Raw genomic sequence first — 57,671 nt, 5'->3', positions numbered from 1 at the left:
ATGATTATCATGTACCTTGCTGCATTACTATTTAAGTTAGTTACGCACCGTGGTGTATATCAACATAAAAGTGACGAAGTAGCGCATGAAGAAGAGCCAGAGTGGTCAAAAGGGAAGGCGCTCCTTATTTTAGCGATAGCAACACTGGCAGTAGCTTATGTGTCAGAGGCACTCGTACATACTTTTGAAACTGTTGCAAAGTCATTTGGTTGGTCAGAGTTATTTATAGGGGTTATTATCGTTGCGATTGTTGGGAATGCAGCGGAACATGCGTCTGCAATTATTATGGCTTATAAAAATAAAGTAAATATTGCAGTCGAAATTGCAATAGGCTCTACATTACAAATCGCCATGTTTGTTGCTCCTGTATTAGTATTGCTATCTATGTTCTTCGCGCAAAGGATGCCTTTAGTATTTACTATACCAGAACTTGTGTCTATGATTACAGCCGTTTTCTTAACGATTGCGATTTCAAATGATGGAGATACAAACTGGTTTGAAGGTGGCACTTTACTAGCGGCGTATGTCATTATGGGAATTGGTTTTTATTTATTATGAAAAATAGGCATAACAATTGCGCTCAGAGAAAACAATAAACGAAGTAGTATATATACCTACATAGGAAGGAGCCAGACAGGTGAAACGAGTATACAGCATATGTCTTTCAACTATGGTCTCGTTTATTTTATTATTTCCTAACATGAGTTTTGCAAAGACAACAGTAGGAACAAAAATGCCTTCATCTGTTTTAAATATTTCAAAAGACAATACATTTCCAAATGATGCGCAAGATTTGCCACGTTTACAACCAAGTAAATTTGCTCAAGAGCTATTGAAAACGGCTAATATTAAAATTGAAAATCCAGACTTAATTCGGATGTTTAATGAAACGACAATTTCAAATGCGCCGCTTGCAGTAGGGTATCGGGCAAAAATTTATTTAGGTCAATGGGCTTTACATTATGAATCAGTAGACACATCGATTAATTGGGAATATAAACAAGTGAATCGAAATGTGTATGATAATCGCGGAGGAGACCGTTTATATCCACTTCGCTATAAGCAAGAAACACAAAAGACGGTTGAAGGCGATTTAACAGCAGATATGAAAGATGCTGCAGATGTGAAAAAAATGATGCTTCTCAAAGCACTTGAAAAAGTACAATTGCCGCTTTCATTTAAAACGACTATTGGTTATGGTACAGGGCATGAGCGTGTGTATAATATTAGTCCGAGTCAACTTGGATATTTATATGCTTATACACCAGCAGTAAATGAAAAAGGAAAAGTAACATTTGGAGAAGTATACCTTGTATTAAAAGGAAATCAAAAAAGGCTTGTTGTAAAAAATATTACTTCTCAAGGAATCGGTGCTGCTATCCCAATTCATGATTATTTGTATTTTAAATTCATTTCTTCTTCCCACTCGCAATAACATGAAAAAACGTCAGCTTATAAGCTGACGTTTTTTTATAATGTAATATTTGCTGTTTTTGATAAGAAATCTTCTGTCGGATAGTAGCTGTTTTTTACAAGAACATTTGGTCCAAGACATTTTACTGCAGGACAGTGACAGCTTAATGATTTTGCTGTTTTTGAAGCGCTCCATTTTTCATACGCTTCTTGTAATGTGTTTGTTTGTATGTTTCCTAGAAGTGGAACATCACCAAAATCAGTAACGATAATATTGCCATCAAAAATATTTACATTTAAGCGTGAACGACCATCTGGATCGTTACGAACAGTTACATTTTTGCTCTCTTGTAACTTTTTAAATGTGGCAATGTCTCGCTCGTCATCGCTACAAGCATAGAAAGGTAAAGTTCCAAATAACATCCATACATTTTCATCGCGAATTTCTAGTAAATGCTCAATCGCATCACGAATTTCAGCTTTTGTTAAAATCTCTAGATTACTCGCGAAGTCACTTGGATACATTGGATGAACTTCATGACGTTTACAGCCCATCTCTTCGACGATTTGGCGGTGAATATGTTCAATATGTGGTAGAGTTCTTTTGTTTAGCATTGTTTCGGCAGATACAAGTACACCTGCATCTGATAGAGCCTTACTATTTGTAATCATTCTTTCGAATAATTTTGCACGTTGTTCGTAAGTAGGTTTACGCTCCATCATTGCAAATCCGCCTTCAACGAAGTCATCAATTGTTCCCCAGTTATGAGAGATATGCAATACGTCTAAATAAGGAATAATCTGTTCGTAACGTGCTAAATCTATAGTTAAGTTAGAGTTGATTTGAGTGCGAACGCCTCGTTCATGGGCATATTTTAAGAGTGGTGTTACATAGTTGTCGACGGATTTTTTTGAAAGCATAGGTTCGCCGCCAGTAATACTTAAAGAACGTAAATGAGGAATCTCATCTAATCGTTTTAATAAAAGATCCATCGGAAGCGGATTCGGGTCTTTCGGCTGTAACGTGTAACCAACAGCGCAATGCTCACAGCGCATATTGCATAACGTCGTCGTTGTAAACTCAACATTTGTTAATAGTAGTTTGCCGTACTCTTCAAGGTCCATATACGCTTCCCATGGATCGTAAGAAGGAGTAATCGGCTTCATTTTTTGTGATATCATCATATGAAATACTCCTTTGACTATTGAAATAACAATTTGTCCATTCTCTATAATAGAAGAATATGTGCTTTTTATAAAGTGAAACTTTTTAGCATGAAAAGAGAGAGGGCTTACATTATAGTGGATGACTGTGACAAAATTGATGAAATTTCATGCCCATAGCAATCGTTTTTGCGGTATAATAAAAGCAACTCGAATTAAAAGGAGAGTGCCTTCATGGGAAAAGCAATTCAAGATAAAGATACACAATTAGTATATTTAAAAGAACGTTTAAATATGTTCATTGAAGTAATTGATACAATTGAACCCGAAGAAGTAGAATTAGAAGATGTAGATCGTCTTCTTGCAATGTTAGATGAATTAGAATTAAAATGTGAGCAATTTAAAAAAGACGAATAATATATTAAAAAGGCTACCAATTCCAATTTGGTAGCCTTTTTCTGTTCGGGTAATAGAAGGACGATAGAAAAAGAGGTATAATCAAGTTGTGAAAAATTTCATTTATGCTCTAATAGCGTGAAATAAATAGCTAAAGAGCATAACAATTGAATTTTCAGCTCATAACGTTTTGGTAGCGTTCACAATTGAGGGGGAAGTAACAATGGAAAAGCTTCAAGAAAGCATGTATCAACTAATTGTTGAAACGTCAACGAACTTACCGAAAGATGTTCGTCGTGCGATTCAACAAGCGAAAGAGCGAGAAAATGCAGGGACTCGTTCTGCGATGGCACTTGGCACAATTACAAATAATATTAAAATGGCTGATGATAACATCTCGCCGATTTGCCAAGATACAGGGATGCCAACGTTTAAAATTTATACACCAGTTGGTGTGAATCAATTAAAGTTGAAGGAAGCTATCTATAATGCGCTTGAGCGGGCGACAAAAGATGGTAAACTTCGTCCCAATTCTGTTGATTCTCTTTTTGGAGATAATAGTGGAAATAATTTAGGACCAGGTACGCCGGTGATTAAGTTTGAACAATGGGAAAAAGATTATATTGATGCACGTTTAATCCTAAAAGGTGGTGGCTGTGAGAATAAAAATATTCAATATAGCTTACCGTGTGAACTAGAAGGACTTGGACGAGCTGGCCGTGATTTAGAAGGGATTCGTAAATGCCTTCTTCATGCAGTATATCAAGCACAAGGGCAAGGATGTAGCGCTGGTGTAATTGGTGTTGGTATCGGGGGAGACCGCACATCAGGTTATGAATTAGCAAAAAATCAATTATTCCGTACATTAGATGATGTCAATCCAGTACCAGAGTTACAACATCTTGAAGAGTACGTATTAGAAAATGCGAACAAGCTTGGCATTGGTACGATGGGATTTGGCGGAGAAACAACTTTACTTGGTTGTAAAATTGGCGTCTATAATCGTTTGCCAGCTAGTTTCTATGTATCTGTTGCGTATAATTGCTGGGCATATCGTCGCCTTGGTGTGAAAATCCATCCTGAAACAGGAGACATTATGGATTGGCTATATCAAGAAGGGGAAGATACACTTCAGCATGAAGTACAAGAAAAAACAGAGCAACGTGAGATTGTATTAGAAGCACCAATTACAGAAGAGCAAATTCGTGAACTTCGCGTTGGTGATGTTGTAACAATTAATGGCATGATGTATACAGGTCGTGACGCAATCCATAAGCATTTAATGGATAATGATTGTCCAGTAGATTTAAATGGACAAATTATTTACCACTGTGGTCCAGTTGTTGTGAAAGATGACAATGACAATTGGCAAATTAAAGCGGCAGGTCCAACGACAAGTATTCGTGAAGAACCGTACCAAGGCGATATTATGAAGAAATTCGGTATTCGCGCTGTCATTGGAAAAGGCGGTATGGGTGCGAAAACATTAGCGGCTTTAGAAGAACATGGCGGTGTATATTTAAACGCAATCGGTGGTGCAGCGCAATATTATGCTGAATGTATTAAAGAAGTGAAAGATGTTGATTTCTTACAATTTGGTATTCCAGAAGCAATGTGGCATTTACGTATCGACGGTTTTAAAGCAGTTGTAACGATGGACTCTCATGGTAATAGCTTACATGCAGATGTTGATAAAACATCACTTGAAAAATTAGCTAGCTTTAAAGAGCCAGTATTTAAGTAAATAAAAAATGCATCTCGAATGATTCGAGATGCATTTTTTTGGTATATATAGAAAAACATGTTCAGCATGAAAGAATGCGTTGCAACAGAAACTACAAGTACGATTATATATGGAAAGGAGACTATTTATGAAATATAAATGGTTATATATCGGTCTCATTTTTTCAATTATGATGGCACTTGTTCCAGTTTCAGCACTGGCTTATACAAATACTCCACATAACTGGGGAATCCCGCGTCCTAAAAATGAAACAGTACCAGATGCAGGAAAGTTATATACAGATTTACTACAAAAAAATGGCGGGTTTTATTTAGGAGATACGAAGAAAAAAGATATTTATTTAACATTTGATAATGGATATGAGAATGGATACACAGGGAAAATATTAGATGTATTAAAAGAGAAAAAAGTACCAGCAACTTTCTTTGTAACGGGGCATTACATTAAAACACAAAAAGATTTATTGTTAAGAATGAAGGATGAAGGACACATTATTGGAAACCATTCTTGGAGTCATCCTGATTTTACAGCGGTAAATGATGAGAAACTTCGTGAAGAATTAACGAGTGTAACGGAAGAAATTAAAAAAGTAACTGGGCAAAAAGAAGTGAAATATGTACGTCCTCCGCGCGGTGTATTTAGTGAAAGAACGTTAGCTCTTACGAAAGAAATGGGCTATTATAATGTATTTTGGTCACTTGCATTTTTGGATTGGAAAGTGGATCAGCAAAGAGGATGGCAATATGCGCATAATAATGTTATGACGATGATTCATCCAGGATCTATTTTATTACTTCATGCAATATCAAAAGATAATGCAGAAGCACTTGCAAAAATCATTGATGATTTGCGCGAGAAAGGGTATCATTTTAAAAGTCTAGATGACTTAGTAAAAGGCAATCAACCGTAAGCATGTATGCTTACGGTTTTCTCATGCTATAATGATGTGTAAAAAGGATGGGGAAACGTATGTGGAGCGAGCATGTTACGTTAGAGTATCCGTATCATTTTGAAGAAGTATTAAAACGTTTATCTTTTGATCCTCTTAACGTCATTCAATTAGATGAGAAAGTTATTTATATCCCGCTTTGTATCGACGAGGAACAGGTTGTTGTTCGCTTACAAGGGATTGGTACTGTTCAAAATCCACAGTTTTGGATTTCTAGTCAGACAGGAGATCCAGAGAAAGTCATGAAACGAATGAGAGCCATTTTTCATTGGAATGAACCGTTTCAAGATATACAAAATCATTTTTTAAACACATCATTACGTCCACTATTTGAAACATATGCTTATACTCCAATTATTTTAGAATTTGATTATTTTGCTTGTCTGCTTCGCTGTATCATTCACCAACAAATAAATTTGAAATTTGCTACTGTGTTAACAGAACAATTTGTGAAACGGTATGGAACAGAGAAGAACGGTGTATTCTTTTTCCCCACTCCGGAAATAGTAGCAAATATTTCAATAGAAGAATTGAGAGAGCAGAAGTTTAGTCAGCGAAAGGCTGAATATATAGTAGGATTAGGTCGAAGTATTGTCAGTGGTACATTAAATTTAGCGAGTATAGAAAATGGGACGGAAGAAGACATTTCAGCACAATTGTTGCCAATTAGGGGAATTGGTGCATGGACAGTGCAAAACTTTTTAATGTTTGGGCTTGGACGGAAAAATATGTTCCCGAAAGCGGACATTGGGATTCAGCGTGCAGTGCAAGGTATATTTCAATTAGATGATAAACCTGATGATGCATTTTTAGAAAAATTGAAACAAGAGTGTGAACCATACTGCAGTTATGCAGCGTTATATTTATGGAAAAGTATAGAGTAGAGGTGTAATAATGATACAAAAGCAACATGAGAGTAAGTTGGAAGTTGGTCAAACGTTTCCTGTGACAATTAAACGTCTTGGGATTAACGGAGAAGGCGTTGGTTATTTTAAGAGACAAGTTGTTTTCATTCCAGGGGCATTACCAGGAGAAGAAGTTGTTGCAGAAACAACGAAAATTCAGCGTGGCTTCGCTGAAGCGAAAGTGAAAAAAGTTCGTAAAGCTTCACCGCATCGTGTGAAAGCACCGTGTCCAGTATATGAGGAGTGTGGCGGTTGTCAGCTGCAACATTTAGATTATAAAGAACAATTGAATCAAAAGCGTGATATCGTTGTACAAGCATTTGAGAAGTACATGAAAAATAGTATGGAAGAGAAAATTCGTCCAACGCTTGGCATGGAAAATCCATGGCATTATCGTAATAAGAGTCAATTACAAGTGGGGCGTAAAGACGAAAAGGTTATTACAGGGCTATATAAACAAAACTCACATCAGTTAATTGATATCGCTCACTGTATGATTCAACATAAAGCAACGAATGAAGCGACAAAAGTTGTAAGACGTATTTTAGAAAAATTAAATGTTTCTATTTACAATGAGAAAAAACAAAAAGGTTTAGTACGCACAATTGTAACACGTACTGCAGTTCAAACAGGTGAAGTACAAGTTACACTTATTACAACAAAAGAAGAATTACCAAATAAAGAACAATTTATTGCAGAAGTACAAAAACAGATGCCAGCGGTTAAATCAATTATGCAAAATGTAAACTGGCGTAAAACATCTGTTATTTTTGGCGACAAAACATTTAAATTAGCTGGAAAAGAAGTAATTCAAGAAACACTTGGTGATTTATCATTTGAATTATCAGCACGTGCGTTCTTCCAGTTGAATCCAGAGCAAACCGTTGTTTTATATAATGAAGCAAAAAAAGCCGCTGCGTTAACAGGCGATGAGAAAATTGTAGATGCGTATTGTGGCGTTGGTACAATCGGTCTTTGGCTTGCAAATGATGCAGCGGAAGTACGTGGTATGGATGTAATTCCAGAAGCGATTGCAGATGCAAGAAAAAATGCGAAGCGTCACGGATTTACAAATACGAAATATGAAGCAGGTAAAGCTGAACAATGGTTACCGAAATGGGTAAAAGAAGGATGGCGTCCAGATGTAATTGTTGTCGATCCACCACGTACAGGTTGCGATGATAAATTACTGGAAACAATTTTAAAGGTGAAGCCGAAACAAGTTGTGTATGTGTCTTGTAATCCTTCTTCATTAGCGCGTGATGTACAAGCATTAATGAAGAGCTATGAAGTGGAGTATGTGCAACCAGTTGATATGTTCCCGCATACAGCTCACGTAGAAAATGTAGTGAAGCTTGTTAGAAAGTAAAGTTTATTAATATTCCCTCATGGTATGAGGGAATATTTTCTATGAAGGAGAATATTATGCATAATTATAAATTAACAATTCAGTACGATGGCGCACGTTTTAAAGGATGGCAACGTCTCGGTAATAACGATAATACAATTCAAGGAAAAATCGAAAGTGTCATATCTGAAATGGTCGGAAAAGAAATTGAAATTATTGGTTGTAGTAGAACAGACGCTGGTGTACATGCTTTGAATCAAGTTGCTAACTTTCAAAGTGATGAGAAGTTAGTGGAACATAAAGTGAAAAAATATTTAAATCAATATTTACCTAATGATATTAGCATTACGAATGTGGAAGAAGTACATGATCGTTTCCATGCTCGTTACAATTCTAAAGCAAAAACATATCTGTATAAAATTTGGAATGAAGAGCATACAAATCCATTTATGCGTAAATACAGCATGCATGTGAATAAAAAATTAAATGTGAAAAGCATGAAAGCAGCTGCGAAACATTTAGTTGGTTCACATGACTTTACTGCTTTTTCAAATGCGAAATCAAAGAAAAAATCTATGGTTCGAGAAGTATATACACTTGATGTGATGGAAGAGGCAGGGTTTGTACAAATTAGAGTAAGTGGTAACGGCTTCCTTCATAATATGGTAAGAAAAATTGTCGGGGCATTAATTGAAGTTGGATTAGGACAATTAGACGCTGAAGCAATTCCAAACATTTTAGAGGAAAAGCAGCGCAATCAAATTAATTGTCTTGCTGAGGCAAGTGGGTTGTATTTAGAGAATGTTGAGTTTTAATGGCAAATAAAAAAATCGGGCTAAGTAGCTCGATTTTTTTTGTATTACGAAGATTTCTCGTTTTTTATACGTAGCTTCAAATTCCAAAAAGCAGCAAGCATAATAGCTGCAAAGGAGCCACTAATTGTTGCTAATAGCTTTGCATAAGGATAGGCGTTTATATCAATTAGTAACATCATACATACAATGGTAGGGAAGAAGGCTAAGTATTGTAATAACTTTAATTTGTTATCATTACTCATATATATCGCTCCTTTCTAGTATGTTATATGTTTATTGTAGCATATTTTACCAAGTGTTTATTTGTATGTTAAAGCAGATTTATGCTGCATTAACAAGCAATAAAAGTCGAATTGATTAGGGCTAGCAATCCACTCATCCAAGTTTCATTTCATATGTGTAAATGCAGTTTTTTAATTCGATATTGTAAGTTTTGTCTACTTAATCCTAAAAATTTTGCAGCTTGTGAGATATTCCCGTGATACTCTTTTAGAATTTGATTGATGTAGTTTTTTTCCATTTCTTCTATTGTGTGCTTTAACGTTTTAGGCGTATCAGTATCGTTATTAGTTAAGAAAGGTTGCATATTGAATTCTTTTTTTATTCGTTCGCGAAAGCGAGTGGGAAGATGAAACGCTGTAATGATGTTTTCATCTTCAACTAAATTCATTGAACCTTCAATGATATGTTCCAATTCTCTTACGTTTCCAGGCCAATCATATGCATATAAAAACTCTCTTACATGCACATCTACATCTGTTACACTAAGTCCGAATTGAATATTGTATTTTTCGATAAAGTGCTGAACAAGAGCCGGAATATCTTCTTTTCGTTCACGTAAAGGCGGAAGACATAAAGTAACGACGCTTAATCGATAATATAAGTCTTCTCGTAATCGATTGTGTGTAATAGCTTCAAGAGGATCTTCATTAATAGTTGCTATAATACGAACGTCAATTTCTTTTTCTTGTGTGCCTCCGATTCTTCTTATTGTTTTTTCTTGTATAGCTCGCAGTAACTTCGCTTGAAGTGCTGGACTTAATGAATTAATCTCATCTAATAACAAAGTTCCTCCGTTCGCTTCTTCGAATAAGCCTGATTTATCTATTGCTCCTGTAAAGGCACCTCGATTTGTGCCAAATAGTAGGCTTTCCATTAAGGTATCAGGTATAGCGGCACAGTTTTGTGAAATAAAGGGTTTTGTTGAACGCTGACTTTCATTATGGATGCTTTGTGCAAATAGTTCTTTACCAGTGCCTGTTTCTCCTACTAGAAGTATGGAGGAAGATGTACGAATTACTCTTTTTCCTTCTGTAATGATTGATTGAATGGCTTTAGAATCACCAATTATGTGATCAAAGGTAAATTTGGTGCTTTGTTTTCGAGAAGGACCCATTTTTATCGTCTGCTTTAAGTGACTAATTTCTTTTGATATTTCAATAGCGCCTTTAATTTTTCCATTTTCTATTATAGGGAAAGTATCGTTAATCGTTGTAATTTCTTGTCCTTTATTGTTAAAATACGTTTGTTTTATATTTTTGTTTGTTTTTCCTAATTTTAATGCCTCTATAAGAGTACTATTTTTATTTTCTTCAAATGCAAATACTTCTAAAGGACTTTTATATAATACATCTGAGCGTTCCATTGATTCAATTTCCATCATTTTGCGGTTGTAGATAATCGTTTTACTTTCCTCATTAATAATATGAATCCCGATATCGAGCTCATTGAGTAAAGTTTCATATAGCATATTCATTTCAACGATCTGTTTTAAATTAATTTCTTCTGTACGCATAGATTATCTTCTCCTCATTTCACCCTATGAAGACTGACTTTTTATAATTTTATTAAAATTCTTATAAAACCGCAAAATTTTTTTGCTATTTTTCTCTTAAAACTTTTCAAATGATAGAAAAATTTTGCGGTTGTGCACACTTTTTTGTGTGAAACTCTCATTTAATATATGAATCAGAGACTTGGTACGTATTTTGCATAAATAATATTCGAAATCTCTAGAGGGGAGAATATGAATTTTTACAGGATATACAACGTTTTGGTGTCAATTAATAAGAGGGAGGAATTTATAAAGTGAAGACAGTTATAGAAGGTGTGTATAGTCCTTGTTATGGAAAAGTAGAGAAGCTATTTGTTGCGGAAAGTTCATACGTATACGAGTGGGAGAAATTAGCGTTAATTGAAACAATAGATAAACAGAAAGTAGAAATTAAGGTAGGAATCAGTGGGTATATCGAATCATTAGAAGTAGTAGAAGGACAAGCCATTGCTGATAAAAAGTTATTAATAACAGTGAGGGATGATCTTTTAATAACAGGTAGTGATTAATAAGTGCTATGTATTTCGCTCTTTTCAATAATCATTTTTATTATGAATGATTTTAAAAACGCTTACATGAAATGGGTTTCCAAAGGGAAAAGGGGGGATTTATATGATGGATCAAAACCAAGGTTTAAAACGTGAATTGAAAAGCAGGCACATATTTATGATTGCACTTGGAGGAGTTATTGGTACCGGTCTTTTTTTAGGATCTGGATATACAATTCATGAAGCTGGGCCTGGGGGAGCAATTGTAGCGTATCTTGTTGGAGGGTTTGTTATGTATTTAACGATGCTCTGTCTTGGAGAGTTAGCTGTTGCGATGCCCGACGCAGGATCTTATCAAACGTATGCAACGAAGCACATTTCCCCTGCAGCGGGTTATGTAGTCGGATGGATGTCGTGGTTAAACTGGTCTGCTACGATAGGTATTGAACTGATTGCAGTTAGTATTTTAATGAAACGATGGTTTCCTGATGTACCGTCATGGATTTGGTGTGTAGCGTTTGCGGTGCTTCTCTTTGCTATCAATGCATTATCTTCAAGAAGTTTTGCAGAAGTTGAATTTTGGTTTGCAAGTATTAAAGTAATTACAATCATTGCATTTATTATTTTGGGCGGGGCAGCAATGTTTGGTTTTCTAGATATGAAAGGAAATGAACCAGCACCAATGTTCTCTAGTTTTACTGATTATGGTGGATTGTTTCCAAATGGATTATCCGCTATTTTAATTACGATGATTGCTGTTAATTTTTCTTTCCAAGGAACAGAACTAGTCGGTATTGCAGCAGGTGAGAGTGAAAATCCAGAAAAAACAATCCCAAAGGCAATTAATAATACAGTTTGGCGTATACTCGTGTTCTTTGTATTATCTATTTTCATTCTTGCAGGATTATTCCCATGGCAGCAAGCAGGAGTGATAGAAAGTCCATTCGTAGTTGTATTTGATAAAATTGGTATTCCTTATGCAGCTGATATTATAAACTTCGTTATTATTACAGCAGTACTATCCGTTGCGAATTCAGGATTATATGCAACTTCTCGTATGCTATGGTCTATGTCTAATCAAGGAATGATTAGTCCGATTTTTGGTAAGTTATCTAAAAATGGTGTTCCTATTTATGCATTGATTGTAAGCACGATTGTAGGCTGTCTTTCATTACTATCAGGTATTTATGCGGAAGATACAGTTTATTTATGGCTACTTTCTATTGCCGGATTTGGGGCGATATTAGTTTGGGCATCTATTGCTTTATCTAACTTATTAGCTAGAAGGGCATATGTTAAGCAGGGCGGAGATGTGAAGGACTTGAAATTTAAAACACCGCTATATCCATTCGTACCACTTCTGGCATTAGCATTAAATATAACAGTTATAGTTGCTATGGCTTTTATCCCAGAGCAAAGAATGGCGTTATATTGTGGAATTCCATTTATGATTGTTTGTTTACTGTTTTACCGTGCGACAAGAAATAAGGTACGTAAAGTAGAGCATATTGAAAAGATCAATACAACAAAAGTAGAAAGTTTATAATATTGAGTAATTTGGAGACTGTAAAATTGTAAACAGTCTCTTTTTTTGTGAAAATAAAGCTGGAAACATACTATGTATGCAAAGGGGAATTAGCGATGAATCAAGAAGTTTCACAGCTATTAGAACAGATTGATTTACGAAAAGATGAGTTACTAGAGCTTACAAAAACCTTAATTCGTTTTGAAACACTAGCACCGCCGGCGAGAAACACAAATGAGGCGCAAGAATTTGTTGCAGAGTTTTTAAGAAAACGAAATTTTAGTGTTGATAAATGGGATGTATATCCGAATGATCCGAACGTTGTTGGGGTGAAAAAAGGGATAGAAAGTGACACACATAAAAGTCTTATTATTAATGGACATATGGATGTAGCTGAAGTGACAGCAGATGAGGCGTGGGAAATGAATCCGTTTGAGCCATTTATAAAAGATGGTTGGTTAGTTGGACGTGGTGCGGCAGATATGAAAGGGGGATTGGCTGGGGCACTATTTGCTATTCAGCTTTTACAAGAAGCTGGCATTGAATTACCTGGAGATGTAATCTTTCAATCCGTAATTGGGGAAGAAGTTGGAGAAGCTGGCACGCTTCAATGCTGCAGGCGAGGTTATGATGCTGATTTTGCAGTCGTAGTGGATACGAGTGATTTACATATGCAAGGACAGGGCGGCGTAATTACTGGATGGATTACTGTGAAAAGCCCGCAAACGTTTCATGATGCAACACGTAGGCAAATGATCCATGCAGGGGGACGTTTATTCGGAGCGAGTGCGATTGAAAAAATGATGAAAATTGTGCAAAGTTTACAAGAATTAGAGCGCCACTGGGCAGTCATGAAAACATATGAAGGCTATCCATCTGGAACAACAACAATTAATCCAGCTGTTATTGAGGGGGGAAGGCATGCGGCGTTTATTGCGGATGAGTGCCAGTTATGGATAACAGTGCACTTCTATCCGAACGAAACACATGAACAAATAATAAAAGAAATTGAAGAGTATATTGGAAAGGTAGCAGCTGCCGATCCATGGTTAAGTGAAAATCCGCCACAATTTAAGTGGGGCGGAGAATCAATGATTGTAGATCGTGGTGAAATTTTCCCTTCATTAGAAGTAGATAGGGAACATGCAGCTGTAAAAAAACTTAGCTCAGTACACGAGTCTATTTTATCAAAAAATGCAATTTTAGATATGTCTGCAACGGTAACTGATGGCGGTTGGTTTAGTGAGTTTCACATTCCAGCGATTATATATGGACCAGGTACATTAGAAGAAGCACATTCTGTAAATGAGAAAGTTGAAGTTGAACAGTTAATTGAATTTACAAAAGTGATAACAGCATTTATATATGAATGGTGCCACACGAAAAAATAGATTTGTATAGTAAAATCGTACGAGTATGTATACTTGTACGATTTTTTATTGAACTATTTCAGAGTTGAATATAAACAACTGAAATAGTTCTTTATTTTGCTATGTCTTTCGTTTTATTTCAAGTAATTTCTCTTTTGCTAATTCAACGGCGATCGCATCATCTAAATAGCCAATTGGAAAGAGATAGTCGGGAATAATATCTGTCGATAAAATGAAATAAAGTAATGCGCTCCCAAGAACTGCACGTTCTTCTTTTGAAATGGTTTCATTGCAAAATTGTTGATACATATCTGTTAATTGTTCAATAAAAGGACCTGCACTATCAATTTGCTCTAATTTGCTTGCGAAACTGTTATGAATACGTTTTTCACCTTCTGTTGTCTGGGCATAGCGTTCGTAATTTTCGAGTTCTTGTTTTACGCGAGTTGTAGTGTAATCGAAATCGAATAAGTTAGAGGATTGCAGCGTTTGCTGAATGGTATCAAGAGATGTGTACATATCTGTTTTTTCTTTATTTATGTGAGGAGAATCAGGGTACATTTCATCAAATAACAATTGGGGTGGAACTTGAAGACATTCTGCAAATTTTTGTAGATGTTTTTGTTTTGGCGGTTGTTTGCCATTAATAATTCTTGAGACTGTTGCAGGATCAATATTTGTAAGTATTCCTAGTTGGCGCATAGATAAGGCGCGTTCTTTTAAAAGTTTTTTTATTAATTTGCCAAGCCGATCATTCGGGTTTTCATTAGCCATAGTGTAGGCACTCCTTTTTTAGTGTTGAAAAAATATTGAGCATTTATTACAAGTATATGAAACAGACAGGCACAGTTGCTCAACATTTTCATAATATGCATTGAAAAGTGAGAAAAAGGGGTGACTATTTATGAGTACGGTAGGCTTATTTTCAATTTTTTTAATCGGGATCGCTTCTAATTTAGATAATGCAGGTGTTGGAATTGCATATGGCATTCGTAAAATTCGTATTTCGTGGTTTAACAATTTTATCATTGCATTCTTTGGATTTTTATTTACTTTACTAGCTGGATTTTTTGGAAACTGGATTGCGTTATTTATTTCAGAGTTTACAGCAAATCTGATTGGAGCAATCGTTTTAGGGATAATCGGTGTGTTTATTTTATGTCAGCCTTTCTTGGGCCAAAAAAATACTGCAGGTTCTAAAGATGATAATGTACTTATGGGAATTTTACGTGATCCGGAAAAAGCAGATTTTGATGGTTCTAAAACAATTAGTTTCTCAGAAGCAATTGTTTTAGGAGTTGCGTTGTCTATTAATAATATTGCAGGTGGATTTGATGCAGGGGTAACAAATTTAAATCTTTGGCTTACAGCGACTATTTCTGGGGTGTTTAGTTTTATTTGTATTAGTGGTTTTGCGTATGTAGGAAAACGATTTTTAGCAGAATACTTAGGGAAATGGGCGACAGTTATCGCAGGAGTGTTATTAATTCTTATTGGGATCGATCAGTTGTTGTAAGGAGAGTAGAAAACAAGGTTCGAGTATTTCCTTGGAAATACAGCAAGAGATTGCATATATCGACGTACTTTTCTCCATACTAATACGGATTTCTTTTAAGAAAGGGGGATTTGTATGGGACGCGGGAAAGCATTTGATCATAAGAAAAAAGGGCATGATCATCAACCACCTAAAGGTGCGTTCATTCATAAAGATGTAAATGAACATACTTTGGAAGAGGAAGAGCTACCAGTAAATATTGAGGCGTATAAAAATAGTTTAAAAAAACATTAAAAGCACCTACATAGGTGCTTTTTTACCGTATATCTTCAATTAATTGTTCGGATTCTTCATGCATACTGTACTCACTTAATACTTGAATGCAAAGCCACTTTAATTCTTCAATCGTATGCTCAAGTTCTTCAGGAAGCACATGATAAATGTCTTCAAGTCCCATCCCGAAATGAATAAGTTCAAGTACTTGATCATCGATGTTCCGATCCATTAATAATTCAAGTACTTCTAAATTGAATATGTATCGGTGAGCTTCGTCGAGTGAAACAACTTTTAACTTCAAGCTTTCTACAATACTCAATATAAAAAGAAGGATTGTTTTTTCAAGAACAGGTTGTTTTCCCATTTGAAATATTAGTTTCATCTTTCACACCTCCACATATAGCGCTAGGTTGTACTATATTATTCAGGAGGGGGGAACAAATATGCATGATATAGAGAAACTTTCAGCACTGTTTTTGTAAGAGGATTGATAACTGACAAAAGTGAGGTTTTGGCGAAATAAAAAATCCTGCTAGTATAGCAGGATAACTCGCGATTAAAAAATGCTCCAACCTTCTTGAGCAGAAAGAAGTTCAAGAATTTTAAAACCGGCAATACTATTTCCGTTTGCATCTAAAGCTGGTCCGAAAATACCGATTCCCATGTCTCCTTTTACGCAGCCAAAAATACCACCGGCTACACCACTTTTTGCAGGAATACCAACACGAATTGCAAATTCACCAGATTCGTTATACATACCACATGTGACCATAAATGTTTTGCAAATTTTTGTAATATGTTTAGGGATGATTTGTTTTTTCTTATATGGATCATATCCATCCATTGCAAAAATTAAGCCGATACGTGCTAAATCGATGCAGTTTACTTCAACTGCGCATTGACGAGTATATAAATCCATAAGTTCTTCAATATCACAATCGATAATTCCGTTTTGTTTCATATAATAACAAAGTGAACGGTTTAGGTAAGCTGTCTCTAGTTCTGAATCGGCAACTTTAGAGGAATAATTAATAGTAGGATTATCTGTTATTTCACGTACAAAATGAAGAATACGTTCCATTTTTTCCTCGTTATCTTTTCCTGCTAACATGCTTGTAATAGCTAAAGCTCCTGCATTTATCATTGGATTAAGGGGTTTGGACGGACTTGTCGTTTCTAACTTAATAATAGAATTAAATGGGTCACCCGTTGGTTCCATTCCAACTTTAGAAAATACATATTCTTCACCACGGTCTAAAAGGGCAAGGGCAAGTGTAATTACTTTGGAAATACTTTGAAGAGTAAATAGTGTTTGTGAGTTACCTGCATGGATATATTCTGTTTCTTTATGGAAAATGGCAATCCCTAAATCGTCTGGATTTGCATTTCCTAGTTCGGGGATATAAGTAGCAAGTTTTCCTTTTTTCGTATATGGTTTTACTTGTTCTAACAACTGTTGTAAGTTGTTTGTTTCAATGCACTGCATAGTACCAACGCTCCTATTTTGAATTAACTAAGTTTACTTTTCCCGATATGCTCGGAAATAAATAATAACATGAAAAAGTGGAATGATAAAACGAAAGTTCAATGTGCTATAATAGGTCTTTCGTTTCGAGTATTCTGTATTTTAAAAAGGAGAATTTTCCTTTTATATAACAGTTTGGAAATAGGAGATTTATCCATAAAAAGTTCAGAAATAAAAACTACACATCTATACAACTATATGTTATTATGGTTATGTAATAGAAAGCGTTTTCTAAAGCGTACTTATAATGATAACGATTTCATAAATTTGATTAGGGGGAATTAAAATGTTGCAGTTTTTACAACGTATTGGTAAAGCTTTAATGCTTCCGATTGCAGTACTACCAGCAGCAGGATTATTGCTTCGTTTAGGGCAACCAGATGTATTTGATATTCCTGTTATGGCACAGGCCGGCGCAGCAGTTTTTGATAACTTAGCACTTATTTTTGCAATTGGTATTGCAATCGGTCTTTCAGTGGATGGTAGTGGTGCAGCAGGTCTTGCAGGTGCAATTGGTTATCTTGTTATGAAAAATAGTATTGATGCACTTAGCAAAGGGTATTCAACTGCTGAATTACAAGGTAAATTAGGTAAAGTCCAAGATTTAATAGGTAATAGCGCAAATGTAGATCCATCTAAGCTTGCGGATACAATGACACAAGTATCTAAGGCTGCTGAATTATCGACTAAAGTAGATATGAAAGTCTTAGGTGGTATTATTGTTGGTGTTATAGCAGGACTTCTTTATAATAAATTCCATAAGATTAAACTTCCAGAATGGTTAGGTTTCTTTGCTGGAAAACGTTTCGTTCCAATTGTTACATCAGTTGTGATGCTGATATTAGGAATTCTATTTGCACAAATTTGGCCAACAATTCAAAATGGTATTGATGCATTAGCTCATGGAATTGTTAATTTAGGTGCAATTGGTTCAGGACTATTTGGTTTATTAAACCGTTTATTAATCCCAATTGGTTTACACCACGTAATGAACACATACTTCTGGTTTGTATTTGGGGACTTTACAAATGCAGCAGGTAATGTTGTTAATGGTGATATTGCTCGTTTCCTTGCAGGTGACAAAACAGCAGGTATGTTTATGACTGGTTTCTTCCCAGTTATGATGTTCGGTTTACCAGCAGCATGTTTCGCAATGATTGCAGCTGCTAAACCAGAAAAGCGTAAAGCAGTTACTGGTATGTTAGCTGGTCTAGCATTAACTTCATTCTTAACTGGTATTACAGAGCCTATTGAATTCTCATTCATGTTCTTATCACCAGTATTATATGGTATTCATGCTGTATTAACAGGTCTTTCTTTATTCATTACAACATCGCTTGGCATTCATGATGGTTTCTCATTTAGTGCCGGTGCAATCGATTACGCTTTAAACTTCGGTATTGCAACAAAACCAGTCTTACTAGCAGGTATTGGTTTAATTTACGCAGCAATTTATTTCATAGTATTCTACTTCTTAATTAAGAAGTTCGATTTAAAAACTCCTGGTCGTGAAGATGACGATGAGTTAGTTGAAGATGGTGATGCACCAGTTGCAGGTTCAATTGGTGAAACTTACGTAGCAGCTTTAGGCGGAAAAGAAAACTTAACAGTTATTGATAACTGTGCAACACGTCTACGCTTACAAGTAAAAGATGCTGGTCAAGTAAATGAAGCAGCATTAAAACGTGCTGGTGCAAAAGGTGTTATGAAATTAAGTAATACAAGTGTACAAGTTATCGTAGGTACAAATGTTGAATCTGTTGCCGATGATATGAAAAAACACGTATAAATAATGAGATAAGAGGATGTCCAAAAAGATTGATAACATCAATTTTTTAGAGGATATCCTCTTTTTTTTGTTAATAATTTAACGGGAATCTTACTTTTGTAAATTTTCTTTTTCTTTTTTGTACATATAGGTTGGTAATATGTGCAGTGCGTGATAAAGTAGGGATGATATAGAATGGATTATCCATAATCTACTAAAATAAATCTTTAATAGAGGAATTAAATTATTGGTGAGTAAGGGGAAAAAAGCAATTATGGATCAGGAAAAAAATAATGCGAATGGGAAAGTACGTCGGCCGATTGTATACATCAAAAGAACAATCATTCTCGTCTTACTATTATCACTTGTATATTTCATGTATACAAAAATTGTTGCGCATAATAAGAAAGAAGAAACTTTAAAAGCGGCAGCAGAAATGAAGAAACAAGAAGAGCTAAAAAAGAAAGAAGAAAAAAAGAAACAAGAAGTACAGAAGCAAAAACAAAAAGAGCAGGAAGAACAAGTGAAGCAAGCGCAAGTTGCGGAACAGCCTGCTGAAGGACCAACTCAAGAAATTAATGAAAACGCTCAATTGGACCAGTATTTAAAAAACGCAGGCTTTAGCGGGACAGCTGTTATTGTGAAGAATGGAAAAGTTCTTTTGAATAAAGGATACGGTATGGCAAATAAAGAGCAGCAAGTACCGAATAATTCAGAGACGACTTTTTATATTGGTTCTATTTCAAAGGCGTTTGTAGCAACTGCTATTATGCAGTTGAAAGATCAGAATAAATTACAAGTAGAAGATACTGTTGCAAAGTATATTCCAAATTTCCCACAAGGTAATAGTATTCAGCTAAAACATCTATTAACACATACATCAGGGATTCCCGAATATGAGCAGGGAAAAGAAGATATTTCTCATGAAGAACTGATAAAGCGGATAGGAAATCAAAAGCGTATTGGTGGTCCAGGAGAGAAATGGAAGTATTCCGATTCGAACTACTCCGTACTTGCATACATTGCCGAGAAGGTAAGTGGACAGTCGCTCGAAGAATATATTAAACAACATATTTTTGCTACTGCGGGTATGAAACATTCTGGTTTTGGCACAGCGTTAGAACAAACAAGATTCCCATCAACGGGTTATAAAATAGTAAATAATAATATGACAACACCTAATATTCCGAGCATGTCACAACTATATGGTTGTGGTGATATATATACGAGTGCACATGATTTATATTTATTTAACGAAGCGTTATACTCTGGAAAGTTAATTTCAAAAGCAAGTTACGATCAAATGTTTACAGCCGTGAAAAAGGATTACGGATTTGGCTGGTACGTAGACCCAGGAAGCTATTCGAATCATGGTGTAATGCCAGGTTGGAATTGTTTAAATGGATTTAGTAAAAACGGTAGTGTGTACGTTGTTTTATTATCTAACATTCAAAACAATATTAAATCATTTGGTAAAGTGAATAACGATATATATACGATGTTAAGAAATATTGAAGTGTAAGAAACTATCCTTTTGGATAGTTTTTTTTATGCCCTGAAACAAATATTTCTTTTAGAAAATGTATGTCTTACCTATCACAAAAATATCTATTTTGTATACATTAAGATGTATGGATGTATTTTTATAATTTAAAAATAATAGGAGGAGAAGTATATGTGTCTGTTCAGTAATTATTGGAAAAAGTTATCAAGATTGTTTAATAGACAATTAGATTATTTTTTAGATAATAAGTTATTGCCTGCTGTGGAAAGACTTTTATTTTCGCAAAACTTCGCGAGGTTTATTCAAAGAAATTCCAAGCAAGCTACAGAAGAATTTATTAAATCAAGTCAATTTCAATCGATTATTTGTAACATTTTAAAAGAATGTAATACATCACCTTTTAAAGAAATTGCAGAGCAGTATTTAGGTAAAAACGTAGAAATTACTGTGACAGTGGGACAGTTAACAGGCGTTATTGTAGCAGTTGGTGATGACTTCTTAACATTGCAAGAAGGAATAGGAACAGAAGTTTTATTACCATTTACAAGTATTATATCAATTAAAGAAGCGTAAGAAAGGAGACTTATATATGTTATTTACTGAAGAATTACGTAACCATGTTGGTGAGTTAGTGCAAGTTGTGACAGCGGCCGAAATTGTTGCAGGTATTCTGTTATCTGTGACAGATGGAGCAGTAAGTGTTCGTACTTCTCCTTCTTATGGACCACCGGAAGATGTAGTTGTACGTATTCCTATTATTTCATATGTTCGCTTGGAAGGGTAAGAGTGATACAAGTATGAGAGTGTCAGTTGTTATTCCAGTGCATAATGAAGCAAGTACTTTATCAAAAGTTTTAGTAGAAGTAAGAAAGCTCGAACCATATGAAATTATCATAGTAGATAATGGATCGACAGATGGTACGAAAGAAATAGCGCTACAGCATAATTGCCGTGTAATTTATTATAGATATTCCCTTGGTAATGATGTGGGACGGGCAATTGGTGCTAGAGAAGCAAAAGGTGAAATTGTTTTATTTTTAGATGGTGATATCGTCATGAAAAGTGAAGAATTATACAATTTTATTAAAGGAATACAGCAAGGACATGAGATTGTTTTAAATAATTTAACATGGTCCGTTTATTTGAAGATGAGACCGCATTATACGACGGTTGGAAAATATATGTTAAATCGTTATTTGAACAAGAAGGAGTTTGTTGTAGGATCTTTAATTGCAATACCACATGCGATAAGTCGTAAAGTGATTGAAAAACTGGGGTGGTGGAATTTAGCAGATCCAGCATTATTTCAAGCGATGGCGATGTCTAGAGGAGTAGATATTTCTGATATGGCTTCAGTTGATGTCATTTACACAAATAAAGTTCGTCCTGTCCATACGGGCGCATCACCTGGCTCTCCTTATCCGAAAGCGACTAGTCGTATTATGGGTGATCATTTGCGTGCTTTACAATACGTAATCGAAACATACGGTAATCGCGGTGGTTTTTCAGAGGACAATAGAGATAGAGCGTTTGTAGGAAAGTATAAACCAGTTTTATTACAAAAGAAAAAAGCGAAATATAGTGCCATTATCCCGGTATCAGAAGAAAAAATAACTATAAGGTCTGTTATACAAGAAGTGAAAGAAGCAGGTGTAGATGAAATTATAGTTGTCGCGAATGGAGCAGATGTTGAGACTGTTAAACAGGCAAAGCTAGAGAATGTTATTGTAGTTGAATTTACGAAGGCGCTTGGACATAATGTAGCACGAGCAATAGGGGCTATGCATGCTACGGCAGATATTTGTTTATTCGTTGATGGTGATTTTGTTATTCCAGCAAAAAAACTCACTCCATTTTTACATGCTGTTGAAGATGGAAATGACGTGGTGTTAAATGATTTACAATGCTTATTAGATATGTTTCATCCAGCAGATCCAATTAGTATGGGAAAATACTTTTTGAATTTGGTAGCGAAAAGACCAGATTTATGGAATAACTCACTAACTGCTGTACCACATGCCATGCATAAGAAGGTAATAGAGAAAATAGGATATGACGCCCTTATCATTCCGCCATTAGCACAAGTGAAAGCTATTTTAGAAGGATTCTCTATTACAACAGTAGAGTTAGTAGATGTTATAAAAACAAATCGAGTACGTCCAGAGCAACACGAATTTGTAAATGGGCGTATTTCAGCGTTTGATCGTATTTTCGGTGATCAACTTGAGGCGGTTACGTATTTATTACAACGTACGGATGAACGTGGTGGCTTTACTGATGGAGATAGAGATAGAGATATCATTCAACAATTGAGAAGGGAAGAAGAGAATACAAATGAATAGTAGTAAAGTAGCTATTATTGGGTTAGGGTATGTTGGCCTTCCTTTAGCGGTACATTTTGCAGAAAGAGGGCATACAGTACTTGGATTAGATAAAGATATTAGAAAAATAGACTCAATTATAAAAGGAGAAAGTTATATTCCAGATGTTTCTTCTAAAGAGTTACAAAGTTTATTGACGAAAAAAAAATTAACAGTAAACACACCGGATCAAGGCATTGCTGATTTTCAAAGTAGTGATTATGTTATTGTCACTGTCCCGACTCCAATTAATGAACAAAGAGAACCAGATTTAAGTGCCCTCATTTCAGCTTCGCATTATATACAACAAAACCTTCAAAAAGGACAAACCTTCATTTTTGAAAGCTCCACATATCCAGGCACACTTGAAGAAGTCATCATACCTATTATTTCTCAAAATAGTAACAAGGTAGGGGAAGATTTCTATATCGGATATTCCCCTGAGAGAATTGATCCAGCAAATAGTCAATATTCAGTTCAAGCTATTCCAAAAGTTATTAGTGGACAAACAGAAAAGTGTAGACAAAAGGTACAGGATTTATATAGTACCATTTTTGACGAAGTTGTACCTGTTAGCTCTCCGAAAGTAGCAGAGATGTGCAAGCTATTTGAAAATATTCAGCGCTTAGTTAACATTTCTTTAGTAAATGAACTAAACACACTATGTGAAAGTTTAGGCATTGATTTTTATGAGGCCATTGAAGCGGCATCTACAAAACCATTTGGGTTTACTCCATATTGGCCAGGGCCAGGGATAGGGGGACACTGTATTCCAGTAGACCCTTTATATTTTCAATGGAGAATAAAAAAGAATGGGGCAATTAGTCAATTAATTGAGGCAGCACATATAATTAATGAAGAAATGCCAGAGAAAATGGTCCGGAAAGTAAAAAGTGTGGTGCAATCACCTGCAACGGTGTTAATTGTAGGGATTGCGTATAAAAAAGATGTAAATGATTTGAGAGAATCACCAGCGTTACCGATTATTCAATTATTAAGAAATCAAGGATACGAGATAGAATATCATGATCCTTATATTTCTTTCGCGGAAATTGGAGATAAGGTGTATCAATCTGTTTCTTTAGATGAAGAAAAAGTTAAAAAAGCGGATTGTATTTTAATTTTAACGGATCATTCTAATATTGATTGGAAGCTTTTTAAAGGAATGGACCGAGTAATAGATACACGCGGGATTGTAAAGAAGGTGAGTAAATGAGTAAGAAATGTTTAATTACAGGTGGGGCCGGATTTATCGGGTCGCATTTAGCTGAAGAGTTGATGAGAAGAGGTTATGAGGTCACTGTTGTGGATAACTTTTATAAAGGTAAAAATAAGTACCATAAAGAGTTAATGAAAAAAATCCGTGTTATTCCAATAAGTGTTTTAGATAAAAATTCTATTTATGAATTAGTAGATCAGCATGATGTCGTGTTTCATTTAGCAGCAATTTTAGGTGTGAAAACAACAATGGAAAAAAGTATAGAGCTCATAGAAACGAATTTTGATGGGACGAGAAATATTTTACAAGCAGCGTTAAAAGGAAAGAAGAAAGTAGTTTTTGCTTCTACTTCAGAAGTATATGGTAAGGCCAAGCCGCCTTTCTCTGAAGAGGGAGATCGATTATACGGGGCAACTTCTAAAATTCGTTGGAGTTATGCAGTTTGTAAAACGTTGGAAGAGACATTATGTTTAGGATACGCATTAGAAGGTTTACCGGTAACGATTGTTCGATATTTTAATATTTATGGTCCAAGAGCGAAAGATGGTCCGTATGCAGGGGTAATCCCGCGATTTATTAGTGCGGCTTTGCAAGGAGAAGACATTCTCGTATATGGAGATGGAAAGCAGACACGTTGTTTTACGTATGTGAGTGATGCGGTAGAAGCAACAATTCGGGCAATGGATGAGAAGGTAAATGGTGAGATTATTAATATAGGTTCTGAGAATGAACAGAGTATAAAAGAAGTAGCAGAAGTAATTAAAAAATTAACGAATTCTTCTTCGAAGATTGTACAAGTGCCTTTTGAAGAAGTATATCCTCATGGTTTTGAAGAAATTCCAAATAGAAGACCAGATGTAACAAAATTAAAAAAGCTTGTTCAATTTCAGGCGAAAGTAACGTGGGAAAACGGATTGAAGGAAACAATTAAGTGGTTTCGTGAACAAAACAATGGCTAAGTCATTATCTGTTATTATTCCTGCATGTAATGAGGTCGATACGATTTCAGACGTTATTCAATCGGTAAGACCATTAAATCCAGTAGAAATTATTGTAGTAGCAAACGGTTGTAATGATGGAACAGAAGATGTTGCAGATCGTTTAGGGTGTAAAGTAATCAAACATACAGAGCTACTAGGGAACGATGTTGGACGTGCAGTCGGCGCAAAACATGCGATAGGTGATGTATTACTATTTATAGATGGTGATTTTGCTATTCAAACTTCAAAATTAAAATTATTCCTTAATCCGATTTTATACGATCAGGCAGATGTAGTTTTAAATAATTTGGATGCATTATTTTTAAAAAGGCAAAAACCTACTTCTATTACAGTATGGCGCCAAATATTAAATGCAATGTTAGAGCGTGAAGAATTAAAAATTAATTCTTTATTAGATGTACCTCATGCGCTGACGAAAGAAGTCGTTCAAAGCATCGGATATGAATGTTTTGTTAATCCTATTGTGGCTCATTTACGCCTACTTCAAAGTAAATGGAGAATTAGTCGTCATTGCGCCATTGACGTTATTACGCCAAATAAATTTCGTCCATTCCAGCATGCTGCATATGGAACAAATCTTTCCCAATCTGAAAAAAGAATGATAGGTGATCATATAGAAGCAGTAGCGGCACGGATATTAAGCAGTGATGAGCGCGGAGGATATTATGATGGAAATAGGAAAAGGGATAGTGTCTATCATACTTTAAGTTTTGAAGAGTTTTATCAAGGATGGGGCGTCACATCTAATTTGTATAAAGGAAAGCAACTATCTGTTGTTATTCCCGTACAAGATGAAGAGAAAACAATTGGAAACGTTATAGAAGAGCTTCGCAAAATTGAACCCTTCGAAATTATCGTTGTCGTAAATGGTTCGTCAGATAAAACGAAAAAAATTGCAAAAGACAAAGGGGCAACGACAATTGTATATAAAGAAGCACTCGGAAATGATGTAGGGCGCTCACTTGGAACTTATTTTGCCAAAGGAGAAATTGTGTTATTTATAGACGGCGATTTTATTATTCCAGCGAGTGAGCTATATCCTTTTGCAAAAGCTATAGCAGATGGAAAGGACGTCGCATTAAATGATTTAAATCACTATTTAGATTTAAGAGTACCACTTCATCTTGTAACTGCATTTAAGTATGCACTAAATTTAGCTTGTGATAGAAAGGATTTAGGGGTAGGCTCACTTATTGCGGTACCTAATGCATTTAGCCAAAAGTGTTTGAAAGCAATTGGGTATAAATCTTTATTGTCACCTTGTGTAGCACAAGTGAAGGCTCTTCTGTCTGGATTTGAAATTGCATGTGTATATCGTGTTGAGGTTGATAAGATGAACCGTATTCGTCCCAGTGAACATTTCGCAAAAATAGGTCACCCTCCAGCTGTACTTCGAATTATAGGTGATCATATAGAGGGACTAGAGCAAATAATTTCATTAACAGACAATCGTGGCGGATTCTATGATGGCAATAGAAAAAGAGATGTTTTATAGAAGTAACAAAAAAGTGTACAACATGTGTACACTTTTTTGTTCTGTTATAAAAACTATAACAGATTAGGAGATAAGAGTATTACAGCTCTACAATGGGTATTGTTCTTATATTACAAAATAGGACTCGTATATAAGGATACCAAAAAAATACAATTAAGGAAAGGGTTAATTTTAAAGACTTTTAAATGAAGTTAACACTATATATATAGTAGTTTGCTCAATATTTCACAAACATGTCACAACTATTTCGTTCACTTTCGTAAAAAAGTAGTATTCTAAGTGTGTAAGCTGTTATATAAAAAATCTTAGTCCTGTACTAATCAAAAATGGAGGAGATTAGGATGACTCAAGTATTAGAAAATGTTAAAAACGCATGGGAAAACTTTAAAGGTGAAAAATGGAAAGCAGAGATTGATGTTCGCGATTTCATTTTAAATAATGTAAACGTTTTCGAAGGAGACGAATCTTTCTTAGCAGAAGCAACTGAAGCAACGAAACAACTTTGGGATCAAGTAATGGATTTAACAACGAAAGAACGTGAAAACGGTGGCGTTCTTGATATGGATACAAAAATTGTTTCTTCTATTACATCACATGCCCCTGGATACTTAAATAAAGATATTGAAAAAGTAGTCGGTTTCCAAACTGATAAACCATTTAAACGTTCTTTACAACCATATGGTGGTATTCGTATGGCAGAACAAGCTTGTGAATCTTATGGATACGAAATGGATAAAGAACTTAGTCGTATTTTTAGAGATTGGAGAAAAACTCATAACCAAGGTGTATTTGATGCATACACACCAGAAATGAGAAATGCACGTAAATCAGGTGTTATTACGGGTCTTCCAGATGCATACGGACGTGGACGTATTATCGGTGACTATCGCCGAGTAGCGTTATATGGTATTGATCATTTAATTGAAGCGAAAAAAGCTGATTTAAATTTAACTGGCGGTGTAATGAGCGAAGATACAATGCGTTTACGCGAAGAGTTATCTGAGCAAATGCGTGCACTTCAAGAGTTAAAAGAAATGGCCGCTTCTCATGGCTTCGATATTTCTAAGCCAGCAACAAACACGCAAGAAGCATTCCAATGGTTATACTTCGCATACCTTGCAGCGATTAAAGAGCAAAACGGGGCTGCAATGAGTCTTGGGCGTACTTCTACATTCTTAGATATTTACATTGAAAGAGATTTAGCAAATGGTACTTTAACAGAAGAAGAAGTACAAGAAATTGTAGATCACTTCATTATGAAATTACGTCTTGTGAAATTCGCAAGAACACCTGATTATAATGAATTATTCTCTGGTGACCCAACTTGGGTAACTGAATCTATCGGTGGTATGGCATTAGATGGTCGTCCATTAGTAACAAAGAACTCATTCCGTTTCTTGCATACATTAGATAATTTAGGACCAGCTCCAGAACCAAACTTAACTGTTCTTTGGTCTAAACAATTACCAGAGAACTTTAAAAACTACTGTGCGAAAATGTCTATTAAAACATCAGCAATTCAATATGAAAATGATGACATTATGCGCCCTGAATACGGCGATGATTACGGTATTGCATGTTGCGTATCTGCAATGAGAATCGGTAAACAAATGCAGTTCTTCGGAGCTCGTGCAAACTTAGCGAAAGCATTATTATATGCGATTAACGGTGGTAAAGATGAAAAATCTAAAGCACAAGTTGGTCCTGAGTACGCACCAATTACTTCTGAAGTATTAAATTATGAAGAAGTTATGCATAAGTTTGATATGACAATGGAATGGTTGGCGGGTCTATATTTAAACACATTAAATGTTATCCATTACATGCATGATAAATATAGCTATGAACGTATTGAAATGGCACTTCATGATACAAACGTTCTTCGTACAATGGCAACAGGTATTGCTGGTCTATCTGTAGTAGCAGATTCATTAAGTGCAATTAAATACGCAAAAGTAAAACCAATTCGTGATGAAAATGGTATTGCAGTTGACTTCGAGATTGAAGGAGATTTCCCTAAATACGGTAACAATGATGATCGTGTAGATGAGATTGCTGTAAATCTTGTAAAAACATTTATGAATAAACTTCGTAAACATAAAACATACAGAAATTCTGTTCATACAATGTCAATCTTAACAATCACATCTAACGTTGTATACGGTAAGAAAACTGGTAATACTCCAGATGGCCGCCGTACTGGAGAACCATTTGCACCAGGTGCGAACCCAATGCATGGACGTGATACAAAAGGTGCATTAGCTTCATTATTATCTGTGGCTAAATTACCATATGAAGATGCACAAGATGGTATTTCTAATACATTCTCTATTATTCCGAAAGCACTTGGTAAAGAAGATGATGTACAAGTACGTAACTTAGTATCAATGCTTGATGGCTATGCAGTAAAAGAAGGCCACCACTTAAATATTAACGTATTTAACCGTGAAACATTAATGGATGCAATGGAACATCCTGAGAAATATCCACAATTAACAATTCGCGTATCTGGTTACGCTGTAAACTTTATTAAATTAACTCGTGAACAACAAATTGATGTAATTAACCGTACAATGCATGAAAGCATGTAAATGAAAAAAGTGTCCCTTCGCTCTTAATATATAGCGAAGGGAGGCTGTTTCAATAAAGGAGGAAGTAACATGGTAAAAGGAAGAATACATTCTGTAGAGTCTTGTGGTACTGTTGATGGCCCAGGGATTCGTTATGTCATATTTACACAAGGGTGTTTATTACGTTGTCAATATTGTCATAATGCTGATACGTGGGAAATCGGTAAAGGTAAAGAAATAACAGTTGAAGAAGTGATGCAGGATGTGACATGTTACCTTCCATTTATTGAAGCTTCCGGAGGCGGTATAACAGTTAGCGGTGGAGAGCCATTATTACAGCTAGACTTTTTAATTGAGTTGTTTAAAAAGTGTAAAGAGGCTGGTATCCATACAACAATCGACTCTTCTGGTGGTTGTTATTCTGAGGAACCAGAATTCCAAAATAAGCTAGATATTTTAATGGATTATACAGATTTAGTTTTATTGGATCTGAAACATATCGATTCCAAAAAGCATCGTAAATTAACAGGGAAACCAAATGAACATATTTTACAATTTGCTCGTTATTTATCGGATAAGAATAAACCGATTTGGGTACGACACGTATTAGTTCCTGGTGTTACGGATAATGAAGAGGATCTACAAAAACTATCTAGCTTTATTCAAAGTCTGTCTAATGTTCAAAAAGTTGAAGTGTTACCATATCATAAGCTTGGTGTATATAAATGGGAGGCGCTTGGACACAAGTATCCACTCGCAAATGTAGAACCACCTACTGAGAAAAATGTAGAACATGCTAAATATATTTTACAAGCGGTCTAATCCAAATATTGGATTAGGCTTTTTGCTTTCTTTACAATAAAATCTAGAGTATATATTGATAAAAGAGTATACTGAAAATAGAATATCCATAATTTTGTACGGAATAAATGGAGAAATTTACATAATTGTAAAGGGAAATCAAAATAGTAAAAAGAATTAAGAAGTAAAAGAGTGAGTATCATGGAATAGAGAACATTTGTAAGTTATTGCGAAAGCTCTTATAGGAAAGTATAATGTAAAGATATGAGCACAGATAGGATTAAGGGGTCAATCTTATATGCTTTGCATATCCACGACAGGTACATAGCTGAAAGGGAATTATTAGAATCTGTTTATGTAATTTTTAAGGAAAATGTTTTTCCTATTGTCGTATATGCAATATGGAGAAACAAAAAGCTAGGAGTGGATTTGTTTGATAAAAAACCCCAAGGTTTTAATATTAACTGCACATTACGGTAATGGTCATGTGCAAGTAGCAAAAACATTAGAACAAACATTTCGCCAAAAAGGAATTGAAGATGTTATTGTATGCGACTTGTTTGGAGAATCACATCCATTTATAACTGACATTACAAAATATCTATATTTAAAAAGTTATACAATAGGAAAAGAATTATATCGTTTGTTTTATTACGGGGTAGAAAAAATTTATGATAAGAAAATAGCATCTTGGTATGCGAACTTTGGAAGGAAACGTTTGAAAACACTTTTACAGGTGGAGAAACCAGATATTGTAATTAATACATTTCCAATTATCGCTGTACCAGAATTAAAGAAACAAACAGGTATTTCAATTCCTGTCTATAACGTATTAACGGATTTTTGCGTGCACAAAATATGGATTCATCGAGAAGTAGATCGTTATTTTGTTGCAACGGATCATGTGAAAGAATTGATGGTTGATATCGGTGTACCTGCGGAACAAATTGTTGAAACAGGAATTCCAATTCGGAGTAGTTTTGAGTTAAAGGTAAATCCAGAAATCATATATAATAAATATCAGTTATGTAAGAATAAAAAGATTTTACTAATTGTAGCAGGTGCTCATGGGGTATTAGGAAATGTAAAAGAACTATGCCAATCATTTATGTCAGTGCCTAATTTACAAGTAGTTGTCGTTTGTGGGAAAAATGAAGCTTTAAAACAGGATTTATTAAGTTTACAGAAGCAAAATTCCGATGCATTAAAAGTGTTTGGGTATGTTGAAAATATTGATGAATTATTCCGTGTTACTTCTTGTATGATTACGAAGCCAGGCGGAATAACATTAAGTGAAGCAGCAGCGTTGCAAGTACCTGTCATTTTATATAAGCCTGTTCCAGGACAAGAAAATGAAAATGCGATGTACTTTGAAAGAAAGGGAGCAGCAGTTGTCATTCGCGATGATAGTGAGGTTTTTGCAAAAACAGAGGCATTATTACAAGATGATGTGAAGCTTCTTCAAATGAAAGAAGCAATGAAAAGCATCTATCTTCCAGAGCCAGCTGGCCATATTGTAGATGCAATTTTGGCGGAAAATCATGCAGAACCGCGTCATATACCTATTAAATCACCTGCTCTTGCACAATCTTTTACTTAATATGAAACCCTCTTTGTATATGTAAAGAGGGTTCTTTATTATTTTTAAAGGAAATTTAGTGAGTTATCCACAAAAGGATTGCGCTTTCATTAAACAGTAAAGTCGGAATATTAACAACTATATCCACATTGTCCACAATTTTTAGAAAAATATCCACAATTAAAACAGCTGATATATGCTTTAATATAGAAAAATATTAAATGTTTTTGAAAATTACTAACAATTTCATCGGTTTTGTGGATAAAGTTGTCCACAGCAAAAAAGTCCCTTATGTATAAGGGGCTTTTTTGCTTACTTCTATCAGTCGAGAAAATTATGTAATGAAAATGAATAATTAGGGGGGAAACTTCTAATTATTCATTTTCACTTTAAATGCTTTTCGAGCGATATCCTGCTGCACGATCTGCTTTTTGAAATTCGCGTTGATAGAGAACTTCTTGTGTACTAGATAATGTGTTTTTTGCTTTATCACGTTTCTTTTTATCCATTACAAATCACCTCGTGTCTTAAAGTTACTATTTATCGTTTCCAAAGACATGAGGGGATATACGCATATGGAAAATGTTAACGATTGATTATCATTTCGGAAAATTTAGATTACGCTTCTTTTAATTGATGAGCATCTTGGAAGGTTGTATCTCGCATTGTAGCAAGTGTGTATTGATCTTTTGGAATTTCATATAAGTTATACACTTCTTCGTTTGCGTTAATTTCATCATATACGGCTTTTCTTGTTTCGTTTGCTAGATTCACATATTGCAGTTTTTCTGCAGCTTTAATAGAACGAATATTTATTTTACGAATACGCATGAAAATTGTTTCAATATCTAATTCATAGAAAAGTTCACTAAAAAATGAATCTTTTGCCAATTTGTTATAGCCTTTTCCATGATATGGTTTGCCAAGCCATGTCCCGAGAAATCCAGCTTTTTCTTGCACATCAAATAAAGTAATTGTTCCGATAGGGTTACCCCATTCATCTAAAATTGTGCGTGAAATTAATTCACCACGCTCTTCAGCTTCAATCGTTTGTTTCGTTAAGAATAAATATTCTTCATAAGAATAAGCCTTTTGACGCACAAAAGGGAAGACAGCTGGATCCACCATTAACTCGTATAGAACGTGGCTGTCGTGTAAGTCGCGTTTTTTCAACATACTAACTCCTCCTCACACGAGGGTAGCATGACGAAAAAACACCCCACCCTCGAAATTTTTATATCAATCTTTAAAAAATTTCGGGGTGGGAATCGAACCCACTAGAACCAGTTTCTAACGCTGGTGGCGCACCATTTGCCTTCCCCATTCATCAATTTGAAAATGATAATCACGACACAAATTGATTATGGTTTCATTCAGTTTATAATCGTATAATACTTTATCTAGTCAAAAAAATAAACTAGTTTTTTTTATTTTTTTTGTAAATTATTTTTCCATCAATCATAGTTAGTACAGGCTTGGCTAAATAATGGAAAGGATGATGAGTCCATAGCACGAGATCGGCGTCTTTTCCAACTTCGATGCTTCCAATTCTATCCTCTAAACGCAAATTTCGTGCTGGGAATATGGTGATTCCTTCTAGTGCTGTTTTCTCGTCTAACCCTTCTCTTACTGCAACAGCAGCGCAAACATTTAAATATTGAATGGGTGTATAAGGATGATCTGTTGTGATAGAAACTTCCACACCATTTTTTGATAATATATGGTAAGTATCCCATGTTTTATTTTTTAGTTCGATTTTAGAACGGCGTGTCAGAGTGGGACCGACTGAAACCTTCAAATTGTGTTTTGAAAGTTCTTCAACAATAAAGTGTCCTTCTGTGCAATGTTCAATGCGTAAATCGAGATTGAATTCTGTTGCAAAGCGTAGAGCAGAACTAATATCATCTGCTCGGTGAGCGTGGATACGTACGGGTATTTCACGACGTAATGCTTTTAAAATAGGAAGCATTCGAAAATCAGCTTCGTGCCCGTAGTGTTGTGCTTCATAGAATGATTCCCGAAGTAACCCCATAATCCCCATACGTGTAATGGATTCTTTTGTTCCATTACTATGGACTTTTTTAGGATTTTCTCCAAAGGCAATCTTTAAACCAGCAGGTTCTTGAATAATCATATGATCAATACAAGTTCCAGCTGTTTTTATTACACAAGTAGTACCCCCGATAATATTTTGACTGCCAGGCATAACGTGAACGGTTGTAATTCCGTTTTGTACAGCGTCTTGAAAGGCAATATCGAAAGGATGGATTCCATCTAAAGAACGAATATGTGGTGTTGAAACTTCAGATGTTTCATTGGCATCATTTCCAGCCCAACCAGTACCTTCATCATAGAGACCAAGGTGAGTATGGACATCAATAAAGCCAGGTAAGAGATGGAGTGCTCGTGCATCTATAACGGTCATATCTTGAGTAGGTGGAATAAAAGGTTTGACCTCGGTAATTCGCTCTCCTGTAACGAGTACATCTCCTTGAAACTTTTGAGATGTAATAGGGTATACAATGGCTTGTTTGAGCAATATTTTCATAGGTACCTCATTTCTGTTACTTTATAATGCTAATGGAAGTTAAGGGAAAGTAACTGAAAGGTTATTTGTATGGTAATGCTTCGGATCCTAGAAAATGAAAGTTTTGAAAGAGCCCATGTAAAATTGTGTTTTAGAAGTACTACATTGTATGCGAAAGTATATTTTGTAATGCATGGTCTATTTCTGGAAATGTGTATTGGTATCCATGTTCAATTGCTTTAATGGGTAATACACGTTGCCCTTCTAGTACAAGTATGCTCATTTCACCTAATAAAGTTTGAATGATAAAAGAAGGTACAGGCAACCAATGAGGCTTTTTCATTATAGTTGCAATGGTTTCTCCAAATTCCTTCATTCTTATAGGTGTTGGTGCTGTCATATTAAGAGGACCATCAATTTCTTTTTTGTGTATAATGAAATCCATCATACGAACGACATCGTCTATATGAATCCATGATAACCATTGCTTCCCAGAACCAATGGTGCCGCCGATATAGAATTGATAGGGAAGTAGCATTTTTGGAAGAGCTCCTTCATTTGCACCTAATACAACTCCAAATCTTGCGTAGATTGTTCGTATTCCGAGAGAACGTGCTTTAGATGCTTCTTGTTCCCATGAATATACTGTATTTGCTAAAAAGTCATTTCCAGGAGTCTCATGCTGTTCTGTAAAAGACTCTATTTCAGACGTTCCATAGTATCCAATAGCACTTGCGTTAATAAATGTGTGTGGCTTTGTATGGAGTCCCTGCAATTGTTTAATGAGTCCTTTTGTTGTTTGAATTCTACTGTTTAAAATGGCTTTCTTTTGTTGCTTTGTCCATCTACTATTAATAGACTCTCCGGCTAGATTAATAACTACATCAATAGAAGAGAGGGGGAAGGTTTGTAAATCTGGTGTCCATTGAACATACTGAAGGTTAGGATCGGAAGTTTCAGTAGTTTTTTTTCGTGTGAGAATGTAAACAGTATATCCTTTTTGAATAAAAAAAGTAGAAAGGGATTTACCGATAAAGCCTGTACCACCAGAAATTGCGATTTTCACAAGTATTTCCTCCTCATTATATATATTCTTGAAAAGAAAAAATGTTCCTCGACTATGTTAAAATAATAGAGAGGTGAGAGTATGGCTGTCATTACAAAAATAGAAGTACAAAAACGATCGAAAGAACGATTTAATATTTATATTGATAAAGGTCAAGGCGAAGAGTACGGATTTAGTGTGGATCAAGTAATCTTAATAAAACATGGATTACAAAAAGGCTTAGAAATTGATGAAATCGAGTTAGGAAATATTTTGTACAATGAAGAAGTGCAAAAAGCATATTTACAAGCAATCTCCTATTTATCCTATCAAATGAGAACAAAACAAGAAATAGAAGATTTTTTACGAAAAAAAGAAGTGGGACAGGCCATCATCTCTGAAGTCGTTTCGAAATTATTACATGACCGATATATTAATGATAAAGAGTATGCTGTTTTATATACGCGAACGCAAAGTAATGTGAATCGAAAAGGTCCAACTGTTATTAAAAGAGAGTTATTAAATAAAGGTGTTCAGGATTTAATTATTACACATAGTTTACAAGAATATCCGAAGGAAAAGCAAATTGAGAATGCCTTGTTTCTCATAGAGAAGAAGAAAAAATCTTATCAAAAACATTCTTTTTTACAAATGAAACTAAAGTTAGATGAGATGCTTGTTCGAAAAGGATATTCTAGAGAAGTAATTCAAATTTGTTTGGAAGAATTGAAAGACGAAAAAGATGACGAAAAGCAACAAGAAGCGTTACACTATCATGGGAATAAATATTATGAGAAATATAAGAAGCATGATGGATGGACATTTGAAAACAAGATGAAACAAGCGTTATATCGAAAAGGATTCTCTATTGATGAAATCGAGATATTTTTGCAAATGAAACGCGAAGAGGAATGAGGAGAATAAGATGAATATGCCAAAACGCTACAGTGAAATGACACCGCATGAGCTAAGGGAAGAAATTGGCGCTTTGAAGGAGCAAGCAGTAAAAGCTGAGCAGCTTGGGATTGTCAATGAATTTGATGTATTAATGAGAAAAATGGCAATGGCTCGTGCTTATATGACGGATATAAACAAATTCCGTATTGGTGAAACATATGAATTAGTAGAAGAACCTGGTGTATTATTTAAAATTACGTATTTCAATGGGGTATTTGCTTGGGGATATAAGCAAAATGATAATGAAGAGATTGGCATACCAATTTCCTTATTGCAAGAAAAATAAAAACCAGAGAGCATATATCTCTCTGGTTTTCATCTTTGGTAGGCGTTAAAGGAGATAGGAGATTCTAAAATTGGCGTTTTTTACATTCATTTGCCAATATAATGAGAGACTGGGTTTGTTGCGTCTGTCCGTTAACTTGCGCTTTCGCATGTTTTGGACGAGTCCACGTATGGTTAAATAATTCAGAACGACTATCTAAGCGATCACGGTAGCTCATCTTTATCACCTCGTGTAGGAAGTTAATTTAATTTGTATTACTCTTCCTGCTGATTTGCAGCACGCATACGTTCTTGTGGGTGCGTGTTAATTGTGCCGTTAGGTCGTTTCGAAGCGAAGCGTGATTTCGCTTTCGGTTGACCGTCGATTTTGCTGTTGTTTTTTGACTCAGACCAAAATTCGGCTTGTTTACCCATTACGAACGCCCTCCTCATTATCGGTTGATACCTCTTTAAGAAGTATCAATTATAGAATGTGCAAAATTGAAGAAACTATCCTTTAGAAATGAAGGGATAAATAGGTAAAAGGAGATTATAATATGAATGATATTTATGAAACATTAACGAAAGAATTATTAGACAAGAATGACAAGCTTTCTTACGCACAAGCTCGTGCGTGGGTTGAGTTACTATGGGAAGATTTTCAAACAACTTATGCAAAATCAGGTCGTTATCAAGGCGATGAAATGACAGAACAAGTGGTACGATCATGGATTAATAATCATGGTGTACGCCTTCATGAAATGCGTACAAATAATCCGAAGTATAGTCATTTAATTAATCAAGAAGATCATTTGAAACATTAAAAAAAGCGACTTAAGTCGCTTTTTTTAATGTGGAAGTAATTCCAGTTTTTTTCGAAGCTTTTCTTCACTAAAGATCCATCCTGTATAGGAACTAATAATATTTAAATTGTGGTCGAGCTGAACGATTGCAACAAATGGATAATAATCTTTACTTCGATATCGTAAATCAATGAATCGTACTTCATAATAATGGTCATGATCAAAAATATCCCAGCGATATACAGGAGAGAAAGATAGAAAGGCCGAGATGTTTTCATCTTGTTTAGCTGCTCGCATAATATTATTGTCTGGGAACGGTACCCGATCGAACTTATCATATATCATGATGTTACCACGGTGCCATCTCGCAACGTAGTAATAATCAGCCGTAACGATTGCTAAATGGTAATGGTAAAATCGGTAAGAAGGAGAAATGATAATCTTTTCGACATTTTTGAAACGTTTGTGTACAACGCTTCTTATATTTCTGTGCATCATAATCCGTCCGATATAGTAAACAATCATTAATATATATGCCGCTAAAGCTGTATATCCCTTATGAGAACCGACGAGCATGCAAGCAATTGCAAGTATATGGATAAAGAAAATTACGGTATCGAATGTATTAATCACGCCGAGTGCGACCCATTTTTTTGTGAAAGGCCGTAATGCTTGTGTACCATAGGCATTGAAAATATCTACAAAGACGTGAAGGAAGACAGCAATAAATGACCAAAGCAGTAGATGAAGATATGGAGCGTCTGAAAAGAAGGCGAAAGAGATGCCACTTATAAGGAATGACCAAAGAATTACCGCAGGAATAGAATGAGTAATTCCACGATGATTTCTTATATATTTAGCGTTATTACGCAATTTTAAAACTGTGTCAATGTCAGGAATGTTGGAACCAGCAATTGTAGCAAGCATAACAGCTTGGGGGCCAATATCACTTTGTGCTATGGCTGGATCTAATGTTGCTAAGCTACCTAAAGTGATACCCATAACAAGGTGAGTGGCTGTGTCCATAGAAATCCACCTCCGTTTTTTATTAATGTAACTCTTTTTATTCGATACCTCAAGTCCTTTGCCTTCTATTTCCTGTATCATCTTACTTAAATTTTTTCCTAAAATCTTTATAATAGTACTTATATGCAAAAAAATGAGGGGGATCAAGTTTGACACTTGAAATACTAAACAATTTTAATATAGAGCAGTTTCAAAATGATTTAATTGGTTGGTTTGAAGAAGAACAGCGCGACTTACCATGGAGAAAGAATAAAGATCCATACCGCGTTTGGGTTTCTGAAATTATGTTACAGCAAACAAGAGTAGAAGCTGTAAAACCATATTACGCAAATTTTATGGGGAAGTTTCCTACACTTGAAGCGTTAGCGAACGCAGATGATGAAGAAGTATTAAAAGCATGGGAAGGTTTAGGATATTATTCTAGAGCACGTAATTTACATGCGGCAGTAAAAGAGGTAAAAGAAGTATACGGCGGAGTTGTACCAAGTGATGTAAAGAAAATTGAAAAGTTAAAAGGAGTGGGACCATATACAAAAGGTGCTATTTTAAGTATCGCATATGGTATACCAGAGCCGGCAGTTGATGGAAATGTTATGCGTGTATTATCTCGTATTTTATCAGTATGGGATGATATTGCAAAACCAAAGACTCGAAAAGTTTTTGGAGAGATTGTGCGTGAAATTATTTCAGTAGAAAACCCATCTTATTTTAATCAGGGATTGATGGAATTAGGTGCACTAATTTGTATTCCGAAAAATCCAGCATGCTTACTTTGTCCTGTACGTGAACATTGCAGAGGATATGCTGAAGGTGTTCAAAAAGAATTACCAGTAAAAAGTAAAGCGAAAGCTCCTAAAATGGTACCTATTGTTGCAGGTGTACTTCAAACTGAAGACGGTCGTTATGTTATTAATAAACGTCCAAGTACAGGTTTGTTAGCTAACATGTGGGAGTTTCCGAATGTGGAACTTGGAGAAGGTATTCGAAATCAGAAGGAACAGCTTATAGATTATATGAAAGAAAAATTTGAGCTCGAGGTTTCTATTGATGAATACGCAATGAATGTACAACATACGTTTACACATCGTACTTGGGATATATTTGTATTTTACGGAAAAATAACCGGTAATATTGTTGATACAGATACATTAAAATTTGTATCAAAAGAGGTATTTGAGCAATTACCTTTCTCAAAATCACACCGTACTATTTATGAAAATTGTGTGGAGAAAATTACAATGCAATAAACAAAAAAAGTGTTCCCAATCTAGGGAACACTTTTTTAATCGTAAGAAATTTTTGTCCCATGAGTCCAACTAGCTTCACCTTCTTGTAAGCCGCCTCTTGATTCGATTTCTACTACAATTTCTTTGTAAATACTTTGCCCTTCTACATTTAAATAAGGCAGAACCTGTTGTAGTGAGTGATGAAAATAAGCTAATTCATCTTCTTTCCATTCATTTTTTGAAATCATCGTTAGTTCAGTCATATCGCGTCCTATATACATATTTACACCTCCATTTTCTATAGTTTGAATGAGTAACAAAAGTTATATGCGGAAATTTTAAAAAAGAAAATTACGGATAGCTTCTAAGTGAATTGGTTACATTATTGATTGTGGAGGTGAGAAAGATGAGTAAAAAACAACAAGGTTATAACAAAGCAACTTCTGGTGCTAGCATTCAAAGTACAAATGCTAGTTATGGTACAGAGTTTTCAACTGAAACAGATGTACAAGCTGTAAAACAAGCAAACGCACAATCAGAAGCAAAGAAAGCACAAGCTTCTGGTGCACAAAGTGCAAACGCTAGTTATGGTACAGAATTTGCAACTGAAACAGACGTGCATTCTGTGAAAAAACAAAATGCTAAGTCAGCTGCAAAACAATCACAATCTTCTAGCTCAAATCAGTAATGAAAGAAAAACACTTCTCTAATTCGGGAGAAGTGTTTTCTTTTTGCGTGGATCGTTGTAATGAAAAGGAAGCGAACGACATAACTTCTAATAAGTCAACAAATGTAGTCAAAGGAGAAGGAAGTTAAAAATTAGAATTATGTAATTAGGAATAATAACTGATGAATAAGTCCAAAAGGGGGTAAGTAATGAACGATTTTGATAAGTTGGTAGGGGAGCAATTAGAAACGATGGATGAGTTGTTAAAGTTACAAGCACATCTAGAGAAGTATCAACAAATCGAAATGAATGAAAAAGATACGTGCGATAAAAAAGAACTGCATTTTATCCGTCAGGAAATATATAGAACAGAAGTAGCGTTGAAGATGTTACATGAGAAATTTGAAGAACAAACGAATAGTGTAATTCAATCTTTTACAACTGAAAAAATGATTTCAAATTTAGGATAAGATATATTGTTATCTTCAGGTGAAAAGTCCTTCTTTGTATGGAAATAGAGAAGGGCTTTTTCTATTACATGTCCTCGCTTATAAATAATGCAGTACAATCCCTATCTCTTAAGAAGAGTTGGGGCATAGTATTCAACGATAAACCTCCTGCATATTCAGTTTGAAAAATAGAGTCTTATCCCTTTAGTTTTAAAATTTCGACAAAAAAGTTATAATAGAAAAAAAGTGAATGCCTTTCAAAGGGCATTTGCAGTTGAAAGAAGGGAGCATATATGGGATTTCCCAAAGAAGGAGAAAAAGTACAAATACATAGTTATAAACATAATGGCTCCATTCATAGAATGTGGGAAGAAACAACAATTTTAAAAGGGACACAGAGTCTTGTAATCGGAGCGAATGATCGTACAGTAGTTACAGAATCGGATGGCCGAACATGGATTACTCGTGAACCAGCAATTTGTTATTTTCATGCCAACTATTGGTTTAATGTGATTGGGATGCTTAGGGAAGATGGCGTATATTATTATTGTAATTTAAGCTCACCTTTTGCGTATGATCCTGAAGCATTAAAGTATATTGATTATGATTTAGATATTAAAGTATATCCAGATATGACATATACGCTTCTAGATGAAGATGAGTATGAAAAACATAGTCAAATTATGCAGTATCCACCTGTTATTGATACAATTTTAAAACGAAATGTAGCACATTTAACACAGTGGATTCATCAAAGAAAAGGTCCATTTGCACCAGACTTCGTAGATATGTGGTATGAACGATATTTAATGTACAGAAATTAAAACAAACCTGCAGGGGGCTTCCCGGCAGGTTTGTCCTATTAGAGGGGGGATTATGTGCAAGGCATAAAAAGATATTTACAATTTGTTAAACCATATCGATGGCTTATTGCTATTACAATTATTATTGGACTAGTTAAGTTCGGTATCCCACTTATTATGCCGTGGTTATTAAAGTATATTATCGATGATGTAATTCAAGGCGCGGGCTCACTTCAAGATAAAACATCTCAATTAATAACAGCGATTGGAATTGCTTTTTTTATTTTTGCGGTATTAAGACCACCGATTGAATATTATCGTCAATATTTCGCCCAACATATCGCAAATACAATACTGTATGATTTGCGGAAGCATATTTTCGGTCACTTACAAAAGTTAAGTTTACGTTATTACTCCAATACAAAAACAGGGGAGATTATTTCGCGTGTCATCCATGATGTAGAACAAACGAAGGATTTTGTAATTACTGGTTTGATGAACGTCTGGTTAGATACTGCAACAATTGCTATTGCTATCATTGTTATGTTTTCTATGAATATAAAATTAACATTTGTTGCGTTATTGATTTTACCTATTTATGTAATTGCAGTGAAATATTTTTTCGGACGTCTTCGGAAATTGACGAAAGAGCGTTCACAAGCGTTAGCGACGATGCAAGGGTATTTGCATGAACGTATTCAAGGAATGCAAGTGACACGTAGCTTTGCGTTAGAAGAGTATGAGGGGAAGCAGTTTGAAAAAAGAAATAATGAATTTTTAACGAAAGCATTAACCCATACAAGTTGGACGGCAAGAACATTTTCGGCAGTAAATACGTTAACCGATTTAGGTCCGTTACTTGTGATTGGTTTTGCAGCATATGAAGTAATTCAAGGGCAGTTAACGCTAGGAACGATGGTAGCTTTTGTTGGATATATGGATAGTTTATATAGTCCGCTTCGCCGCCTTGTTAATTCATCTACAACATTAACACAATCTTTTGCATCGATGGACCGTGTGTTTGAACTGTTAGATGAAAAATACGATATTGTTAATGTACCAAATGCGGTACAAACGAAAAAATTAAATGGAGAAATTGTATTTGACAATGTTTCTTTTCGTTATAATGCAGATGAAAAAGAGATATTACACAACTTGTCATTAACTATGCAGCCTGGAGAGAAAGTAGCGCTTGTAGGAGCGAGTGGGGGAGGAAAGTCATCTCTTGCTAGTTTGATCCCGCGTTTCTATGATGTTTCTGAAGGCGCGGTTTATGTAGATGGCATAGATGTAAGAAAGTACAATATGAGAAATTTGCGTAGTCATATTGGAATTGTACTGCAGGATAATTTATTGTTTAGCGATACAATTGGAGCTAATATTTTATATGGAAATCCGAAAGCTACAGAGAAAGAAGTGATTGCAGCTGCCAAAGCTGCGCAAATTCATGATTTTATTATAGACTTACCAGATGGTTATAATACTGTCGTTGGAGAACGTGGTGTGAAGCTATCAGGCGGGCAAAGACAACGCGTGGCAATTGCACGAGTGTTTCTAAAGAATCCGTCGGTACTTATATTAGATGAAGCAACTTCAGCATTAGATTTAGAAAATGAAAGGTATATTCAAGAGGCGCTTCAGACGTTAGCTGCTGACCGGACAACGATTATAATCGCACATCGATTAGCGACGATTACGCATGTTGATACGATTATTTACATTGAAGACGGTGAGATTAAAGAGACTGGTTCTCATGAAGAGTTAATGCGAAAAAGAGGATTTTATTACAATTTATATCAACTTCAACATATAACAGAAACAGCTCCTTTACCATAAAAGGAGCTGTTTTTTATTCGTCTTCTTTTTTATCATCGATTTGGAGTTCTTTTTCTGGTTTATGATATGTGTAGAAGCTATCTACAAGCAAATCTAAATGCTCTACTTCTTCGCTATAGTTAATGATGGAAGAAATAAGAGGGAAGAGATGTAACCATGTTTTATATGCTTCTTCATCGTCCTTATTTTGATATTCCATAAAGATATCAATTAATTCTTGTTTACCTGTTTCAACTTCATCAAGCATTTCAACTGATTGTTGTTTTTTTGCTTTACCAATAAATTTTAATAAAACTTGTTCATGATAATGCGTTAATGAGTCAAGTTCATTTTGGATAGATTCCTGAAATTCTTCCGGCATATAGCGCAGTTCATTTTCAGTACGGTGTAATGATTTTAACGTACTTAAAGCACGGCTTGTTGTCGCTAACATTTGTCTGAATAAAACGAGCTTACGAATTTTTGCGAACTTTACTTTTTTCGTATAGCTTCTTTCTTCTTTATACAGCAAATAGTAATGATTTAGTTTAATCATTTTTTCTTTCATACGATCAATATCAGTTTTTAGCGTTGTAAAATCAGAAGCCTGCCTGCTATTCATTCGAATCCATTTTACAATTTCTTCTGTATTATCAACGATACGATGATAAAGTTTTGTTTCATATTTTGGCGGCATAAATACTAAATTTACAAGTGAAGCCGCAATAATACCAATCATAATCGTCGCAAATCGAAGTAAGGCAAAACTAAAGAAATCTTCGCCTTGATACTCCATAATGGCGATAACTGTTACTAAAGCAATTGATATTGTGTTTTCTAATCGTAATTGTAATGTAAGAGCAATTACTAATATACATGTTAATCCAATAATAAAAGGATTATGTCCAAAAGCAGTAGCAAATGCGATAGCAAATATCGCACCAATTACATTTGCTTGAATTTGTTCAAGTGCTGTTAAATAAGAACGGTATACAGACGGTTGAACAGCAAAGATAGCTGAAATTCCCGCAAATACCGGACTCGGTAATTGAAGTAAAATACAAGCAAATAAAGCTAACGTGATGGCAATACCCGTTTTTAAAATGCGAGCACCAAGTTTCATACCCTTAATAAGATCCTTTCTCTTGTCATAATGAATGTACAACATGATACTATACATTCATTACAATATGTTAGCAAGTGATATTTTAGTGACGTTAAAAGAAATTAGTGTTCATTTTATCCCGCTAATTGTGAGTAGTAAGATTCCTGCCTCAAAAATTAGAAGCTAGATGCCGGTAAACGCTCGATTGGTGTAGGCTAATTAAAGTTTCACTTTATAATTTTTCCTAATTCCTTTTAAACATCAGTTTTTAGTAAAAAAACCTGCTGAATTTCAGCAGGTCTCAAATTGTTACTATAGATTACTATGAGAAGCGTACTTCGTCAATTTTTTCTTAATAATGAAAATTACTCATTTTACTCTGTTGAGATAGATGGGTCTGCCTGTTCTTTTTTCGGGATAATCTCAAAAAACTGGTTCTGTATATCATCTAATAATGCTGTTAATAAAGCAACTTCCTCATATTGCTCATGTTCGTTTAGTACACGAATATAGTCTAGCAATAATTCAGTTACATCTTTCAAACCATTTTTACTAATTGGTTGTAATGTAACATTTGCGCCTTTTGCAATTCTTCTTTTTAAGGCCTGTTCTGTTAGGCCTAAGTTTGAATCATGACGCAAATAAACAACACCGCCAGTCATGCCAGCGCAAATCCATGGACCAGGGTCACCTAAAACAAGCGCTCGCCCATTTGTCATATATTCAAAAGCAAAACCTTTAATATTGGAGTATGACCCTATATTTCCTTGCTCTTTTTCACGGAGTGGTTTTGTTATTCTACCTCCAATTATCATGTCTGCCCCAGAAAGGCGAATGCCAGCGCGAGCATCAGCGTTCCCTTGCACGTATAGTGCCCCTTTTTGTGCACCATATCCAAATCCTTTTCCGACAGAACCGTTATAATATACTCCGTCTTTTCCTTTTGATTTCGTTATATAAATCCCACCACCAAAGGAAGTTTTACCAATGCCATCTTGTGCGCCGCCATTTACGTGTATAAATAAATTTTCACTATTGTAAGCGCCTAACCCATTTCCGGGAATAGAACCATTCGTATACTTTAATGTAAGTGGTTCAAGTTGAGTAGCTTCATATAGTTTACTGCGAACGCGATAACATGATTCTAGACCACCCATAACGCGTTGCTCTACACCAACGCCTACTAATTCTTTTGAGTCAGCGGAATGAACTGTCTTAAATTGTTTTTCTGGTACACCATCTGTTGTTGTAACAGATGGATGTTCTATTATTTGTAATAAATTACGTAAGTTTAATAAATTTTCGCCTCGAACTTGCTCTAATAAATCAGAACGCCCAACAATTGCTTGTGAATTTGTATACCCAAGCTGTCCTGTTAATCGTTTTAGTTCTATACCGAAAGAGGTGAATAAATTTAGCAGGCCAGTAACTGCGCTTTCTAATTCGCGTGGGACGAAGCGGCGTAACCCATGTTCCTTTGCTTGTGCTTCAGACTCGATTTGTGTTGCAATTCCGACATGGCAAGTATCTAGATGACACCCACGGCAAGTAGTGCAGCCGATTGCAATCATTGATAGTGTGCCAAATCCAATACGGTTTGCTCCGAGAAGCATGATTTTCAAGGCATCATTTACACTTCGAATACCACCATCTGCCCAAATCTCTACTTTATGTCTCATGCTCGCTTCTAATAAAGCGTTGTGAGCGGCTTTAACACCAATTTCTACAGGAAGACCTACATGTTGCAAGGCGTGAATACGTGCAGCACCTGTTCCGCCATCGAATCCGCTAATGTTAATAAAATCAGCACCAGCTTTGGCGATACCGACAGCAATTGTTCCGATATTAGGAACGACAGGGACTTTCACGGCTACTTTGGCAAGTTGATTAGCTGTTTTAATTTCCGTAATCATTTGAGCTAAATCTTCAATTGAATAAATATCATGGTTATTAGAAGGTGAAATTAAATCTGAGCCAATTGTCGCATTACGTGCTTCAGCGATTTTGGCTGTTACTTTTGAACCAGGTAAATGCCCACCTTCCCCAGGCTTTGCGCCTTGACCGATTTTGATTTCAATTAAGTTCGATGAGTTTAGTAGTTCGGCATTTACTCCAAATCGCCCAGATGCCACTTGTTGTCCACGTGTATGTGGATATTTTCCAATCATATCTTTAATTTCGCCGCCTTCACCGTTCAAGCTAATCATATTTAGCTGATCGGCCGCTTCTGCATATGCGCGAAAGGCAATTTCGTTTTGAGAACCAAATGACATAGAACTAATAATAAATGGAAAATCATGATTTTTAATGCCGATAGATACTTCTTCAGTTGGAACGACATGTTTTGTTTGTTTCGTTTGAACAAGGTGTCTGATTGCGATGGGATTATTCTCTTCTAGTTCACTTAACTTGTCACGGTAATCATCATAAGAATTTCCTTTTGCAACATCGCCGATTGCTTTCCAAATTCGCGGGAATATATGAAATGATTTTCGCATTCTAATTTTAGGATTGTTATAATCATCCGCTCGCATTTTTGCATCTTCAGCAAGTGATTCAAGTGAAAAAGCTAAATCATTTGAACCGAAGAAATTTGTAATCTGTAATATATTTGCGATTTCTTCATGTAACCCAATAGATGAATAGAGACGTCCGTAACCACGTAACTCATGAATTCCAATTGTTGAAATGACTTTTTCTAATCCTTTATTAAGTGCATTATACAGATTCGTAATTGGTGTTTTTGTTCCATCATTTACAGTCGCGAATAATAAATATGGATTAATACTATCTGCTCCTAATCCATATAGCGTGACAATGTCATGTAAGGAGCGAAGGGCACCAGAACGTATAACGAGAGAACAATTGCGGCGTAATTTATTTTCACTTAATGCTTGATGTACTTTAGCAGTAACTAAATGTGGATCAATCCACAATCTTTCATTTAGATGGGCTTTTACGTCATCTAATACTAGTAGGGAAGCACCATTGTTAACAGCAGCTATCGCTTCAGAATTAATGCGGCTTAATGCACATTGTAGAGTTTCTGACGAGCTGAATGTAGCAGAGATTGTGGCGATAGAGTTATGAGTTTTAAATAGCTCTATGAGTTGTTCGTACGTAATTGTGTGTAATTCCTCTGCAATAGGTTGTGCCACGCTGCCTTCTAAAATAATTGGTGAAAGCATTTCAACTAGAAATGGCCGTTTTGCGCCGCTTAATAAACTTGGACGCTCTCCAAGTACAGTACGTGTAGAGAAGTGTTCAATTTCACGGTCACGGTCAATTGCAGGGTTTGTAACAACAGCTACACTTTCTTTAATGAAGTCAGCGATATTTCGTCTATCAGTATCAAGTGCGGCAAGTGGTGAGTCATGCCCAAGTGAGCGTATTGGCTCAACGCCTTTTGTTGCCATCTGTTCAAGGAGTTGAATATGTTCTCGGTCCCATCCGAAAGCGACGTATTGTTTCGTTTCAACTTGAACAGAATCACATAGCCCTTGGATTTTTTTCGTTTCAGGGATAGATAAATTTAAATGGTAATTGGTAGTATCAATTCGCTTTTTAAAACGGTTATATACTTGGATTTGATATTTGTCATATTCATAAAGAACAAGTTCATCTTGTTCATTCCATTTTAATCCGACTTTTTCTCCAGGAGCGAGTGGTTTTGGTTCTGCTACATATTTAGTTGGTGATACAACTCCAGGTTCAGAAGAGAAAATATAAGAGCTCTCTGTCTCTACTTTCCATACTGGGCGTAATCCAAGGGAATCAACGCTGAAAACAGCTTCATCTTTAAAACGGGAAATGATGCCAGCTGGTCCTTGGGCAAAATGTCCCCACGCTTCACGTATATACGTATATAAATCTTGTAAAGGTGTTTCATAAAGTTTAATTTCATTAATAATTGGTGGGAATAGAATTTCCATTGCTTCAAATAAGCTGTAGTTGTATTGAACAAGTAGGGTTTCTAAGGTGCGGTTTAAATCTTGAGAGTCACTGCCTCCTGCAGTAAGTGGTACATCAATCATTTCAGCTTGATCGCGTAATTTCGCAATTGTGTTAATTTCACCATTATGTCCGAGAATGCTAAATGGTTGTACACGAAAAAAATTAGATAATGTATTAGTAGAGTAGCGGTTATGTCCTAATGTCATAGTTGAAGCGATAAGCGGATGTTGTAAATCATTATAGTAGGCAACAAGCGTATCACCAGCACCTAGAACTTTATATACAACATGATTACGACTTAATGAAGCAACATGAATTGCTTCGTTTTCCTCTATTTTTATTGTGACAGAAAATAATGTTTGCTCAATATTTGTAATTTCGTTTTCTGCGATAAGGGCAACTTGCCAAAATAAAGGTTCTTCTTGTTTACCAAGTGGACCGAGTGCATCTGAGTTTGTTACATCATCACTTTCGAAAATGATAGTAAAGTTTTTGTTGTTTAATTGCGTACGAATATAATCTTTTAAGGCAGTAATGTCTTCTTTTTTATTTAGAAAAAAATGTCCAACGATAAAGTGGGGATGATCCACAATCGTTGGATTATATCCGCTACTTTTTAGTTTTTCATTCCAAAGCGTTTTTGGTATATCAATGTGAATGCCGATGCCATCGCCCTCACCATTAATGAAACCAGCTCTATGATTCATTTTGACGAGTGATTGTATGCAAAGGTCAATGTTTTCTTTTGTAGCAATTTTTCGTTTCTCCATAACGGAAACGATTCCACACGCATCATGTTCTGCATTTCTATAATCTCGAAATAAAGACGGTGTCCATGTATTTTTTTTATTGAGCATCCGTCAATCCCCCCTCTTGTAAAAGTTAGAATAATCTTACTATTTAAGGTGCGAATCACCTTGTACACAGAGATAGTAATGCTGTAAAAGAGTATAAAACAGATAATTATGAATAATTATACTATTAATACGGAATTTATGAAATAGAAAAAAGGAAAAAAGAAAGGTGAGCTTTCTTTTTTCCTCAGGCTGTGGAGAAAGTCTTCTCCACAGCCTGTTTTTGTGTCTGAACCTCTTTTTATGTGTCAACACTGATAAAAAAGAGGAAAAGGAGAGAGTTTTTATGATGGGTGCTTTAAAAAATCATCGTGATGAACGTGTATCTGTTTCTGTAGAAGAGTTGGTTCCACAAGATCATTTCCTTCGTGCGATTGAAGCGACAATTAGTTTTGATTTTATTGAAGAGAAATTACGCCCTTATTACTGTGAAAACAATGGACGTCCGTCAATCCATCCTATCGTTTTATTTAAAATGATGTTTATTGGATATTTTTACGGTATTCGTTCGGAGCGTCAATTGGAAAAAGAGATTAAAACGAATATCGCCTACCGTTGGTTTTTAGGATTTTCTCTATCAGATACTATTCCAGATCATTCTACAATCAGTTGGAATCGCCGTACCCGCTTTATTCATACAAATATTTTCGAAGAAATTTTTGATGAGATCGTGAGGCAAGCGACAGAGCACCGGATGGTGGGAGGACGTGCGCTAATGACAGATTCTACGCACATTAAGGCCAATGCCAATAAAAATAAATTTGTACATAAATATAAAAAAGAAAAAGCAAAGTTTTATATAGATGAGCTAGAAGCTGCGGTAATCGAAGATCGTAAGGTACATGGAAAAAAGAATTAAAACCTAGAGAGGAAAGTGATACCCCTACCAAAAAAACTCGTATAAGTACAACGGATCCAGATAGTGGATTTTTAATGAGAGATGGAAAACCGAACGGTTTTCATTTCTTAGACCATCGTACGACTGATGCGAAGTACAATATTATTACAGATACCTATGTAACGGCTGGAAATATGGCAGATTCCGAGCCATATTTAGCACGCCTCCAAGCTCAAATTGATAAATTCGGGTTCAAAGTAGAAGCTGTAGCTCTTGATGCAGGCTATTTTACGAGCTATATCTGTAAGAAATTATCGGAGAGAAATATATTTATGGTGATGGGGTATCGCCGATTTGGAAAAAGAAATAAAGAAGTACCAAAAAGCCAATTTAAATATGTAGAAGAAATGAATGCATTCGCTTGTCCGATGGGGTGTATTTTAGAGTATGCGACAACGGATCGTGAAGGATATCGTCAATATAAATCGAAGCCAGAAGACTGCGCTGTTTGTCCGCTACGTGAGGTATGTTTTTCAAAGAAACAAAAACAAAAAGTTATCACTCATCATATATGGGAGAAATATAAGGATATCGCTAGAAAAAACAAACTAACAGTTACAGGGAAAAAGTTGTACAAAGTACGCTGTTCAACTATAGAGCGAAGCTTTGCAGACGCCAAAGAACTACATGGCTATCGATATGCTCGATTTCGAGGGCTGAAGTCTGTCCAAATGCAGGCTTATCTCACCGCAGCTTGTCAAAACATGAAAAAAATAGCCCTCCATCTGACCAAAAAAGGTCTGGTGGAGGGCTATTTTTTTGAAACTCTATTATTTTATGTTGTTTTTATTCGCTAAAATCAAAATGATTACAGAGTGTTGGGAACCCCTAAAGGGTTTCCCAACACTCTGAGGAAAAAAGAAAGGTGAGCTTTCTTTTTTCCTTTTAATGACGGGATTATTTATTGTCTGCTAGGGCAGCAAATGCTCTGCCGACAGCTTCGATTGTATATTCAATATCTTCTTTTGTATGTTCTGTAGTTAAGAACCATGCCTCGTATTTAGAAGGTGCTAAGTTAATTCCTTCTTGAAGCATAAGCTTGAAGAATTTACCGAACATTTCACCGTCTGTATCTTGTGCGGCATCGTAATCTTCAATTGTATTTGTTGTGAAGTATACAGTTAAAGCCCCTTTTAGACGGTTTAATGTAATGTCGATATTATGTTTCGCTGCTTGTTCTAAAATTCCTTTTTCAAGCATTGCACCAAGTTCATCTAATTTCTCATAAAGCCCTTCTTGTTGAAGCACTTCTAGACAAGCGATACCTGATGCCATAGAAGCAGGGTTTCCTGCCATTGTACCAGCTTGGTATGCAGGTCCAAGCGGAGCAACTTGTTCCATAATTTCTTTCTTACCACCGTAAGCACCGATTGGTAAGCCGCCGCCAATAACTTTACCAAGCGCTGTTAAGTCAGGTGTCACACCAAGTAAGTCTTGAGCACCACCGTACATAAAGCGGAAAGCAGTAATAACTTCATCATAAATTACTAATGCGCCAGCTTCGTGAACAAGTTCATTCACTTTTTCAAGGAATCCTGGTTTAGGCTCTACAATACCGAAGTTTCCAACGATCGGTTCTACAAGGATAGCTGCTACTTCATGACCCCATTTATCTAAAGCCTCTTTTAAAGTTTCTACATTATTAAATGGAACAGTAATAACTTCTTGTGCAATACTTTGTGGTACGCCAGCTGAGTCAGGAGTTCCTAAAGTAGAAGGACCAGATCCAGCTGCCACAAGTACTAAATCAGAATGACCGTGGTAACAACCAGCGAATTTCATGATTTTTGTGCGACCTGTATAAGCACGAGCAACACGAATCGTTGTCATCACTGCTTCTGTACCAGAGTTTACGAAACGGACTTTATCTAATGCAGGCATTGCTTCTTTTAACATTTTTGCGAATTTTACCTCTAGCGCTGTTGGTGTTCCATAAAGTACCCCATTTTCAGCAGCTGTTGTAATTGCTTTTGTTATATGCGGATGAGCATGTCCAGTAATAATAGGACCGTATGCTGCTAAATAATCGATATATTTATTTCCGTCTACATCCCAGAAATAAGCGCCTTTCCCACGTTCCATAGCAACAGGAGCGCCGCCGCCAACTGCTTTAAAAGAACGAGAAGGACTATTAACACCGCCAACGATATGCTCTAAAGCTTCTTTATGTAATGCTTCTGACTTTGTGAATTTCACTACAATTCATCTCCTTACAAAAATCTATGTATTATTCTAACATGTTTTTCGAAAAGACGTATTGTTTGTGATAGCGAAGGCAGTTGGGTAAACTATTCGTTGTGACATTTAGGAGGGGGGTCCGATTATGAAATCGGTAATTGAGGTACAAGGGTTACGTAAAGAGTTTACAGCCTATTCAAGTCGTCCGGGCTTAAAGGGTGCATTTCGCGATTTATTAAATCGTAATTATAAAATAGTACCAGCAGTAAATGATGTATCTTTTACTGTAAAGCAAGGTGAAATGGTTGGTTATATCGGTGAGAACGGTGCTGGTAAATCAACAACAATTAAAATGCTTACGGGGATTTTAACTCCGACATCAGGGCAAATCACAGTAAATGGAATGAACCCACATAAACAAAGAGAAGAATTTGTAAGAACAATTGGTGTTGTTTTTGGACAGCGTTCGCAACTTTGGTGGGATATTGCAGTACAAGAATCGTTTCGTTTATTAAAGAAAGTGTACGGTGTATCAGACGCTCAGTATAAGGAGCATATGGAGCACGTAATTGAAACGTTAGATATAGGGCCTTTATTAGATAAACCAGTTCGAAAATTATCTCTTGGTCAAAGAATGCGTTGTGAATTAGCGGCAGCCTTAATTCATAATCCACCGTTATTATTTTTAGATGAGCCAACAATTGGGTTAGATGTACTTGTGAAATTGAAAATACGTGAATTTTTAAAAGAAATGAATGAACGTTATAAAACAACAATTTTATTAACAACACACGATATTACTGATATTGAAGCTTTATGTGAGCGCGTTATCATGCTGGATGAAGGGAATATTATGTATGACGGTTCTTTAAGTAATCTTCGTACGCAGTGGGGAGCAGAGAAGGAAATTCACTTTCAGTTTGTTGCACCAGTTTCCTATCAGGCTTTATCAATGGTTATGCCAGATAATCATGTCGTTTGGTCGAAAGCGAAAGAGGAAAATGCATGGGTTGCAAAAATTCCGAATGAAGAAGTTATTATTTCAATGCTTATTTCTAAAGTAGTACAAGCATTTCAAATTAAAGATTTAAAAATTAACGAAGTGTCTACAGAGGAAATTATTCGTAACATTTATGAAGAAGGTATTACGCATGGGTAAGTATATTGAAATGATTCGAATTCGCTTTTTAATGATGCTTGCGTATCGTACAAATTACTATAGCGGGATTTTAATTTATACGATTAATATCGGTGCTTACTATTTTTTATGGCAAGCAATTTATAGCGGAAAAGAGAATATTGAAAGTTTATCTATTTCGCAAATGACCACGTATATCGCAATCGCGTGGATGGCACGTGCCTTCTATTTTAATAATATAGATAGGGAAATTGCGATGGAGATTCAAGAAGGACGTGTGGCTGTAGAATTAATTCGTCCGTATAACTATTTGGGAATGAAAGTTATGCAAGGTCTTGGCGAGGGAATATTCCGTTTTGCCTTCTTTTCCATTCCAGGCATGGTTATCGTTACGTTATTATTTTCGTTGCAAATTACAACGAATTTTCAAACTTGGTTATATTTCTTCTTATCTTTAATATTTAGCTTTATTATTAATACACAAATTAATTTAATGACGGGAATGCTTACGTTTTTCCTATTTAATAATAGTGGAATTATGTATGCAAAACGCGTTGTTATTGATTTATTTTCAGGTCTATTATTACCAATTAGTTTTTATCCGTTATGGGCCCAAAAAGCAATGATGTTTTTACCGTTTCAGGCTATTAGTTATATTCCAAGTATGATTTTTTCTGAAGGTATACAGGGGAGTAAGTTGTATGAGGCTTTAGTATTTCAAGTGATTTGGGCGATTGTACTTATTATTCCAATTGTACTCATGTGGAGAACGGCGAGAAAACGTCTAATTGTACAAGGGGGATGATGAGATGCTATATATAAACTTATTTTTACAATATGCAAGTCAATATATAAAAACGAAATTGGAGTATCGAGGCGATTTTATCGTTGGTTTACTTTCTGATTTATCGCTTCAAGCAGTTAATTTAATATTTATTCTCGTTGTATTTGGGCATACACAAGCATTGAAGGGATGGAGTCGAGAAGAGGTAATCTTTATTTATGGTTTCTTTTTAGTACCATTTGCCATCTTTTCAGCTTTCTTTAATATATGGGATTTTAATGATCGATACATTATTAAAGGGGAGATGGATCGTGTATTAACGCGACCGATCCATAGCCTATTTCAAATTATATTAGAAAGAATGGAACTTGAATCTTTAATTGGAGCTATTACAGGGATTGTTGTAATGGGATATGCAGCTGTGGAGTTACAATTATCTTTTTACTGGTATGATTTCTTCTTATTTATATTGATGGTAGGAGGAGGAGCACTTGTATATGGAGGGATATTTGTTACGTTGGCGAGCCTTGGTTTTTGGTCGGATGCGAAAAGTTCAATTATGCCTCTTATGTATAACATAGGTAATTACGGGCGCTATCCTGTTAATATTTATAATCGTGTAATTCGTTTCATTTTAACGTTCGTTTTACCGTTTGCGTTTGTTGGAGTATATCCAGCAGCATACTTTTTAAGAAAAACAGAATGGAATAGTTATGCATTTGCGACGCCAATTGTTGGTATTATCTGTTTTACGATTGCAATCACCCTCTGGAACCAAGGGGTAAAAAGGTATCGAGGCGCGGGTAATTAATTATAGAAGCTTGTTCGTTTCTAAGGGATAAATCAGTTCTCCACCTCATACATATAAAATGAGGTGGAGGACATGTTATGGGGATTTATTCTATTAATTGCAGCAATCGCTATTTTGAAAAGTGTCCAATTATTATGGAGTTCCTATTCGGATTCAACGCGTTTTTTTTCGCTCTATAATTTGGCCACATTATTTTTAATCTATACAACAGTACTAATCGCATTTGGATTAAGTTACGTTGTATTAGAGGAAATGGGTTTCGCAGTTTTGAAAGAGGACGGAGAAAGTTTGAACGCTCATTCTTTTCAACTCGTCGAAGTTTGTTTATATTTTAGCGCAGTTACTTTATTGTCTGTTGGATATGGTGACATATCTCCGATTGGAATTGGGCGATGGATTGCAATCGCAGAAGCGCTAATTGGATATACACTCCCTTTTGCTTTTGTGATGAGGTCTGTAATAGACAATGAAAAATAAGGAAGCATTTGTTATAGTAAAGGAAAAGAGTAGGAGTGATAACTATGATTACAGTAGGAGAAATGGCACCAGAATTCACATTAGAGGGAAGTAATGGAGAAGAAGTTCGCCTAGCTGATTTCCGCGGTAAAAATGTAGTTCTCTATTTTTATCCCAAAGATATGACGCCAGGATGTACAACTGAAGCATGTGATTTTCGTGATGCGTATGGAGTATTTCAAGAGAAGGATACGGTTATTCTTGGAGTAAGTCCTGATTCAGCGAATAGACATTTGAAATTCATTGAGAAACATGAATTGCCATTTACACTTTTAGTAGATGAAGATCATAAAGTAGCAGAGTTATACGATGTTTGGAAGTTAAAAAAGAACTTTGGGAAAGAGTATATGGGAATCGAGCGTTCTACATTCCTTATTAATAAAGACGGTGAACTTGTAAAAGAGTGGCGTAAAGTGAAAGTGAAAGGACATATTGAGGATGTTCTTTCTTATATAAAATAAATCTACATTGGGGATAAAATATGCAGAAACAAGGCAAATGTCTATACATATTTTACTGCCTTACATAAAGTGGAAGTGTAGGGCATACCTCCTCAGATGATAGTATTCCAAGTGCGATTATGTCGCACTTTTTTCTATGGAATATATGAAGAAAAAAGGGAAAGATACATAAAAACAAGTCCTGAATATAAAAATAAACTACATACTTATAGTAGAAATATTGACGATTTATAAGAAAAGGAGTACACTCTTTATAAGAATTATAAAATAATAATCCGTATAGAATCGGGGTGCATGACGGTGGTCAAAGAAGAATTAAAAGAAGCGCTAGAAATGCTGAAAAATACGGGTGTACGCATTACTCCACAGCGTCATGCTATTTTAGAGTACCTTGTGGAATCAATGACGCACCCAACAGCGGATGATATTTATAAAGCATTAGAAGGTAAGTTTCCAAATATGAGTGTTGCAACTGTCTATAATAACTTACGTGTGTTTAAAGAGGTTGGACTTGTAAAGGAATTAACTTATGGAGACGCTTCAAGTAGATTTGATTATGTTACAAGTCAACATTATCATGTGATTTGCGAAAAATGTGGTAAGATTGTTGATTTTCCTTATGGAGGCTTGGAAAAGCTGGAAGAGGAAGCTGCGAAAACGACAGGCTTCGTTATCAATAGTCATCGCTTAGAAATTTATGGCGTTTGTCCAGAGTGTCATAAGGCGTAATATATAATAAAGAAAGAGGCTGACGGCTATACGTCAGCCTCTTTCTTTATTATATAAGGATTAGCGTGAGGTTAATCGGGATTTACAGTGCTAAGTTAGTAAGGAGGGTTAGATAAAAGTTTGTCGAATTTACTTTGTATTGGTGGAAATGAATTCTGGGAGGGGACATTTTGAAGAAATATGAGATTAAAAATAACATTCCTACATTGGAAGAATATAAATATTTATGTGATTCTGTGGGATGGACTAACTATATGAACTTTGAGGTGGCGGAAATATCACTTCAAAATTCGATTTACTGTATAACAGTCAAGGATAATAATCAAATCATCGGCATGGGGAGAATTGTTGGTGATGGGGCTATCTATTTCTATATTCAAGATATAGTGGTTCATCCAGAGTATCAAAAGAATGGTATTGGAAAGAAAATAATGAATACTTTAGTAGAATACTTAAATCAGAATGCTCCAGATAAAGCATTCATTGGTTTGTTTGCGTCGCAAGGTAAAACATCATTCTACGAAAAATATGATTTTAAAGATTATTCGCCTAATATGACAGGGATGTTTACTGTTATTTCGAAAAAATAGGTGTAATAAATTTAATAAAACAATTAAAAAGTTGATTTTTTAAGAAATCAACTTTTTAATGAGTTGAAACGTTTGTAGTGTTGCAAATTCGTATTTCCCTTGATACTTATGATTTATAACTCTTCTTATTATACTTTTCATCAAATTCTTTTCCTTCTAGATCTCGATCTAGTGTTAAAGGTTGATTGCAGTGCATACATGCATCGACACGGCCGAGCATTTTGGTTGGCTTATCACAGCTTGGGCAAATAATTTGGATAGTCTTAGTAGATAACATACCAATCCAAAAGTAAACGACAGTGCTAGCGATAACAGCTAAAAAGCCAACCATCATAAACGTTGTCATAATAATAATGTTTTCGCGGAAAAAGACACCTAAGTATGCAATGAAGAGGCCGATAAATACTAAACTTAATGCAAAGGTCCGGATTTTATTGATTTTGTTTGAATACTTAATGCTCATTCTCACCACGCTCCTATACTAATAATATAACATAAAATTTAGAATTTTCACTCTCGTGTAAATT

General features: G+C 35.4%; 58 protein-coding genes and 2 pseudogenes (1 of these 60 only partly in view). 42 read left to right on the top strand and 18 right to left on the bottom strand.

Annotated features, from left to right (window positions below; all coding sequences use genetic code 11):
* Positions 1-558, top strand: partial view of a calcium/proton exchanger gene (gene cax / locus QCI79_RS10750; RefSeq protein WP_000482133.1) — the 3' portion only. Its footprint begins 498 nt before the window's first position; 558 of the gene's 1,056 nt are visible here — the last part of the coding sequence; its start codon lies beyond the left edge, outside the window; its stop codon occupies positions 556-558.
* A gap of 79 nt (positions 559-637) precedes the next feature.
* On the top strand, positions 638-1,435 hold the full coding sequence (locus QCI79_RS10745) for a YfkD famly protein (RefSeq protein WP_002100706.1): 798 nt from the start codon (positions 638-640) through the stop codon (positions 1,433-1,435).
* A 35-nt stretch (positions 1,436-1,470) separates the two neighbouring features.
* On the opposite strand, the gene yfkAB is transcribed toward QCI79_RS10745, so the two are convergent.
* On the bottom strand, positions 1,471-2,598 hold the full coding sequence (yfkAB, locus tag QCI79_RS10740; protein ID WP_000973550.1) for a radical SAM/CxCxxxxC motif protein YfkAB: 1,128 nt from the start codon (positions 2,596-2,598) through the stop codon (positions 1,471-1,473).
* Positions 2,599-2,811: 213 nt separating this feature from the next.
* Here yfkAB and QCI79_RS10735 point away from each other — a divergent pair, with 213 nt between their 5' ends.
* The 6 genes from QCI79_RS10735 (at position 2,812) to truA (ending at position 8,734) form a co-directional block, all read left to right on the top strand.
* On the top strand, positions 2,812-2,994 hold the full coding sequence (locus tag QCI79_RS10735; RefSeq protein ID WP_000513558.1) for an SE1561 family protein: 183 nt from the start codon (positions 2,812-2,814) through the stop codon (positions 2,992-2,994).
* A gap of 202 nt (positions 2,995-3,196) precedes the next feature.
* Positions 3,197-4,717, top strand: coding sequence for a class I fumarate hydratase (fumA, locus tag QCI79_RS10730; protein WP_000413520.1), 1,521 nt, complete (start codon positions 3,197-3,199; stop codon positions 4,715-4,717).
* Positions 4,718-4,844: 127 nt separating this feature from the next.
* Positions 4,845-5,627, top strand: coding sequence for a delta-lactam-biosynthetic de-N-acetylase (gene pdaA, locus QCI79_RS10725; RefSeq protein WP_000875956.1), 783 nt, complete (start codon positions 4,845-4,847; stop codon positions 5,625-5,627).
* 59 nt (positions 5,628-5,686) lie between these two features.
* Positions 5,687-6,550, top strand: coding sequence for a DNA-3-methyladenine glycosylase family protein (locus QCI79_RS10720; protein ID WP_000269421.1), 864 nt, complete (start codon positions 5,687-5,689; stop codon positions 6,548-6,550).
* Between the two features lie 10 nt (positions 6,551-6,560).
* On the top strand, positions 6,561-7,940 hold the full coding sequence (gene rlmD / locus QCI79_RS10715) for a 23S rRNA (uracil(1939)-C(5))-methyltransferase RlmD (RefSeq protein WP_000615200.1): 1,380 nt from the start codon (positions 6,561-6,563) through the stop codon (positions 7,938-7,940).
* A 56-nt stretch (positions 7,941-7,996) separates the two neighbouring features.
* Positions 7,997-8,734, top strand: a complete 738-nt coding sequence (gene truA / locus QCI79_RS10710) for a tRNA pseudouridine(38-40) synthase TruA (RefSeq protein WP_000553118.1) — start codon at positions 7,997-7,999, stop codon at positions 8,732-8,734.
* Positions 8,735-8,778: 44 nt separating this feature from the next.
* Here truA and QCI79_RS10705 read toward each other — a convergent pair whose 3' ends face one another.
* Positions 8,779-8,976 carry a hypothetical protein gene (locus tag QCI79_RS10705; RefSeq protein ID WP_000063913.1) on the bottom strand — a complete coding sequence of 66 codons (198 nt, stop codon included), beginning with the start codon at positions 8,974-8,976 and terminating at the stop codon, positions 8,779-8,781.
* A gap of 149 nt (positions 8,977-9,125) precedes the next feature.
* Positions 9,126-10,529: a sigma-54 interaction domain-containing protein gene (locus tag QCI79_RS10700; protein WP_001258455.1), complete on the bottom strand. Its 1,404-nt coding sequence runs from the start codon at positions 10,527-10,529 to the stop codon at positions 9,126-9,128.
* A 293-nt stretch (positions 10,530-10,822) separates the two neighbouring features.
* Here QCI79_RS10700 and QCI79_RS10695 point away from each other — a divergent pair, with 293 nt between their 5' ends.
* From QCI79_RS10695 to QCI79_RS10685, 3 genes are all read left to right on the top strand, one after another.
* A complete protein-coding gene (locus QCI79_RS10695; RefSeq protein WP_000859483.1) occupies positions 10,823-11,077 on the top strand; it encodes a biotin/lipoyl-containing protein in 255 nt (84 codons plus the stop codon).
* A 103-nt stretch (positions 11,078-11,180) separates the two neighbouring features.
* On the top strand, positions 11,181-12,602 hold the full coding sequence (locus tag QCI79_RS10690) for an amino acid permease (RefSeq protein ID WP_000969238.1): 1,422 nt from the start codon (positions 11,181-11,183) through the stop codon (positions 12,600-12,602).
* A 95-nt stretch (positions 12,603-12,697) separates the two neighbouring features.
* On the top strand, positions 12,698-13,972 hold the full coding sequence (locus QCI79_RS10685) for an acetylornithine deacetylase (protein ID WP_001071197.1): 1,275 nt from the start codon (positions 12,698-12,700) through the stop codon (positions 13,970-13,972).
* A gap of 99 nt (positions 13,973-14,071) precedes the next feature.
* Here QCI79_RS10685 and QCI79_RS10680 read toward each other — a convergent pair whose 3' ends face one another.
* The gene (locus QCI79_RS10680; protein WP_001262775.1) at positions 14,072-14,725 is read right to left on the bottom strand and encodes a DUF1232 domain-containing protein; all 654 of its coding nucleotides are present in this window, start codon (positions 14,723-14,725) and stop codon (positions 14,072-14,074) included.
* 130 nt (positions 14,726-14,855) lie between these two features.
* Between QCI79_RS10680 and ytaF the strand changes: the two genes are divergently transcribed.
* A complete protein-coding gene (gene ytaF / locus QCI79_RS10675) occupies positions 14,856-15,467 on the top strand; it encodes a sporulation membrane protein YtaF (protein WP_000108728.1) in 612 nt (203 codons plus the stop codon).
* A gap of 114 nt (positions 15,468-15,581) precedes the next feature.
* On the top strand, positions 15,582-15,740 hold the full coding sequence (locus QCI79_RS10670; protein WP_000532409.1) for a hypothetical protein: 159 nt from the start codon (positions 15,582-15,584) through the stop codon (positions 15,738-15,740).
* A gap of 22 nt (positions 15,741-15,762) precedes the next feature.
* Here the strand turns inward: QCI79_RS10670 and QCI79_RS10665 are convergent, their stop codons facing one another.
* Together QCI79_RS10665 and glsA are read right to left on the bottom strand one after the other, a co-directional pair.
* Entirely contained in the window at positions 15,763-16,104 is a 342-nt protein-coding gene (locus QCI79_RS10665; RefSeq protein WP_000766604.1) for a DUF3969 family protein, read from the bottom strand.
* Positions 16,105-16,278: 174 nt separating this feature from the next.
* Entirely contained in the window at positions 16,279-17,208 is a 930-nt protein-coding gene (glsA, locus tag QCI79_RS10660) for a glutaminase A (RefSeq protein ID WP_001149850.1), read from the bottom strand.
* A 69-nt stretch (positions 17,209-17,277) separates the two neighbouring features.
* On the opposite strand from glsA, the pseudogene QCI79_RS10655 reads away from it, so the two are divergent.
* The 13 genes and pseudogenes from QCI79_RS10655 to QCI79_RS10595 all read left to right on the top strand — a co-directional run bounded on the left by QCI79_RS10655 (position 17,278) and on the right by QCI79_RS10595 (position 31,565).
* Positions 17,278-17,392 (top strand): annotated as a pseudogene (locus QCI79_RS10655) (transcriptional regulator).
* Between the two features lie 141 nt (positions 17,393-17,533).
* Positions 17,534-19,036: an N-acetylglucosamine-specific PTS transporter subunit IIBC gene (gene nagE / locus QCI79_RS10650; protein WP_000938900.1), complete on the top strand. Its 1,503-nt coding sequence runs from the start codon at positions 17,534-17,536 to the stop codon at positions 19,034-19,036.
* 253 nt (positions 19,037-19,289) lie between these two features.
* Positions 19,290-20,537 (top strand): serine hydrolase domain-containing protein, encoded by a 1,248-nt coding sequence (locus QCI79_RS10645; RefSeq protein WP_000371843.1) that lies wholly within the window; start codon positions 19,290-19,292, stop codon positions 20,535-20,537.
* Positions 20,538-20,690: 153 nt separating this feature from the next.
* Positions 20,691-21,092: an LSm family protein gene (locus QCI79_RS10640; RefSeq protein ID WP_000335550.1), complete on the top strand. Its 402-nt coding sequence runs from the start codon at positions 20,691-20,693 to the stop codon at positions 21,090-21,092.
* Between the two features lie 16 nt (positions 21,093-21,108).
* Positions 21,109-21,303: an LSm family protein gene (locus tag QCI79_RS10635; RefSeq protein ID WP_000899480.1), complete on the top strand. Its 195-nt coding sequence runs from the start codon at positions 21,109-21,111 to the stop codon at positions 21,301-21,303.
* A 13-nt stretch (positions 21,304-21,316) separates the two neighbouring features.
* Positions 21,317-22,861 carry a glycosyltransferase family 2 protein gene (locus QCI79_RS10630; protein ID WP_001266458.1) on the top strand — a complete coding sequence of 515 codons (1,545 nt, stop codon included), beginning with the start codon at positions 21,317-21,319 and terminating at the stop codon, positions 22,859-22,861.
* Positions 22,854-24,095: a nucleotide sugar dehydrogenase gene (locus QCI79_RS10625; RefSeq protein ID WP_001088932.1), complete on the top strand. Its 1,242-nt coding sequence runs from the start codon at positions 22,854-22,856 to the stop codon at positions 24,093-24,095. Before QCI79_RS10630 ends, QCI79_RS10625 begins: the two co-directional genes overlap by 8 nt.
* Positions 24,092-25,057, top strand: a complete 966-nt coding sequence (locus QCI79_RS10620) for an NAD-dependent epimerase/dehydratase family protein (protein WP_000037023.1) — start codon at positions 24,092-24,094, stop codon at positions 25,055-25,057. Before QCI79_RS10625 ends, QCI79_RS10620 begins: the two co-directional genes overlap by 4 nt.
* Positions 25,050-26,594 carry a glycosyltransferase family 2 protein gene (locus QCI79_RS10615; protein WP_002100715.1) on the top strand — a complete coding sequence of 515 codons (1,545 nt, stop codon included), beginning with the start codon at positions 25,050-25,052 and terminating at the stop codon, positions 26,592-26,594. Before QCI79_RS10620 ends, QCI79_RS10615 begins: the two co-directional genes overlap by 8 nt.
* Positions 26,563-26,783, top strand: a pseudogene (locus QCI79_RS10610) (hypothetical protein). The gene QCI79_RS10615 and the pseudogene QCI79_RS10610 overlap by 32 nt, the downstream one beginning before the upstream one ends.
* 152 nt (positions 26,784-26,935) lie before the next feature.
* Positions 26,936-29,185, top strand: a complete 2,250-nt coding sequence (gene pflB, locus QCI79_RS10605) for a formate C-acetyltransferase (RefSeq protein WP_000195464.1) — start codon at positions 26,936-26,938, stop codon at positions 29,183-29,185.
* A gap of 69 nt (positions 29,186-29,254) precedes the next feature.
* Entirely contained in the window at positions 29,255-29,986 is a 732-nt protein-coding gene (pflA, locus tag QCI79_RS10600) for a pyruvate formate-lyase-activating protein (protein WP_000238467.1), read from the top strand.
* 412 nt (positions 29,987-30,398) lie between these two features.
* The gene (locus QCI79_RS10595) at positions 30,399-31,565 is read left to right on the top strand and encodes a diglucosyl diacylglycerol synthase (protein ID WP_000594688.1); all 1,167 of its coding nucleotides are present in this window, start codon (positions 30,399-30,401) and stop codon (positions 31,563-31,565) included.
* 368 nt (positions 31,566-31,933) lie between these two features.
* Here QCI79_RS10595 and QCI79_RS10590 read toward each other — a convergent pair whose 3' ends face one another.
* From QCI79_RS10590 to QCI79_RS10575, 4 genes are all read right to left on the bottom strand, one after another.
* The gene (locus QCI79_RS10590) at positions 31,934-32,053 is read right to left on the bottom strand and encodes a YfhE family protein (RefSeq protein ID WP_000358482.1); all 120 of its coding nucleotides are present in this window, start codon (positions 32,051-32,053) and stop codon (positions 31,934-31,936) included.
* A gap of 109 nt (positions 32,054-32,162) precedes the next feature.
* On the bottom strand, positions 32,163-32,720 hold the full coding sequence (locus QCI79_RS10585; protein ID WP_000914737.1) for a GNAT family N-acetyltransferase: 558 nt from the start codon (positions 32,718-32,720) through the stop codon (positions 32,163-32,165).
* A gap of 241 nt (positions 32,721-32,961) precedes the next feature.
* Positions 32,962-34,092: an amidohydrolase gene (locus QCI79_RS10580; RefSeq protein ID WP_000698314.1), complete on the bottom strand. Its 1,131-nt coding sequence runs from the start codon at positions 34,090-34,092 to the stop codon at positions 32,962-32,964.
* A 139-nt stretch (positions 34,093-34,231) separates the two neighbouring features.
* Positions 34,232-35,137 carry a TIGR01777 family oxidoreductase gene (locus QCI79_RS10575; RefSeq protein ID WP_000684380.1) on the bottom strand — a complete coding sequence of 302 codons (906 nt, stop codon included), beginning with the start codon at positions 35,135-35,137 and terminating at the stop codon, positions 34,232-34,234.
* Positions 35,138-35,218: 81 nt separating this feature from the next.
* Here QCI79_RS10575 and recX point away from each other — a divergent pair, with 81 nt between their 5' ends.
* The gene (recX, locus tag QCI79_RS10570; RefSeq protein ID WP_000268502.1) at positions 35,219-36,031 is read left to right on the top strand and encodes a recombination regulator RecX; all 813 of its coding nucleotides are present in this window, start codon (positions 35,219-35,221) and stop codon (positions 36,029-36,031) included.
* Between the two features lie 10 nt (positions 36,032-36,041).
* Positions 36,042-36,359 carry a YfhH family protein gene (locus tag QCI79_RS10565; RefSeq protein WP_001057024.1) on the top strand — a complete coding sequence of 106 codons (318 nt, stop codon included), beginning with the start codon at positions 36,042-36,044 and terminating at the stop codon, positions 36,357-36,359.
* A 64-nt stretch (positions 36,360-36,423) separates the two neighbouring features.
* On the opposite strand, the gene QCI79_RS10560 is transcribed toward QCI79_RS10565, so the two are convergent.
* A complete protein-coding gene (locus tag QCI79_RS10560) occupies positions 36,424-36,576 on the bottom strand; it encodes a YpzG family protein (protein ID WP_000122093.1) in 153 nt (50 codons plus the stop codon).
* A gap of 37 nt (positions 36,577-36,613) precedes the next feature.
* Complete coding sequence (locus QCI79_RS10555) at positions 36,614-36,772, bottom strand: small, acid-soluble spore protein K (RefSeq protein WP_000517891.1); 159 nt, start codon at positions 36,770-36,772, stop codon at positions 36,614-36,616.
* Between the two features lie 122 nt (positions 36,773-36,894).
* Between QCI79_RS10555 and QCI79_RS10550 the strand changes: the two genes are divergently transcribed.
* Entirely contained in the window at positions 36,895-37,161 is a 267-nt protein-coding gene (locus QCI79_RS10550) for a YfhJ family protein (RefSeq protein ID WP_000998166.1), read from the top strand.
* 24 nt (positions 37,162-37,185) lie between these two features.
* Here the strand turns inward: QCI79_RS10550 and QCI79_RS10545 are convergent, their stop codons facing one another.
* Complete coding sequence (locus QCI79_RS10545) at positions 37,186-38,166, bottom strand: metal-dependent hydrolase (protein WP_000379106.1); 981 nt, start codon at positions 38,164-38,166, stop codon at positions 37,186-37,188.
* Between the two features lie 149 nt (positions 38,167-38,315).
* Between QCI79_RS10545 and mutY the strand changes: the two genes are divergently transcribed.
* Positions 38,316-39,413, top strand: a complete 1,098-nt coding sequence (gene mutY, locus QCI79_RS10540) for an A/G-specific adenine glycosylase (protein ID WP_021728440.1) — start codon at positions 38,316-38,318, stop codon at positions 39,411-39,413.
* 35 nt (positions 39,414-39,448) lie between these two features.
* On the opposite strand, the gene QCI79_RS10535 is transcribed toward mutY, so the two are convergent.
* On the bottom strand, positions 39,449-39,673 hold the full coding sequence (locus tag QCI79_RS10535; RefSeq protein ID WP_000275436.1) for a hypothetical protein: 225 nt from the start codon (positions 39,671-39,673) through the stop codon (positions 39,449-39,451).
* Positions 39,674-39,798: 125 nt separating this feature from the next.
* Here QCI79_RS10535 and QCI79_RS10530 point away from each other — a divergent pair, with 125 nt between their 5' ends.
* The 4 genes from QCI79_RS10530 (at position 39,799) to QCI79_RS10515 (ending at position 43,147) form a co-directional block, all read left to right on the top strand.
* Complete coding sequence (locus tag QCI79_RS10530; protein WP_000039046.1) at positions 39,799-40,080, top strand: gamma-type small acid-soluble spore protein; 282 nt, start codon at positions 39,799-39,801, stop codon at positions 40,078-40,080.
* A 188-nt stretch (positions 40,081-40,268) separates the two neighbouring features.
* Entirely contained in the window at positions 40,269-40,529 is a 261-nt protein-coding gene (locus QCI79_RS10525; RefSeq protein ID WP_000997577.1) for a YgaB family protein, read from the top strand.
* 272 nt (positions 40,530-40,801) lie between these two features.
* On the top strand, positions 40,802-41,332 hold the full coding sequence (gene ntdP / locus QCI79_RS10520) for a nucleoside tri-diphosphate phosphatase (RefSeq protein WP_000506624.1): 531 nt from the start codon (positions 40,802-40,804) through the stop codon (positions 41,330-41,332).
* A gap of 54 nt (positions 41,333-41,386) precedes the next feature.
* On the top strand, positions 41,387-43,147 hold the full coding sequence (locus QCI79_RS10515; RefSeq protein ID WP_001161589.1) for an ABC transporter ATP-binding protein: 1,761 nt from the start codon (positions 41,387-41,389) through the stop codon (positions 43,145-43,147).
* A 13-nt stretch (positions 43,148-43,160) separates the two neighbouring features.
* Here QCI79_RS10515 and QCI79_RS10510 read toward each other — a convergent pair whose 3' ends face one another.
* Both QCI79_RS10510 and QCI79_RS10505 read right to left on the bottom strand, forming a co-directional pair.
* Complete coding sequence (locus QCI79_RS10510) at positions 43,161-44,249, bottom strand: aromatic acid exporter family protein (protein ID WP_000765787.1); 1,089 nt, start codon at positions 44,247-44,249, stop codon at positions 43,161-43,163.
* A gap of 356 nt (positions 44,250-44,605) precedes the next feature.
* Positions 44,606-49,042, bottom strand: a complete 4,437-nt coding sequence (locus QCI79_RS10505) for a glutamate synthase-related protein (RefSeq protein ID WP_021728439.1) — start codon at positions 49,040-49,042, stop codon at positions 44,606-44,608.
* Positions 49,043-49,325: 283 nt separating this feature from the next.
* On the opposite strand from QCI79_RS10505, the gene QCI79_RS10500 reads away from it, so the two are divergent.
* Positions 49,326-50,734 (top strand): IS1182 family transposase gene (locus tag QCI79_RS10500; RefSeq protein WP_097914644.1). Its coding sequence is split into 2 segments (ribosomal slippage): positions 49,326-49,887 and positions 49,887-50,734, totalling 1,410 coding nucleotides; the frame shifts between segments, so codons are not numbered across the junction.
* 100 nt (positions 50,735-50,834) lie between these two features.
* Here the strand turns inward: QCI79_RS10500 and hemL are convergent.
* A complete protein-coding gene (gene hemL / locus QCI79_RS10495) occupies positions 50,835-52,133 on the bottom strand; it encodes a glutamate-1-semialdehyde-2,1-aminomutase (protein ID WP_000673239.1) in 1,299 nt (432 codons plus the stop codon).
* Between the two features lie 127 nt (positions 52,134-52,260).
* Here hemL and QCI79_RS10490 point away from each other — a divergent pair, with 127 nt between their 5' ends.
* The 7 genes from QCI79_RS10490 to QCI79_RS10460 all read left to right on the top strand — a co-directional run bounded on the left by QCI79_RS10490 (position 52,261) and on the right by QCI79_RS10460 (position 57,144).
* Positions 52,261-53,274 (top strand): ABC transporter ATP-binding protein, encoded by a 1,014-nt coding sequence (locus QCI79_RS10490; protein ID WP_000843658.1) that lies wholly within the window; start codon positions 52,261-52,263, stop codon positions 53,272-53,274.
* Positions 53,267-54,058 carry an ABC transporter permease gene (locus tag QCI79_RS10485; protein WP_000521519.1) on the top strand — a complete coding sequence of 264 codons (792 nt, stop codon included), beginning with the start codon at positions 53,267-53,269 and terminating at the stop codon, positions 54,056-54,058. The genes QCI79_RS10490 and QCI79_RS10485 overlap by 8 nt, the downstream gene beginning before the upstream one ends.
* A gap of 4 nt (positions 54,059-54,062) precedes the next feature.
* Positions 54,063-54,848 carry an ABC transporter permease gene (locus QCI79_RS10480; RefSeq protein ID WP_000965772.1) on the top strand — a complete coding sequence of 262 codons (786 nt, stop codon included), beginning with the start codon at positions 54,063-54,065 and terminating at the stop codon, positions 54,846-54,848.
* Between the two features lie 72 nt (positions 54,849-54,920).
* Entirely contained in the window at positions 54,921-55,325 is a 405-nt protein-coding gene (locus tag QCI79_RS10475) for a potassium channel family protein (RefSeq protein ID WP_000964343.1), read from the top strand.
* Between the two features lie 44 nt (positions 55,326-55,369).
* The gene (bcp, locus tag QCI79_RS10470; RefSeq protein ID WP_000633710.1) at positions 55,370-55,825 is read left to right on the top strand and encodes a thioredoxin-dependent thiol peroxidase; all 456 of its coding nucleotides are present in this window, start codon (positions 55,370-55,372) and stop codon (positions 55,823-55,825) included.
* Positions 55,826-56,125: 300 nt separating this feature from the next.
* Entirely contained in the window at positions 56,126-56,554 is a 429-nt protein-coding gene (gene perR, locus QCI79_RS10465) for a peroxide-responsive transcriptional repressor PerR (protein WP_000237829.1), read from the top strand.
* A gap of 170 nt (positions 56,555-56,724) precedes the next feature.
* Positions 56,725-57,144, top strand: a complete 420-nt coding sequence (locus QCI79_RS10460; RefSeq protein WP_000759738.1) for a GNAT family N-acetyltransferase — start codon at positions 56,725-56,727, stop codon at positions 57,142-57,144.
* Between the two features lie 106 nt (positions 57,145-57,250).
* On the opposite strand, the gene QCI79_RS10455 is transcribed toward QCI79_RS10460, so the two are convergent.
* Positions 57,251-57,607, bottom strand: a complete 357-nt coding sequence (locus tag QCI79_RS10455; protein WP_000025058.1) for a YgzB family protein — start codon at positions 57,605-57,607, stop codon at positions 57,251-57,253.
* Between the last annotated feature and the right edge of the window lie 64 nt (positions 57,608-57,671).

It is taken from the genome of Bacillus cereus group sp. MG1, assembly GCF_040460035.1.
In the GTDB taxonomy this organism is placed as follows: domain Bacteria; phylum Bacillota; class Bacilli; order Bacillales; family Bacillaceae_G; genus Bacillus_A; species Bacillus_A cereus.
The sequence above is the reverse complement of the archived record's forward strand: the minus strand, read 5'-3'. Positions and strand labels throughout refer to the sequence as shown.

What these genes read in the sequence shown, in the direction of transcription:
- yfkAB (WP_000973550.1), bottom strand. Translation starts at nt 2,598, where the DNA reads ATGATGATATCACAAAAAATGAAGCCGATTACTCCTTCTTACGATCCA.
- QCI79_RS10735 (WP_000513558.1), top strand. Translation starts at nt 2,812, where the DNA reads ATGGGAAAAGCAATTCAAGATAAAGATACACAATTAGTATATTTAAAA.
- fumA (WP_000413520.1), top strand. Translation starts at nt 3,197, where the DNA reads ATGGAAAAGCTTCAAGAAAGCATGTATCAACTAATTGTTGAAACGTCA.
- pdaA (WP_000875956.1), top strand. Translation starts at nt 4,845, where the DNA reads ATGAAATATAAATGGTTATATATCGGTCTCATTTTTTCAATTATGATG.
- QCI79_RS10720 (WP_000269421.1), top strand. Translation starts at nt 5,687, where the DNA reads ATGTGGAGCGAGCATGTTACGTTAGAGTATCCGTATCATTTTGAAGAA.
- rlmD (WP_000615200.1), top strand. Translation starts at nt 6,561, where the DNA reads ATGATACAAAAGCAACATGAGAGTAAGTTGGAAGTTGGTCAAACGTTT.
- truA (WP_000553118.1), top strand. Translation starts at nt 7,997, where the DNA reads ATGCATAATTATAAATTAACAATTCAGTACGATGGCGCACGTTTTAAA.
- QCI79_RS10705 (WP_000063913.1), bottom strand. Translation starts at nt 8,976, where the DNA reads ATGAGTAATGATAACAAATTAAAGTTATTACAATACTTAGCCTTCTTC.
- QCI79_RS10700 (WP_001258455.1), bottom strand. Translation starts at nt 10,529, where the DNA reads ATGCGTACAGAAGAAATTAATTTAAAACAGATCGTTGAAATGAATATG.
- QCI79_RS10690 (WP_000969238.1), top strand. Translation starts at nt 11,181, where the DNA reads ATGATGGATCAAAACCAAGGTTTAAAACGTGAATTGAAAAGCAGGCAC.
- QCI79_RS10685 (WP_001071197.1), top strand. Translation starts at nt 12,698, where the DNA reads ATGAATCAAGAAGTTTCACAGCTATTAGAACAGATTGATTTACGAAAA.
- QCI79_RS10680 (WP_001262775.1), bottom strand. Translation starts at nt 14,725, where the DNA reads ATGGCTAATGAAAACCCGAATGATCGGCTTGGCAAATTAATAAAAAAA.
- ytaF (WP_000108728.1), top strand. Translation starts at nt 14,856, where the DNA reads ATGAGTACGGTAGGCTTATTTTCAATTTTTTTAATCGGGATCGCTTCT.
- QCI79_RS10670 (WP_000532409.1), top strand. Translation starts at nt 15,582, where the DNA reads ATGGGACGCGGGAAAGCATTTGATCATAAGAAAAAAGGGCATGATCAT.
- QCI79_RS10665 (WP_000766604.1), bottom strand. Translation starts at nt 16,104, where the DNA reads ATGAAACTAATATTTCAAATGGGAAAACAACCTGTTCTTGAAAAAACA.
- glsA (WP_001149850.1), bottom strand. Translation starts at nt 17,208, where the DNA reads ATGCAGTGCATTGAAACAAACAACTTACAACAGTTGTTAGAACAAGTA.
- nagE (WP_000938900.1), top strand. Translation starts at nt 17,534, where the DNA reads ATGTTGCAGTTTTTACAACGTATTGGTAAAGCTTTAATGCTTCCGATT.
- QCI79_RS10645 (WP_000371843.1), top strand. Translation starts at nt 19,290, where the DNA reads ATGGATCAGGAAAAAAATAATGCGAATGGGAAAGTACGTCGGCCGATT.
- QCI79_RS10640 (WP_000335550.1), top strand. Translation starts at nt 20,691, where the DNA reads ATGTGTCTGTTCAGTAATTATTGGAAAAAGTTATCAAGATTGTTTAAT.
- QCI79_RS10635 (WP_000899480.1), top strand. Translation starts at nt 21,109, where the DNA reads ATGTTATTTACTGAAGAATTACGTAACCATGTTGGTGAGTTAGTGCAA.
- QCI79_RS10630 (WP_001266458.1), top strand. Translation starts at nt 21,317, where the DNA reads ATGAGAGTGTCAGTTGTTATTCCAGTGCATAATGAAGCAAGTACTTTA.
- QCI79_RS10625 (WP_001088932.1), top strand. Translation starts at nt 22,854, where the DNA reads ATGAATAGTAGTAAAGTAGCTATTATTGGGTTAGGGTATGTTGGCCTT.
- QCI79_RS10620 (WP_000037023.1), top strand. Translation starts at nt 24,092, where the DNA reads ATGAGTAAGAAATGTTTAATTACAGGTGGGGCCGGATTTATCGGGTCG.
- QCI79_RS10615 (WP_002100715.1), top strand. Translation starts at nt 25,050, where the DNA reads ATGGCTAAGTCATTATCTGTTATTATTCCTGCATGTAATGAGGTCGAT.
- pflB (WP_000195464.1), top strand. Translation starts at nt 26,936, where the DNA reads ATGACTCAAGTATTAGAAAATGTTAAAAACGCATGGGAAAACTTTAAA.
- pflA (WP_000238467.1), top strand. Translation starts at nt 29,255, where the DNA reads ATGGTAAAAGGAAGAATACATTCTGTAGAGTCTTGTGGTACTGTTGAT.
- QCI79_RS10590 (WP_000358482.1), bottom strand. Translation starts at nt 32,053, where the DNA reads ATGGATAAAAAGAAACGTGATAAAGCAAAAAACACATTATCTAGTACA.
- QCI79_RS10585 (WP_000914737.1), bottom strand. Translation starts at nt 32,720, where the DNA reads ATGTTGAAAAAACGCGACTTACACGACAGCCACGTTCTATACGAGTTA.
- QCI79_RS10580 (WP_000698314.1), bottom strand. Translation starts at nt 34,092, where the DNA reads ATGAAAATATTGCTCAAACAAGCCATTGTATACCCTATTACATCTCAA.
- recX (WP_000268502.1), top strand. Translation starts at nt 35,219, where the DNA reads ATGGCTGTCATTACAAAAATAGAAGTACAAAAACGATCGAAAGAACGA.
- QCI79_RS10565 (WP_001057024.1), top strand. Translation starts at nt 36,042, where the DNA reads ATGAATATGCCAAAACGCTACAGTGAAATGACACCGCATGAGCTAAGG.
- QCI79_RS10560 (WP_000122093.1), bottom strand. Translation starts at nt 36,576, where the DNA reads ATGAGCTACCGTGATCGCTTAGATAGTCGTTCTGAATTATTTAACCAT.
- QCI79_RS10555 (WP_000517891.1), bottom strand. Translation starts at nt 36,772, where the DNA reads ATGGGTAAACAAGCCGAATTTTGGTCTGAGTCAAAAAACAACAGCAAA.
- QCI79_RS10550 (WP_000998166.1), top strand. Translation starts at nt 36,895, where the DNA reads ATGAATGATATTTATGAAACATTAACGAAAGAATTATTAGACAAGAAT.
- QCI79_RS10545 (WP_000379106.1), bottom strand. Translation starts at nt 38,166, where the DNA reads ATGGACACAGCCACTCACCTTGTTATGGGTATCACTTTAGGTAGCTTA.
- QCI79_RS10535 (WP_000275436.1), bottom strand. Translation starts at nt 39,673, where the DNA reads ATGTATATAGGACGCGATATGACTGAACTAACGATGATTTCAAAAAAT.
- QCI79_RS10530 (WP_000039046.1), top strand. Translation starts at nt 39,799, where the DNA reads ATGAGTAAAAAACAACAAGGTTATAACAAAGCAACTTCTGGTGCTAGC.
- QCI79_RS10525 (WP_000997577.1), top strand. Translation starts at nt 40,269, where the DNA reads ATGAACGATTTTGATAAGTTGGTAGGGGAGCAATTAGAAACGATGGAT.
- ntdP (WP_000506624.1), top strand. Translation starts at nt 40,802, where the DNA reads ATGGGATTTCCCAAAGAAGGAGAAAAAGTACAAATACATAGTTATAAA.
- QCI79_RS10510 (WP_000765787.1), bottom strand. Translation starts at nt 44,249, where the DNA reads ATGAAACTTGGTGCTCGCATTTTAAAAACGGGTATTGCCATCACGTTA.
- QCI79_RS10505 (WP_021728439.1), bottom strand. Translation starts at nt 49,042, where the DNA reads ATGCTCAATAAAAAAAATACATGGACACCGTCTTTATTTCGAGATTAT.
- QCI79_RS10490 (WP_000843658.1), top strand. Translation starts at nt 52,261, where the DNA reads ATGAAATCGGTAATTGAGGTACAAGGGTTACGTAAAGAGTTTACAGCC.
- QCI79_RS10485 (WP_000521519.1), top strand. Translation starts at nt 53,267, where the DNA reads ATGGGTAAGTATATTGAAATGATTCGAATTCGCTTTTTAATGATGCTT.
- QCI79_RS10480 (WP_000965772.1), top strand. Translation starts at nt 54,063, where the DNA reads ATGCTATATATAAACTTATTTTTACAATATGCAAGTCAATATATAAAA.
- QCI79_RS10475 (WP_000964343.1), top strand. Translation starts at nt 54,921, where the DNA reads ATGTTATGGGGATTTATTCTATTAATTGCAGCAATCGCTATTTTGAAA.
- bcp (WP_000633710.1), top strand. Translation starts at nt 55,370, where the DNA reads ATGATTACAGTAGGAGAAATGGCACCAGAATTCACATTAGAGGGAAGT.
- QCI79_RS10455 (WP_000025058.1), bottom strand. Translation starts at nt 57,607, where the DNA reads ATGAGCATTAAGTATTCAAACAAAATCAATAAAATCCGGACCTTTGCA.